Origin of the sequence: Streptomyces sp. NPDC051776 (assembly GCF_040681345.1) — a bacterium.
GTDB lineage: Bacteria > Actinomycetota > Actinomycetes > Streptomycetales > Streptomycetaceae > Streptomyces.
In genome coordinates, this window is sequence record NZ_JBFAYQ010000021.1 from 1 (window position 1) to 57,671 (window position 57,671).

Below are 57,671 nucleotides of genomic sequence, written 5' to 3' on the forward strand. Positions count from 1 at the left end.
CGGCTCGTCGCGGCTCCGTCAGCGCGGCTCGTCGCGGTTCCGGCAGCGGGGCTCGTCGCGGCCCGGTCCCCGCGGGCGGGCACCCGCCCCGCCGGTGTCCGGGTACGGGCACCCGCCCCGCCTCTGTCCAGGGGCCCGCCCCGCCGGTGTCCAGGCACCCGCCCCGCCGGTGTCCGGGTACGGGCACCCGCCCCGCCGTGTCCGGGGACCGCCATCCCCGTCGGCGTACGGATCCCTGACCAGTCGGCGTCCCGGCACGCGCCCGCCGGTGCCCGGGCACCGGCCCCCTGGGCGTACGGATCCCATGGCCCCTGCGCCCTCCCGGCACCTGGGCCCGGAGCCGCCGACGAGACGCAGGTCACGGGCGTACGGCCCCCCGGACCGGGTATCCGCCCCAAGGCTGCGTGCCCGGCCGTACGTCCGTCCCGCACCGCTCGTTCTCCGTCCCGCCACTTCCGGACAATCAGGACAATCGAGTGGACAGACCGGCCCGGCTCCGGCTCATGATGAATGGCATATGCCGTGCCGGGAGGGCACGTCCGTACCGAGAGGGAAACGCATGAGGGTCGGAATCGTCGGAGCCACCGGGCAGGTCGGGGCGGTCATGCGCACGATCCTCGCCGAGCGGAACTTCCCGGTGGAGGAGCTGCGGCTGTTCGCCTCCGCCCGCTCCGCCGGGTCAACGCTGGAGTGGCAGGGCCGGGACATCACGGTCGAGAACGCGTCCACGGCCGATTACACGGGCCTGGACATCGTGCTCTTCTCCGCGGGCGGGGCCACCTCGAAGGAGCTGGCGCCCAAGGTCGCCGCGCAGGGCGCCGTCGTGATCGACAACTCCTCCGCCTGGCGGCGCGACCCCGACGTGCCACTGGTCGTCTCCGAGGTCAACCCGGAGGACGCCCGCAACCGGCCCAAGGGCATCATCGCCAACCCGAACTGCACCACGATGGCCGCGATGCCGGTGCTCCGCCCCCTCCACGCCGAGGCGGGCCTGACCTCCCTGGTCGTCGCCACCTACCAGGCCGTCTCCGGCTCCGGCCTGGCCGGCGTCAGCGAGCTGCACGACCAGGCCTCGAAGGTGATCGCCGACGCGGACAAGCTCACGCACGACGGTGAGGCCGTGGACTTCCCCGAGCCCCGCGTCTACAAGCGCCCCATCGCGTTCAACGTCCTGCCGCTGGCGGGCAAGATCGTCGACGACGGCCTCCACGAGACGGACGAGGAGCAGAAGCTCCGCCACGAGTCCCGCAAGATCCTCGGCATCCCGGAGCTGAAGGTCTCCGGCACCTGCGTCCGCGTCCCGGTCTTCTCCGGCCACTCGCTGCAGGTCAACGCGCGCTTCGAGCGTCCGCTGAGCGTCGAGCGCGCCACCGAGCTGCTGGGCGGCGCCCCCGGGGTCGAGCTGTCCGAGATCCCCACCCCGCTCCAGGCCGCGGGCAAGGACGCCTCCTACGTGGGCCGCATCCGCGCCGACGAGACGGCCGAGAACGGCCTCGCCCTCTTCGTCTCAGGCGACAACCTCCGCAAGGGCGCCGCGCTGAACACGGTGCAGATCGCGGAGCTGGTGGCCGCCGAGCTCAAGGGCTGAGGCACCGGACACCGGACACGGGCCGTGGCCGCACCGTATGAGGTGCGGCCACGGCCTTCTCACGGTCTGCGCACCTCGAACTGGAAGCACCCGTACCCCAGCGCGCGGACATGCACCAGCGCCACGCCCGGGTCCGCGAACGCCTCGGAGAAAGCCCGGTCGTAGGCCTCCGTCGCCAGGGCCGCGTCCGGGACCTCCAGCAGCCGCCCGCCCACGATGCGGCCCTCCGCGTCGTACATCCGCACCGTGCGCAGGGCGCCCGGGTGCGCGAAGGGATAGCCCCCGGAGGGCTCCGCGCCCGCGCACTCCCCCGCGTGCACGAAGACCGGGCCCTGCTCGTCGTACGCGCCCGGGCGGGCGCCCGTCCGCGTCGCCCACCGGCGCAGCGGGGCGTACGAGACGAGGGCGATCCGCTCCCCGGGCTCGCTCGGGCGCAGACAGCAGCGCAGCGGCGCCCCGCCCTCGCCGTCCGTGAAGGGTTCCGCGGCGTGGCCGGCGTCGTCGTTCCTGCACAGCCGCCGCACCACCTCGGGTTCGATGGGCCGGGCTTCGTACGTGGTCATGGCGCCAGCCTGGCCGACGCATTGATCAGGTTCCGGCGGCAATACGACGTCGCGTTCCCCGCGGGGTTGGTGGAAGGATGGCGGAAAGTCCGAAAACAAGGAGTGACCGCGTGCCTGGCACGAATCTGACCCGCGACGAGGCGCAGGAGCGGGCGCGCCTGCTCACCGTCGATTCCTACGCGATCGAGCTCGATCTCTCCGGCGCCCAGGAGGGCGGCACGTACCGTTCGGTGACCACGGTGCAGTTCGACTCGGCCGAGGCAGGAGCGGAGACGTTCATCGATCTCGTGGCGCCGGCCGTGCACGAGGTCGTGCTCAACGGCACCGCGCTGGACCCGGCCGAGGTCTTCAACGACAGCCGGATCGCGCTGCCGTCACTGGAGGCGGGACCCAACGAGCTGAAGGTCGTCGCCGACTGCGCGTACACCAATACCGGTGAGGGGCTGCACCGGTTCGTCGACCCGGTCGACCAGCAGGCGTATCTCTACACCCAGTTCGAGGTGCCGGACGCGCGCCGGGTCTTCGCCTCCTTCGAGCAGCCGGACCTCAAGGCGACCTTCCGCTTCACCGTGAAGGCGCCCGAGGGCTGGACGGTGATCTCCAATTCGCCGACGCCCGAACCGGTGGAGAACATCTGGCGGTTCGAGCCGACGCCGAGGATCTCGACGTACATCACGGCGCTGATCGTGGGCCCGTACCACAGCGTGCACAGCAGCTGGGAGGGGAAGGGCGGGCGCGAAGCGCATTCCGTTGAGGGTGGTGGTGGGCGACGGGCGGGCGGCCGCTCGGTGCCGCTCGGCATCTACTGCCGTCCCTCGCTCGCCGGACATCTCGACTCCGACGCCATCTTCGAGGTCACGCGCCAGGGCTTCGACTGGTTCGAGGAGAAGTTCGACTACCCGTACCCCTTCGCCAAGTACGACCAGCTCTTCGTCCCGGAGTTCAACGCGGGCGCGATGGAGAACGCGGGCGCGGTGACCATCCGCGACCAGTACGTGTTCCGTTCCAAGGTGACGGACGCGGCGTACGAGACGCGCGGCGAGACCATCCTCCACGAGCTGGCCCACATGTGGTTCGGCGACCTGGTGACGATGGAGTGGTGGAACGACCTGTGGCTGAACGAGTCGTTCGCCACGTACACCTCGATCGCGTGCATGGCGCACGCCCCCGGCAGCCGGTGGCCGCACGCCTGGACCACCTTCGCCAACTCCATGAAGACCTGGGCCTACCGGCAGGACCAGCTCCCGTCCACGCACCCGATCATGGCGGAGATCCGCGACCTGGACGACGTCCTGGTCAACTTCGACGGGATCACCTACGCCAAGGGCGCCTCCGTGCTCAAGCAACTCGTCGCCTATGTGGGAATGGACGAGTTCTTCAGCGGCGTGCAGGCGTACTTCAAGCGGCACGCGTTCGGGAACACCCGTCTGTCGGATCTCCTCGGAGCGCTGGAGGAGACCAGCGGCCGCGATCTGAAGACCTGGTCGAAGAAGTGGCTGGAGACCGCGGGCATCAACATCCTGCGGCCCGAGATCTCCGTGGACGGATCCGGGGTCGTCACCTCCTTCACCGTGCGCCAGGAGGCCCCCGCGCTCCCGTCGGGCGCCAAGGGCGAGCCCACGCTGCGTCCGCACCGGATCGCCATCGGCGCGTACGACCTCGACGACCACGGCAAGCTGGTCCGCACCGAGCGGATCGAGCTGGACGTGGACGGCGAACTGACCGAGGTGCCGCAGCTCACGGGCAAGCGCCGGGCCGCCGTCTTCCTGCTCAACGACGACGACCTGTCGTACGCGAAGGTGCGCCTGGACGCCGAGTCGCTGGCGACCGTCACCCAGCACCTCGGCGACTTCACGGAGTCCCTGCCGCGGGCGCTGTGCTGGGCCTCGGCCTGGGACATGACGCGCGACGGCGAGCTGGCCACGCGCGACTACCTGGACCTCGTCCTGTCGGGGATCGCCAAGGAGTCGGACATCGGCGTCGTGCAGTCGCTGCAGCGCCAGCTCAAGCTGGCGCTGGACCTGTACGCCGACCCGGGCTGGCGTCCCCAGGGGCTGGCCCGGTGGGGCGACGCGGCGCTGGAGCAGCTCCGGGCGGCCGAGCCGGGCGGCGACCACCAGCTCGCCTGGGCCAGGGCGTTCGCGGCCACGGCCCGTACGGACGCCCAGCTCGACCTGCTCAGCGGGCTCCTGGACGGGACCGAGACGGTCGAGGGCCTGACCGTGGACACCGAGCTGCGCTGGGCGCTGCTGGAGCGGCTGGCGGCGACGGGCCGGGCGGACGAGAAGGCGATCGCGGCCGAGTTGGAGCGGGACCGGACCTCTGCGGGCGAGCGGCACGCGGCGACGGCGCGGGCGGCCCGGCCGACCGCCGAGGCGAAGGCCGAGGCGTGGGCTTCGGTCGTCGAGTCGGACAAGCTGCCGAACGCGGTGCAGGAGGCCGTCATCGGCGGCTTCGTCCAGACCGACCAGCGTGAGCTGCTGGCCCCGTACACCGCCCAGTACTTCGCCGCGGTGAAGGGCGCCTGGGATTCGCGCAGCCACGAGATGGCGCAGCAGATCGCCATCGGCCTCTACCCGGCGATCCAGGTCTCGCAGGAGACCCTGGACGCGACGGACGCATGGCTGGCGTCGGCGGAGCCCAACGCGGCGCTGCGGCGGCTGGTCACGGAGTCGCGCGCGGGGGTGGAGCGGGCGCTGAAGGCGCAGGCCGCGGACGCGGCCGCCGCCGACCAGCCGTAGGGCGGCACCGGACCGCAACCGCTGAGCGGCGGTCCATCGACGCGGCCCCGCCTTGGCATGAATGCCGGGGCGGGGCCGGATTGTGTGCGGGCCTCGTCGGTTACACGGGACCTGGTCGCGTGCGCCGGGCCAGGTCCCGTGCCCGGGGCCAGGTCCCGTGCGCGGGGCCAGGTCCCGTGCGCTCTCGTGCGCGGGGCCAGGTCCCATGCACTCCCGTGCGCGGGGCGGGGTCTGCGCGAGGCCGGGTCTGCGCGAGGCCGGGTCTGCGCGAGGCCGGGTCTGCGCGAGGCCAGGTCTGCGCGAGGCCAGGTCTGCGCGAGGCCAGGTCTGCGCGAGGCCAGGTCTGCGCGAGGCCAGGTCCCGTGCGCCGGGCCGGACCGGCCCCGGCTCGGATCGCGCCCCGGCGCTACTTCGTCAGGTTCGCCGAGCCGCCGGACTGTTGCGACGGTATCGGCGAGGCGTTCAGCGACTGCGGCGAGGTGGGGTTGGCCAGCGCCGACGGGGCGGCCATGCCCGCGGTGGGGTCCCCACCGGCCTCCAGCGCCGCTTCCTGCGGCAGCCCGCCGACGATGCGGATGCCCGCCTCGTCGAAGGCCCGCTTGATACGCCAGCGCAGCTCCCGCTCCACCCCGAGCGCCTTGCCGGGCATGGTCTTGGCGTTCGTGCTGATCACCATCGAATCGAGCGTCACCGAGTCCAGGCCGAGTACCTCCACCGGGCCCCAGAGCCGCTCGTTCCACGGGTCCTCCTTGGACAGCTGTTCGCCGGCCCGCTGGATGGTGCTACGCGCTTTGTCCAGGTCCTCGTCGTAGCGGATCTGCACGTCCACGGCGGCGGTCGCCCAGCCCTGGCTCTTGTTGCCGATCCGCTTCACCTCGCCGTTGCGGACGTACCAGATCTCGCCCTCGTCACCGCGCAGCTTCGTCACGCGGAGCCCGACCTCGATCACCTCGCCCGAGGCCACCCCGGCGTCGATGGTGTCGCCGACGCCGTACTGGTCCTCGATGATCATGAAGACACCGGAGAGGAAGTCGGTGACCAGGTTGCGGGCGCCGAAACCGAGCGCCACACCCGCCACACCCGCGCTGGCCAGCAGCGGCGCCAGGTTGATCTTCAGCACCGACAGGATCGTCAGCGCCGCCGTGCCCAGGATCAGGAACGAGGCGACGCTGCGCAGCACCGAGCCGATGGCCTCGGAGCGCTGGCGGCGCCGCTCGACATTGACCAGCAGCCCGCCGAGCGCGGTGCCGTCGACGGCCTGGGCGGTGCGGTTCATGCGGGCTATCAGCTTGGTGATCGCCCGGCGGACGACCGAGCGCAGCACCATCGCGATGACGATGATCAGCAGGATGCGCAGTCCGGCTTCGAGCCAGTCGGCCCAGTGCTGTTCCACGTATCCGGCCGCCTCGGTTGCGTTCTCGTGGGCCTCTCGGAGGGCGGGCGAATCGGGCGAGGAGTTGCCGTCGGCGAGAAACCAGGACACGGAGAGGACCTTCCTGTGGGACGAACAACCACACTAACGGGGCATCCCGTGTCATCCGACGCTCTGTTCGAGAGAGTGAGCTTTCCGACCAGGGGGAAAACAAGATGTGGTCGAAAACACTCCTGATGCGTTACCGGCACGTGGTGGCGCCGCGACCAGGCATGAGGAGAGACTGAGACCAGATCGTCCCGGCGCGAGCCACGCGCCGCCGGCGTACAAGGAGGCACCCGTGCCGCACGTCCTGGTCCTCAATGCGTCGTACGAGCCGCTCGGCGTCGTACCGCTCCGCCGCGCGCTCATCCTGGTCCTCAACGACAAGGCGATCAGCCTGGAGGACTCCGGCGCCCTCATGCACAGTGCGACCCGCGCCATCCCCGCACCCAGCGTCGTCCGTCTCAAGCGCTTCGTGCGGGTGCCCTTTCGGGGCCCTGTCCCGCTCACCCGCCGTGCCCTGTTCGCCCGTGACGGCGGCCGGTGCGCGTACTGCGGTGGCGTCGCAACCAGCGTCGATCACGTCATTCCGCGCAGCCGCGGCGGCCAGCACGCCTGGGAGAACGTGGTCGCCGCATGCCGCCGCTGCAACCATGTCAAAGCCGATCGGCACGTCGCCGAGCTGGGCTGGCGCCTCAGGCACCAGCCCGCTCCTCCGTCGGGGCTCGCGTGGCGGATCATCGGCACCGGCCATAGGGACCCGCGCTGGCTGCCATACCTGCAGCCGTACGGCGCGGACGACGCGATGGCCCGGATCGACGGCATATCTGCCTGAGGCCGGGCCTTCGTCGTACCCGGCCGCCCGGCGGCGGAGCGCCGCTGGGCGGTTTGTCGTACGACGACGCGGCGTGGGGCTCCCTCATCCAGCGGCTGCGGGTGCCGTTGTCGCGGGGCGGTCGGGACATCGAAGGCGGGGGCGGAAGGCCTTGAAGACGGGACCTAGGGTGGGGGCGTGTCCGAGGCGCATGAACTGACCATGCTGGAACAGGCCGCGGCCGTCCGCCGCGGCGAGATCTCCCCAGTCGAGCTCACCGAGCACTATCTGCGGCGGATCGAACGGCTCGACGGCGATGTCGGCGCGTATCTGACCGTCACCCCGGAGCGGGCGCTGGACGACGCGCGGCGCGCCGAGCGGCGGCTCGCGGGCGGCGCCGGGACGCCGCCGCTGCTGGGAGTGCCGCTGCCGGTCAAGGACCTCGACCCCGTGCCCGGTGTCCGGTACACCGCCGGGTCGGCCGTCTTCGCCGACCACGTCGCCCCTCCCGAGGCCGCCCCGCACGTCGTGGAGCTGCTGGAGCGGGCGGGCACCGTCCTGCTGGGCAAGACCAACACCCCGGAGTTCGGTCTTCCCGCCTACACCGAGGGCCGCGTCGGGCCGCCCGCTCGGACCCCGTACGACCCGGCCCTCGGGGCGGGCGGCTCGAGCGGCGGGGCGGCGGCCGCGGTGGCCGCCGGGCTTGCGCCCGCCGCCCAGGGCAGCGACGGCGGCGGGTCCATCCGCATTCCGGCGAGCTGCTGCGGCATCGTCGGCCTCAAGCCGAGCCGGGGCCGCATCAGTCCGGCCCCGATGGGCGATGTCAGCGGGCTGGCCACGCTCGGGCCGCTGGCCCGTACGGTCCGCGACACGGCTGCCCTGCTCGATGTGATGGCCGGGCCCGTGCCCGGCGACCCGGTCCCGGTGGCCGCCCCCGACACCGCCTTTCTGACCTGGTGCGACCGTTCGCCGGGCCGGTTGCGCATCGCCCGCTGGGCCCGGCCGGACGTAACGGGCGTCACCGTCGAGCCCGAGGTGCTCGCCGCATACGAGAAGACGTCCTCCCTGCTGGCCGAGCTGGGGCACGACGTGATCGACGCCGACCAGCCGCTGCGCCCGCACGACCGGGACGCCTTCACACCGGTCTGGGCGGTACTCGCCGCGATGGCGCCGGTGCCGCCGGATCGGGAGGTGGAGCTGATGCCCCTCACCCGCTGGCTGCGCGAGCAGGGCCGGGCCGCGGCCGGCCTGGACTACGCGCGGGCGCTGGCCGCGATGCAGCGGGTGGGCCGGCGTCTGGCAGCTGCCGTGGCCCCGTACGACGCCGTGCTGACCCCGACCCTCGGTCGGCTCCCGCAGCCCGTCGGGGCCCTCCGCGACGACGACGATCCGGCGGCGGACTTCGAGGCCCAGATCGCATTCACACCGTTCACCGGGCCCTGGAACATCGCGGGGCTGCCCTCGATCTCCCTGCCCCTGGGCTGGACCGCCCAGGGGCTGCCCGTCGGCATGATGCTGGGCGCTCCGCACGGCGCCGAGGGGCCGCTGCTGGCGCTCGCGGCGCAGCTCGAGGCCGCGGCGCCGTGGGCGGCCCGGAGGCCCAAGGTCTGGTGACCGGCCGGCCCGGCGAGCTACCCGCAGGCGATGGCCTGCGGGCCGTGACCTGCCCGAAGGCCGAACGTGTGATGGCCGGCCACCCCGCCGCCCTGGCCCCATATGCCCGCGCTCGCGCACGTTCCGGAAATACGCCGCCGTAGACTCACCTACAGCCGGAAGCTCTGCGCTCGGCGCGGGGTGCGGCCGTGAAATCACGCACGGGAGCGGGTGTGACCTGCCCCACGTTCCCGGGGCGTTCACGTCTGCTCCCGCGTTCGCTGGGTAGGGCTGCTCATGACCTGCATTCGACGACCCAGTACGGAGGCCTCGCGTGGCCGCGTCAGCACCGCTGCTCCTGTCCGCCGCCCATTCCAAACCCGTCGGCCCCCAGACCACCGAGCCGGTCAACCCGCTCGATCTGGAGGGCCTGTCCGACCCGGACTCCGGACTCGACGGCGCCAGCTCCCACGAATGGGCCGAGCCCCCGCTCACCAGCGAGCCGCCGCTGGCCGACGCGACGCCTCTCACCAGCGAGCCGCCGCTCGCCTCCGAACTTCCGCTGACCAGCGAGCCGACCGCCACCGGCATGGGTGCGGGCCTGGAGTCCATGGAGGTCTAGATGGGCCGAGCGCGGCTCGCCGCCCTGCACGGAGTCGCCACCTTCTACGAACCCGCACCCGGACATCGCATCGATGTCCCCGACGACACCGTCGTCGCCGTACTCGCCGCGCTGGGAGTCGACGCGTCCACACCGCGCGCGGTCCGTGCGGCCCTCGACGAGCACGCGCACTGGGAAGCGAACCGTCTGCTGCCGCAGACGGTGGTCCTGCGCAGGCCTACGGCTCCGGCCCCCACCGCCCCGCATCCCGGCGCGCCGCATCCCGGCGCGCCGACGGCCCGTATCTCGACACCGCAGCCTCCGGGGCGCGCCCGTCGCCCGCGCCACTCCCAGCGCGCCCGGCCCGTACCGGCCCTCCCCGAGGGGACCCTGCTGCACGTCGACACCGAGAGCGGCGAGAGCCTCCCCTGGGACGGCTCCGCGTTCTTCCGCGGCAACCGCGCCCTGAGGGCATGCGGAAGCGCCGCACTCGCCTCGGCCTCCGCCGCCACGGGTACCACCGCATCCGCCGGCCAACTCCCGTTAGGCACCCATACGTTGCGTGCACTGGCCCCCGACGGCCGGTCCGCCCGTGCCACCCTGATCGTCGCGCCCGAGCGGATGCCCGCTCCCCCGGGGCGCAGTTACGGCTTCCTCGTCCAGCTCTACTCCCTGCTGTCCGCCCGCTCCTGGGGCATGGGCGACCTCGGCGACCTGGCCGAGCTCGCCGCCTGGTCCGGGCGCTCGCTCGGCGCCGGGTTCCTGCAGCTCAACCCGTTGCACGTGGCCGTCCCCGGAGGCGGTGAGAACGCGACCGACCCCTCCCCGTACCGGCCGTCCTCCCGCCGCTTCCCGGACCCGGTGCACCTGCGTGTGGAAGAGGTGCCGGAGTACGGGTACCTCGACGGCGCCGCCCGCCGGCGCGCCGATGAACTCCGCGCCCGGGCCGGGGAGTTGCGGGACGGCGTCCTGCGGAAGGACGCCCTGATCGACCGGGACGCGGTGTGGCGGCTCAAGCGCGAGGCGCTGGAGCTGGTGCACGCCGTCCCGATGAGTCCCGGCCGCCGCGCGGCCTACTGCGACTTCCTCGCCGAACAGGGCCGTGCTCTGGAGGACCACGCCACCTGGTGCGCGCTCGCCGGGATCCACGGCCCCGACTGGCACGCGTGGCCGGGGGGCCTGCGCGACCCGCGCTCGGCCCGTACGGCGCGGGCCCGCGGCGAACTGCTGGACAGCGTCGACTTCCACTGCTGGCTCGCGTGGCTGACCGACGGGCAGCTCGCGGCTGCGCAGCGGGCGGCGCGCGACGCGGGCATGGCCATCGGGCTCGTCCACGACCTGGCCGTCGGGGTGCATCCGGGCGGCTCGGACGCCTGGGCGCAGCAGGGCTCGTTCGCCGCGGGCATGTCCGTGGGCGCTCCCCCGGATGCCTTCAACTCCCGGGGACAGGACTGGGGTTTGCCGCCATGGCGGCCCGACGCGTTGGCCGCCGCCGGCTACGCACCGCCCCGCGAACTGCTGCGCGGGGTCCTGCGCCATGCGGGCGCACTGCGCATCGACCATGTGATGGGGCTGTTCCGGCTGTGGTGGGTGCCGGAGGGGCGGGAGCCGACCGAGGGGACGTACGTCCGTTACGACGCGGAGGCGATGCTCGGCGTACTGGCCCTGGAGGCCAACCGGGCGGGTGCGGTGGTCATAGGAGAGGACCTGGGCACGGTCGAGCGGGGGGTGCGGGAGACACTGGCGGGCCGCGGTGTGCTGGGCACGTCGGTGCTGTGGTTCGAGCGCGACTACGACGCGCAGGAAGCGGACGCACGAGAAGCGGACGCGCAGGAAGCGGACGCACGAGAAGCGGACACGCAGGAAGCGGAAGGCCTGGACGCGGAGGGCGCTTCGGGGGAGGCACCGGAGGCCGCCGTCGCATCGAGGACTGCCGCCCCCGGCGAGCACAGAGAGTCCGTCGGCGGCGCGGCGGCCACCGGTGCTCCCGCCGCCGGGTCTGCAGGGGCCGCCGAGGCCGCCGAGGCCGCCGAGGGTCCCCCCGGGGGCGCGGACCGCGGTGAGGCCGAACGGGCCCGGCGCGCACGGCCGTTGGAGCCCGCCGCCTGGCGGTCCGGCTGCCTGGCCACCGCCACCACGCACGATCTGCCGAGCACCGCGGCCCGGCTCACCGGTGAGCACGTCGAGCTGCGGGAACGGCTCGGGCTGCTCACCCGGCCGCTGGCGCAGGAGCAGTCCGAGGACTCCGTAGAAGTCGCCGAATGGCTGGGGCTGCTCGGACGGCTGGGGCTCCTGCCGGAGGGGGCCGAGGACGAGGAGGGCGCGATCAAGGCGGTCTACCGGTTCCTGGCCGCCACCCCGGCGCAGATGGTCGGCGTCTGGCTGCCGGACGCGGTCGGGGACCGCAGACCGCAGAACCTCCCGGGGACCTGGGACCAGTACCCCAACTGGAAGCTGCCCATCGCCGATGCGGACGGGCGGCCGGTCACCCTGGAGCAGCTCGCGGCCTCTCCGCGCCTGCGCGAACTGATGGCGGAGCTGGCCGAACGCGTACCGCGCGCAGGCGGAGACGATCCCACTGCCCGCGGGGGCCGCCGCTGACGCCGTCGGCCGCGGCCCGGCCACCCCGCACGGCGGCGAGGCGGGCGGTTCGCGGCGGGTCGGTACGGCGTTGGGCACCCCGGGCGCGCGGGGTACGGAGCCGCCCGCTACGGTGAGCCTGTGGACAAGAAGAACGCCCTGCGTGCCGGAGTCGTCACCACCGGTTCCGCGCTGATGATGCTGCTCATGTCGTCCCCCGCGCTCGCGACGACCCGCGACGACGGCGACGACCCGGGTCCCGGCCTGAGTGTCGTCCAGACGCTGGGCCTCTTCGTCGGCCTGCCGCTGCTGCTCTTCGCCGTGATCGCGGGCCTGGTGCTCGTGGGCGACAAGTCCCACAAGCACCACGGCTGACGCGGCGCCGCAGCCCGCCGCACCACCGCGGGCGCTCCATACGCCTCGCATCGAGGGCGTCTCCGAAGCTCGTACGCAGGACGAGCTTCGGTTTGACGCCCTCGACGCTTTGTCCGGCCCGGCCCGTCCGGACCATCTCTCGGGCCCACCGCTCCCCCGCCCGAGTGCCGGGTCATTGACGCCCCGCCCGGCCACGGCCTAGCGTGCTTTCCCAACAGGAAACCTTCCTAACAGTGTGCGGGGGCGGGCATGACACCGGGAACCGTGCCGGGAACGCCACGGGTGCTGCGGGCGATGAACGACCGCGCCGCCCTCGACCTGCTGCTGGAACACGGGCCGCTCTCCCGGACCCGTATCGGCACGCTCACCGGGCTCTCCAAACCCACCGCCTCACAGCTGCTCGCCCGTCTCGAAGCGGCCGGACTGGTGATCGCCACCGGCACAAGCGAGGGGCGTCCCGGCCCGAACGCGCAGCTCTACGCGGTCAACCCGGCCACCGCGCACGTCGCTGCGCTCGATGTGGCCCCCGACCGGATCCTCGCCGAGGTCGCCGACATCACCGGCCGCACCGCGGGCGCGTACGAACTCGGGACGGCCGGCCGTCGCGCCGACGGCGCCGTACGCCATGTGGTCGACGCGCTCGACGGCGCGGTCAAGGCCGCCGGGCTGACCCGCGCCGATCTGCACCGGGTCGTCATCGGCACCCCGGGCGCGTTCGACCCCGGCACGGGACGGCTGCGCTACGCGAGCCACCTCCCCGGCTGGCACTCCCCCACGCTCCTCGACGACCTCGCCGCGGCCCTGCCGATGCCGCTGGAGTACGACAATGACGTGAACCTGGCCGCGGTGGCCGAGCACCGGCTCGGGGCGGCGCGCGGCCACGACGACTTCGTGCTGCTGTGGAACGAGGCGGGCATAGGCGCCGCGATCGTCATCGGAGGTCGTCTGCACCGCGGTTGGACCGGCGGTGCGGGCGAGGTCGGCTTCCTTCCGGTGCCGGGGACACCGCTCGTACGGCAGGTGGGCAAGGCCGACAGCGGCGGCTTCCAGGAGCTGGCCGGCGCCCGTGCCGTACGGGTCATCGCCCGCGATCTGGGTCTCCCCGTACCCGAGGGGCCGGACCGCGAGGTCGCGGCGCACCTGCTCGCCCGGGCCGCGAACGACGTGGCCCGGTCCGGGGAGCACCCCGAGCCCGCCGCGGGCAGCACGGCCGTGGCGGACGGCACGGCCAGGGCGGACTGGGCGCACGTCGCGGCCGGCGGGAACGGCGCGGCAGGGACGCACGGCGCGGCAGGCCCGTACGGAGCGGACGATCAGGCACGGCTCTCCGCCGGCGCCCAGCGAGACCTGCTCCGGCATGTCGCCACCGGCCTCGCCACCGGCCTCGCCTCGATGGTGGCCGTCCTCGATCCCGGACTCCTCGTCCTCTCCGGCGGGGTGATCGCCGCCGGCGGGGAACCCCTGCGCGCGCTGGTCCAGGCGGAACTGGCGGAGCTGGCCGTGCCCCGCCCCGGACTCGTTCTCGGCACCGTCCGCGAACGCCCCGTCCTCCAAGGGGCGTTGGAGAGCGCCCTGGCCACCACGCGCGACGAGGTGTTCGACACCTCACGCTGACCGCCCCCGGGTCCCGGCGATGCCCCCGGCCCCCTCGCCTCACCGTCGTCGCGCCTTCGCCGCCCCGGCCGGCGGGAGACGTACCGCACCCGAAGGGTTGGAGCTTTTCGTGAAAATCGCTGTCGTGGGTGGCGGATCCACCTACACGCCGGAGCTGGCCGACGGGTTCGCGCGGCTGCGCGACACCCTCCCGGTCACCGACCTGGTCCTGGCCGACCCGGCGCAGGACCGCCTCGAACGCGTCGGCGGACTGGCCCGGCGCATCTTCGCCCGCCAGGGCCATCCGGGCCGCATCGTCACCACCTCCGACCTCGACGCCGCGGCGGACGGCGCCGACGCCGTACTCCTGCAACTGCGCGTCGGAGGGCAGGCGGCACGCGAGCAGGACGAGACCTGGCCGATGGAGTGCGGCTGCGTCGGGCAGGAGACGACGGGCGCGGGCGGGCTCGCGAAGGCTCTGCGCACCGTGCCTGTCGTCCTCGACATCGCCGAACGGGTGCGCCGCAGATCCCCCGGCGCCTGGATCATCGACTTCACCAATCCCGTGGGGATCGTGACGCGCGCGCTGCTGCGGGCCGGTCACCGGGCGGTCGGGCTGTGCAATGTGGCCATCGGGTTCCAGCGGAAATTCGCGCACCTGCTCGGCGTACGGCCGGAGGACGTCCACCTCGACCATGTGGGGCTCAACCACCTGACCTGGGAGCGCGGCGTACGCCTCAGCGGTCCGGGCGGCGAGGACGTCCTGCCCGACCTGCTGGATCGCCACGGCGGCGCCCTCGCCGACGACCTGCGCCTGCCCCGCGCCCTCCTCGACCGGCTCGGGGTCGTCCCCTCCGTACTACCTCCGCTACTTCTACGCGCACGACGAAGTCGTGCGATCCATGCGGACCAGGCCGGCCAGGGCCGCGGAGGTCGCCCGGATGGAGCGGGAACTCCTGGAGATGTACGCCGATCCCACGCTGGACGAGAAGCCGGAGCTGCTGGCGAAACGGGGCGGCGCGTTCTATTCCGAGGCGGCGGTGGACCTCGCGGCCTCGCTGCTGGGGACCGGCGAGGGCCGCGTCCAGGTGGTCAACACCCGCAACGACGGCACGTGGGCGTTCCTCCCCGACGACGCCGTGATCGAGGTCCCGGCGCACGTCACCTCCTACGGGGCCGAGCCGCTGCCGGCCGCCGACCTCGGCCCGCTCTGCTCCGGGCTCATCGGACATGTGGCGGCGTACGAGGACCTGGCGCTCGACGCGGCCCTGCGCGGCGGACGTGACAGGGTGTTCACCGCGCTCCTCGCCCATCCGCTGGTCGGCCAGTACGCGCTCGCTGACACCCTCACCGACCTCCTCCTGGCCCACAACCGGGAGCACCTCTCATGGGCCTGAACGGTCCGGCGGCGGCCGTGCTCGCGATCGACGCGGGGAACACCAAGATCGACGTGGCGCTCGTCGGCGCCGACGGACGCGTCCTGGGGGCGGCGCGCGGGGGCGGCTTCAGTCCTCCGTCGGCGGGCATCGGTCCGGCCGTCGACGCGCTGGCGGCGACCGTCCGGGAGGCCGTAGCCGCGGCCGGGACCGTTCGGGAACGATCCGGGCCGAGGGAAACGGGGCCGGTCGCCGGGCACGTCTCGGCCTGCCTGGCCAACGCCGATCTCCCGGACGAGGAGCGGCAGTTGCGGCAAGCCCTGCAGACGCGCGGTTGGGCCCGCACCACCGACGTGCGCAACGACACCTTCGCGATCCTCCGGGCGGGCGCCGAAGAACCGCGCGGCGTCGCCGTCGTCTGCGGCGCGGGCATCAACTGCGTCGGCATGCTGCCCGACGGCCGTACGGCCCGTTTCCCCGCTGTCGGCCGCATCTCGGGCGACTGGGGCGGCGGTGCCCATCTCGCGGAGGAGGCCCTGTGGTTCGCGGCCCGGGCGGAGGACGGCCGGGGCGAACCCACCGCGCTCTCCGCCACGCTGCCCGCCCACTTCGGACTGCCCACGATGTACGGGCTGATCGAGGCGCTGCACCTGAGGAAGCTGCCGGGGCGGCGCAAGCACGAGCTGGCACCGGTGCTCTTCGCCACGGCGGCGGACGGCGACCCGGTCGCCCGGCGCATCGTGCACCGGCAGGCAGAGGAGGTCGTGGCCCTGGCCACGGTGGCCCTCGACCGTCTCGGGCTGCTGACGGAAGCGGCACCGGTCCTGCTCGGGGGCAGCATCCTGGCCGCGCGCCACACGCTGTTGCACGACCGGATCGCCGGGCTCCTCGCAACCCGCGCACCGAGGGCCGTGCTCCGTGTCGTCACCGCCCCACCCGTCCTGGGCGCGGCTCTCCTGGGCCTGGATGCCACCGGCGCACCGCCCGGGGCGCATGCGCGGCTGCGCGCCTCGTACGACCCGGCCCGCGGCGCTCGCACGGGGAATGCCCGGAACGGCGGTCCCCCGTGACGGCGGCCTCCCGCGGCCCCTACGGCGACGCCTGCGGCACGGCGCAGTTCCGCGGCGGCTCCTTCCCGTCCGGCCAGGCCACCCCCTCGAACCTCAGCTCGTCAGACGCCGGGTCCAGCCGGACGACGGAGGAGGCTTTGTCGTACGGGTTGCCCGCGTTGGTGAGGCAGATCCAGCCACTCGCGCCCTGCACCCGGGAGGCCAGGTTGAGATGGGCGAAGTCCTGCTTGATCCGCTCGGTCGAGGGCACTTCGGTCTTGCTGATCGATGCCGACTTCGCCAGCGCCCTGGTGGCGGTGAGGACGACGTCATGGGTGGCGATCGTCCTGCCGTCGTCGAGTCGTACGGGCCCGATGTCGCCGACGGCGTTGATGTCCGCCATGAGTTCGTTCATGGCGTCCTGGGGCTCGGCGAGATGGCGTGGCCGGTCCTCCCTGCCGTGCTTCCTCCCCGCTTCGGCGGCTTTCCTCTCCCACTTCCGCACCTCGGCGTTCCAGGCGTCGGGGTGTGCGGGGGCCGAATACCGTACGGACACCGAGGGTTTGCCGGTGCCCGGGTCGCCGCGCAGGAGCTCGCGCTCCTCCGCGTCGAGGCGCTGGTTCAGGCTCGTCGCGTCCGATCCTGTGATCACGGTGTAGGACTTCTTGCCGGCGCAGTAGGTGCCCGCGAGCTTCTTGACGAACAGCTCCAGGTGGAAGGCGCGTCCGGCGAAGTAGACGACGTGGGCGCGGGATTGGCAGATGTTGCGTGCGAAGTCCTCGAACTCGTTCGGGGTGACGCCCTCCTCCTCGATGCCCTCGGACCTGAAGGTCATGTCCTGCACCCCGTGCGCGCCCGTGGCCCGGTCGCCCCGGGCGCGTGTGAAAGCGGCCCACAGCGACTTGTTGTAGTTGTCCCTCGGCCGGGTGTCGGCGACGAGCGCCGTCTGCTCGCCCGCCAGACCCGGATCGAAGTTGAGCAGGGCGCGCGCCTGGTCCTCGCTGGTCGGGACGACCCGCGCCAGGCCCGGATACGGGTCCTTGTCCCGGTCGCGGCCCTCGGGATTGGCGAAGTCGCCCGAGGTGACGAGGCTGGCGACGACGGGGATCCCGAGCCCCTTCGTCACATGCGTCATGGCCTCGCGCGTGTTCTCCAGGCTGAGATTGAAGCCGGCGATCACCCGCAGCCCAGGCTCACGCCGTACGAGCTCGTCCACCGTGTGGTCCCACGCCCTGTAGCTGCGGCCGGGGTTGGCGAGGACCAGGCGGATCGGGGGCTTGGCGGCATCCGCCTTGTTGGCCTGGTACTGGGCCAGATACGCGCCCTGCACCTCGCTGAGGATCTGCTCCTGCACGGCGGAGTTGTCCGACTCCATGGGGATCATCAGGGCGACCGTTGCGTGCTTCCGGCCCGCGATCCGCTCGTTCTCGGCCTCGATCCGGCCGAAGACCTCGCGCATGCCCTCCACCCGGGGCATGAACACCCCGGTCCCGTCCGAGACCCCGACGCAGTCCCGTCCGTGGACCTCCAGCCCTTCGCCGCAGCTCGCGGGACCATCGGGCCCGAAGAAGCCGTACGCGCCGTAGACCACGGCAACGGCGACGACGAGCGAGACGGCGCCGAAGGTCACCGGGCCCACGCGGGTGTAGCGCGGCTTGCGCTCCGGTGGCTCGCCTACGCCCGGCGGGGCGGGCGGTGCCGCGGCCCGCTCGTCCAGCGTCACTTGCAGCAGGCGGCCGGGCAGCGGCACCTCCTTGCCCTGCTTGCGCAACTCGGCGGCCCTCGCCCGCCTGCTGAACAACCGGGGAATCCGCCGCTCCAGGTCGGCCACGGACACGGGCTCGTTGGCGCCGTGCTCGGGCGTGGCCCCGTCCGGCCGGGCGGTGGTGACGACGACGGGGTAGGTGCGCAGATTGCGGGACTCGTCGTCGTAGGCCGTGAGCAGGGCATCCCTGATCGCCCTCCGGGCGGGGACGGCGTCCACGACGGGCAGCAGGATCACCGGCCTGCGGGCGCGGTTGAGGCGGCGGAAGGCACCGAAGTGCGCGTCGACGTCCGCGAGCAGCGCCTCGACGAGCAGTAGCGTCTTCTCCTCCTCGGTTTTCTCGCGCCACTTGAGCAGCTCCCGGAAGACCTCGCGGGAGGGGTGGCCGTCCAGCTTCGGGAAGCGCTTCTTGCGGTACCAGCGCACCGTTCTGTAGTGCGGGAACCGGAGGGCGTCGACCGCCCAGCCGCACAGCGCGAGCAGCCAGTTGACATTCTGCGGCGCGTGGTCGGGACCCAGTCCCTTGAAGCGCCTGCGCAGCTCCAGCAGGATGTGGCGGCGCTCCCGGGCGATGGCCTGCTTGACCATGAGGGCCAGCCCGTCGACCTGCTCGGCCGGCATGACCCCGTCCTCCGGCTCCCAGGCGTAGAACGCCGCAAAGGCCGCAGCGAAGCGGGTGAAGACGATGGGCAGCCGGTAGGCGGGGCGGCCGTCGTAGCCGCAGCCCTGCGCGATGGCCAGGAGTTCGGTGGCGACCTGCCGCTCCCTCGACTCCATCGCGGGCAGCGCGCCCGGGCTGTTGACCGGCAGCACGCCCCGGTACGTGTCGTGGTAGCGCTCGGTCCACGCCAGAGCCGCGCGGTCCGATGTCTCGATCTGGAGAATCAGCCCTCCACCGGACCGGCGGCCCAGCCGGACCCGCCTCCGGCGCAGTCTGTCCCGTATCGCCAACTGTGCGAGTACGGCGTCCAGTTGCTCTTCCACCCGTGTGACCCCCGTCCCCGTACGGTCGCGCCGTACGGTCCCCATGACCTCGATCCGGGGAGCACTATAGAGACGTAGGTCACACGAAACACGGCAAGTCGCACGAACCGCCCGGAGGCCTGACAGCGACATGGCCGACTTCCGCCCCGCTCGGGCCGGATCACGCGGCGGAACCGATCGGACACCGAACGCGTCTTCGCCATCGAGGGGCGCGGGGATCCGCTGCCCGGAGCCGCGTTTCGCCGGCGCATCCGGTGGTGCTCCGCATCCCGATCCGTACAAGATCGAGTCAATCCCGGTGTGGATGTCCGCCTTCCCGGGCCATACTTCTGGCCGTAAACCGTTCCCCGCTCCACCGCCGGGCGACGGGCCATCGCAGCGACCGAGGGGGAGGTCCCGTGACACAGTCGTCGGCCGGCACCGCCCCGCCGCGGCCGCCGGCTCCCGTGCGCAGGACGGCATGGGCCGAGGGCACCGACCGGCTGCGGGCCGCGGCGACGACCGAGCCCGGCAGGCTGAGGATCATCGGCGCGATCCTGGCCGCACTGGTCGTGGTGTTCGGTGCGACGACGGCGTGGCAGGTCTCCGAGCGGGCGGAGGCGGCGGAGGACGTGGCGCGGCGGAGCCAGCCGCTCAGCGCCGACGCCGCCAGCATCTACCGCTCGCTCGCCGACGCCGACACCACGGCCGCCGAGGGCTTCCTGACCGGCGGCCAGTGGCCGCGCGAGGTGCGCGAACGGTACGAGCGGGACATCGGGACCGCGTCCGCACTGCTGGTGAAGGCCGCCGCGGCGAGCGACAGCTCGGATCCCGCCGGCCGCCATGTCCGCACGCTGAACGAGCAACTTCCCGTCTACACCGGCCTGATAGAGCAGGCGCGGGCCAACGGCCTGCAGGGACTGCCGCTCGGAGGCGCGTATCTGCGCCACGCCAACGACCGTATGCGCAGCGAGCTGCTGCCCGCCGCCCGCGCGCTGTACGACGCCGAGACGGACCGGCTCGGATCCGACTACGACGACGCCGGAGCGTGGCCGTGGCTCGCGCTGGGCAGCGGCGCGGCCGCGCTGGCGGCGCTGGTGTGGGCCCAGCGCCGCGACTTCCGGCGGACGAACCGGGTGTTCAACCCCGGCCTGGTCGCCGCCACCGCCGCCGCCGCGATCGTGCTGCTCTGGCTCGCGACCGCCCACACCCTGGCGTGGTCGGGGCTGACCAGCTCCTACGAGGAGGGAGCGCGATCACTGCGCGTCCTCAACGAGGCCCGGATCGCCTCCCTCCAGGCGCGCGGCGACGAGAGCCTCACGCTGATGGCCCGCGGCGCAGTCCTCAACGCCGACGGCGAGGACTTCTACGAGGCCGGATACCGCTCGGCCATGAACCGGCTCGCCGGCAGCGCCGGGGGCGGGGACGAAGGCAAGGGCGACGCCGAGCGTGGCGGCGACGGCAAGGGCGGCGGGCAGGACGGGAAGGCCCTGCTCGGCACCGCGGCGTCCCTCTCCGACGACCGCGAAGGGTCGGCTCCCGTCGCAGCATCCGCCGATGCCGTCCGGGACTGGCGCTCCCTCCACCGCAAGGCCCGGGCAACGGACGACAACGGCGAGTACGAGAAGGCGCTGAGGAAGGTCATCGGGAGCGGCGACACGACCGGGCGGCAGTTCGACCGGATCGACGCGAGTCTGCGGAAGGCTCTGGCGCACGAGCAGCGGGAGTTCGCGGACGCGGCGGGTGCCGGCCGGAGCGCCCTCACGGGTCTGGCGCCGGGTGCGGTGGTCATCACCCTCCTCGGTGCGGTGGGCGCACTGCTCGGCATCGGGCGCAGACTGTCGGAGTACCGGTGAGGGGAGGCATGGTGCGGGAGGAACCGGCGGAAGGGCGCGGCACGGTCCGGCCGCGGCTGCGCGGCTGGGGCGGCGTGGCCGCGATGGCGGTGGCGTGCGCACTGGCCGCGACCCTGCTGCCACTCGCCGAACACGAGGCGGACTCCCGCCGGGACGTGCCGGGCCCGGCGCGCCAGAACCCGTCCGGAGTCTCCCGCGCACGATCCTCCGCCGAGGAGACCTGCAAGGATCCCGAGGCCGGGCTGCGCCCCTCGGGCGCGAGCGGCCCGGCTGTCGACGCCATCAAGAAGCGCGGCTATCTCATCGCCGGGGTCGACCAGAACAGCTACCGCTGGGGCTACCGCAACCCCGCGACCGGGAGGCTCGAAGGCTTCGACATCGACCTCGTCACCGCCATCGCCGAGGACATACTGGGCGAGGACGCCAAGGTCGTCTACCGCGCGATCCCCACCAACCAGCGCATCCCCGCACTGGAACGGCGAACCGTGGACATCATCGCGCGGACGATGACCATCAACTGCGACCGCATCCGCCATGTCGCCTTCTCCACCGCCTACTTCCAGGCAGGACAGCAGGTCCTCGTCCCCAAGGGCTCGTCCGTCACCGCGTTCGACGACACACTGCGCGGCAAGCGGGTCTGCACGGCGGCCGGTTCGACCGGCGAGGCCGAGCTGAGGAAGGAGTCCCACGGCGCACACGTCACGCCCGTGCCCAACCAACTCGACTGCCTCGTACGGCTGCAGCTCGGCGAGGCCGACGCGGTCGTCACGGACAACGCGCTGGCTGCGGGTCAGGCTGCGCAGGACCCGTCGGTGACACTGGTGGGTGAGCCGTTCACGGAAGAGCCCTACGGCGTGGCCATGAACCTGGAGGATGAGGATCTGGTACGCCGGGTGAACAAGGTCCTGGAGGACTATCGCGAGAGCGGGGCATGGATGAAGGCGTACGAGCGCTGGCTCGCGTCGGACCTCAAGGGCATCACGGGGCCGCCGGAGCCGAAGTACCGGAAGGGGTGAGTCGGGGGGGAAGAGGCCAGGAGCTGCAGGACCGTGGGCGGACCGTCAACGACCCAGGACAGCCTGTGGCCACGACCCGCAACTACCGCAGCAGCAGCGGACACCACGACGCACGAGCGGCGCGGTCGCAGACCAACGGATGAGGAACCGGCCAGAACAGGAGAGGTGATCGATGGGGGTCCCGGGACCCTTTCCCAGCTCCGCGGACAAGCCCCACGGTCCTGTCATGGATCGCGAGGAGGTGGACCGCGCGCTGTCCAGGCTCGGCGCCGAACACGAGGCGATCGAGACGTCCCTGCTCGCGCTCCAGGACCACGCGGGGCGCAGACTCCTCGAAGGAGCGGAACTCACCGGCGCCACCAAGCGTCGGTGGGCCTCCACCGAGCAGCTCATCTCCCTTCTGTGGGCTCACTTCGACGTCTACACCGAAGCCCTGGGAGAAGCGCGGAGCGTGCGCGCCCGGCGGCGCTGGCCGTCCCGCGACGATCTGGTCGAGCTGACCGATCTGCTGCGCGGCCCCCGCGTCACGATCCCCGGCAGTACCGTCGCGGCCGCCGGCCCGGACCCGTCCGAACCCTCCCCCGGCCTCACCGGACCGGCCCGGCTCAGCGAGCAGTTGAGCATGGAGCAGCTCGTCGACCGGATGAACACCTGGTACGCGCAAGCGCTGGACGTGGTCGTGGCCGCGGACGCCGTCTGGTCCGCGCTGCCCGCCCGGATAGACCTGCTCTCCGCCGAGTTGCAGCGCACGCGCTCGCTCGCCCACTCCGTCGGCGTACGCCCGGGCGAACACCCGGCGGGCGACGATCTGGAGCGCATCACGGCCGAACTCACCGCGCTTCGCGCCGAAGTGGTCTCCGACCCGCTCGCCTTCTGGAACCCGGCGGCGTCGGCCAGTTCCGCGCCGGGCGGCGGCCGCCCCGACACATCCCGCTACGACCGCGAGGCCCGCGCCCTGGAGGACGTGCGGCGCGAGATCGAGGCGGTCCTCGCCGTCCGGCAGGACGCGGAGCGGCGCCTGCTCGCCGTGCGGGACCTGCTCTCACGGGCCGACCGCACGCTCACCGAAGCGCGGCAGGCGCGCGGCGAGGTGCTCGCGAAGATCGCCGCGTCCGAGGTTCCCGCGGTCAGCGGCCCGCCGACCGTCCTGCACGAACAGCTCGCCGCGGCCGCCGACTACCGCAGGCGGTCCCAGTGGCACCGGCTCTCGCCGCTGCTGGACCGATTGGAGGAGCGGTCCGAGGAAGAGCTGATACGCGCCCGTGAATCGCTGACCGCGGTGACGGCGCCCTTGGCCGTACGTGCCGAACTCCGCGGCAGGCTCGACGCGTACAAGGCGAAGATCGCCCGCCACGGCATGGCCGAGGACCCCCTGCTGACGGAGCGGTACGACGTGGCGCGCCGGATGCTGTGGAGCGCGCCGTGCGACCTGCGCGCGGCCGAGGCGGCGGTGCTGCGCTACCAGGCGGCGGCCGCCGAGGTCCTGGTGCCGCGGCGGGCGGAGCCCGCGGACCGGGCGGCGGCCGCCGGGGACTCACCGGGCGCTGTCGGGGACGCGGCGAGCCCGGTGGACTCACCGGGCTCGGGCGGTGAGGGGGGCACATGAGCACCAGCACGGACGGGTGCCAGCGGCGGGAGTGCCCGGGAGCGTACGAGGACGTCGACGGCGGGCAGTTGTACTGCGACACGTGCGGACTTGCGCCCGTCGTCTCCCCCCACGGCATGGTCGGGTCCGAGCCCACGGGGGTCGCGGGCGGGGGCGGTGCGCCGACCCCACGTACGCCGTCCTCGGGCCCGTCGTCGTCCGGGCGGCCGGAGTCCGGTGCGTCCCCGTCCGGCGGTGTACCCACCGTGGGCCTCTCTTCCGGCCGTTCGTCGCCGTCCGCCCGTGCTTCGTCCGGGTCGTCCTCGTCCCGCCGTTCGGTGTCGGGGCGGCTCTCGGGGGGCGGCGCCCCTTCGGTGTCGGTGCGCAGCTCGGGCTCCTCCGGATCGTCCTCGGGCCGCAACAGGCTGGGCGCCGGCCTGGTGACCGTGCCCGAGGTGCCGCGCCCCGACCCGCGCACCGCCGTTCTGGAGAAGGCCGAGGTGCCGGAGCGGAAGCGGTTCTGCAGCCGCAGTGACTGCGGGGCTCCCGTGGGGCGCGCCCGCGCCGAGCGGCCCGGCCGCACCGAGGGCTTCTGCACCAAGTGCGGCCACCCGTACTCCTTCGTGGCCAAGCTGCGGCCCGGCGACGTCGTGCACGGGCAGTACGAGGTGGCGGGCTGCCTCGCGCACGGTGGCCTCGGCTGGATCTATCTCGCCGTGGACCACGCGGTCTCCGACCGCTGGGTGGTCCTCAAGGGGCTGCTCGACACCGGTGACGAGGACGCGCTCGCCGCCGCCGTCTCCGAGCGGCGCTTCCTGGCCGAGATCGAGCACTCCAACATCGTGCGGATCTACAACTTCGTCGAGCATCTCGACCAGCGCACCGGCAGCCTCGACGGCTACATCGTGATGGAGTACGTCGGCGGCAAGTCGCTCAAGGACATCGCCAACGAGCGGCGGACACCGGAGGGCCGGCGCGACCCGCTGCCGGTGGAACAGGCGTGTGCGTACGGCCTGGAGGCACTGGAGGCCCTCGGTCATCTGCACAGCAGGAAGCTGCTGTACTGCGACTTCAAGGTCGACAACGCCATCCAGCAGCAGGACCAGCTCAAGCTCATCGACATGGGCGCGGTCCGCCGGATGGACGACCGGGAGAGCGCGATCTACGGCACGGTCGGCTACCAGGCGCCGGAGGTCGCGGACGTGGGGCCGTCCGTCGCATCCGACCTATACACCGTGGCGCGGACCCTGGCCGTCCTCACCTTCGACTTCCAGGGCTACACCAACGTCTACGCCGACAGCCTCCCCGATCCGGACCACATCGACGTCTTCCGCCGCTACGAGTCCTTCTACCGGCTGCTGGTGCGCGCGACCGACCCCGACCCGGGGCGTCGGTTCGCGTCGGCGGAGGAGATGGCGGAGCAGCTCACGGGTGTCCTGCGGGAGGTCGTCGCCCTCCGGACGGGGCAGCCGCGGCCCGCGCTGTCCACGCTCTTCGGGCCGGAACTCCGGGTCGCGGACACGCAGTTGTTCGCCGAGGCGGACACCGCAGCGCCGCCCGCCTCGCCACCGCCCGCGCTCGCACGGCCACCCGCCGCGGCTTCGTCGCCCGCGATCGTACGACCGCCCGACGTCGCGCCCGGTGCCTCCGCGGGCCCCAGGACGCCCGACCTGCGCGCAGCCGCCCTCGCCCTGCCCGTGCCGCTCGTCGACTCCCGTGACCCGAACGCCGGGTTCCTGGCCGGGCTCATGGCCTCCGCCCCCGCGGAGCTGCCGGCCGCACTGGCCAACGCCCCCGCCGATTCGGTGGAGTTGCGCCTGCGGGAACTGCGAGCGCGGCTGGAGACCGGGGAAACGGAGGCGGCCGCCGAGACACTGGCGCGGCTGGAGGCCGACCACCACGACGACTGGCGCGTGGTCTGGTCCCGCGGCGTCACCTCGCTGGTGACGGGGGACCACGAGCGGGCAGCCCTCTCCTTCGACGCCGTCTACGACGCTTTTCCCGGGGAGCCCGCCCCGAAGCTCGCGCTCGCCCTCTGCGCCGAAGTGCTGGGGCAGTCGGACAACGCCGCCGAGTACTACCACCTCGTCCGGTCGGCCGACCCCGGCTTCGTCAGCGCCGCCTTCGGCCTCGCCCGGGTGCGGCTCGCAGCAGGCGACCGCACGGGAGCGGTCGAGGCCATGGAGTCCGTACCGGAGGCGTCGATCCATTACACGGCGGCGCGCATCGCGGCGGTACGCGCCCGGCTGCGGCAGCGCGCGGCGCAGGAGGCGCTGCTTGACGACCTCACGGCCGCAGCGGAACAGATCGAACAACTCGTGGAGTTCGGTCTGGACGCGGAGCGCCGCGAGCGGCTGTCGGCCGAGGTGCTGAGCTGTGCGCTCGGCTGGGTGATCGCCGGAGGCGTGGGCGCTCCCGCGAGGGATCCGGGCGCCACGAGGACTGCCGCCGGGACCGGGGCGGCCGGCGGGACCGGGGCGGCCGCCGGAGCCGTACCCGGTCACGCCGGGACCTGGGCGCCCGCCGGGACCGGTTCCGGGGGACGCCCCGCGCTGCTGGGCAGCCGACTGGACGAGCGGGGCCTGCGGTTCGGCCTGGAACGCTCGTACCGCGTGCTCGCGCGGCTCGCCCAGCGCGGCGAGGAGAGGATCGAACTGGTGGAGCGGGCCAACCGCTGCCGCCCCAGGACGTGGGTGTGAGTGTGATGTCGCAGATGCCCAAGGTGCCCCAACTGTCGGTCTGCCCCAGCTGCCGTGAGCCGCTGGAGGCCGGTGACAACTTCTGCGGCGCGTGCGGAGCCGATCTGTCGGCCGCACAGCTCCCGCGGGGCGACCGGCCCGCGGACGACCACGGCGCAACCGGCCGCGTGACACCGCCCCCGCCCCGGCCGGACACCCGCATCCCCGACGCTGCGGCGGCACAGGCAGCCGCCCGCTCCCGGCCCATGGATTCCGCCGCACATCTCTGCCCTGCGGCGCCAGGAAACGCCGGCCCCGCCGGGTGGCCCGCCCCCGAGCCGGCCCCCCGCTCCGCCCACGAGGCCCACCGCCCCGAGGACTTGGCGGGCATCGACTCCGGGGACGAGGGCCGTCCCGCAGACACGGACGCCGCCGAGCCGGACCACTACCCGCTCGCGCCTCCCGTCACGACGAGCGACGTCCCAGCCCCGTCAGGCACCGATGTGCCGCCCGCGGGCGCCGTGCCGCCACCCCCCGACCCGCGGATCACGGGCACCCACGAGCCGGACCCGCCCCGGCGGACGGTGGACGAGACCCCGGGCGGAGCGTCCGATGCCACTGGCGGCGGCGCGGCCGGAGCCCCCGGCGAGATCTGTATCGCCTGCCGGGCCGGTGCCGTCGACACGGACGGCTACTGCCGTCACTGCGGCCATGCCCAGCCCCGTCTGCGGGACCACATGGAGGAAGGGCTCGACAGCGTCGCGGCGGTCAGCGACCGGGGGCTGCGCCACCACCGCAACGAGGACGCGTTCGCCGTTTCCTCGGCCGCGATGCCCGACGGCTCAACAGCCGTGGTCGCCGTGGTGTGCGACGGGGTGTCCTCGGCGACCAGGTCCGACGAGGCGTCGCAGGCGGCCGCGGACGCCGCCGGCGCCTCGCTCCTCGCCGCCCTTCCCGCAGGCGCCCACCCGCAGCAGGCCATGCACGACGCGATCGTGGCCGCCGCGGAAGCCGTCAACTCCCTGGCGGAACCCCCGCATCAGCCGGAGGAGCACGACCCGCACCGCCACCACCAGAACTCCCCTGCCTGCACCATCGTCTCCGCCGTCGTCACCACCGGCATCCTCACGGTCGGCTGGATCGGCGACAGCCGGGCCTACTGGGTGCCCGACGACCGTGCGGCTCCGGCCGCGCGGCTGACCGAGGACGACTCGTGGGCGGCCCAGATGGTGGCGACGGGCCTCATGTCGGAGCAGGAGGCGTACGCGGACGAGCGCGCACACGCGATCACCGGCTGGCTCGGGGCCGACGCGTACGAACTGGAGCCGCACACCGCGTCGTTCAAACCGGACCGGCCCGGTGTGGTCGTGGTCTGCACGGACGGTCTGTGGAACTACGCGGAGGCCGCGGGCGACATGGCCGGGGCCGTGCCGGCCGACGCCCGCGCCCGCCCGCTGCACAGCGCGCGTGCGCTCGTCGGATACGCACTGGACGGCGGGGGTCATGACAACGTAACAGTGGCCGTCGTACCGTTCCCTTCCCGCGCCCAGGGGGCAGGATCGGTCTGAGCACAGCCGGTACGACCGCAGAGCCGGTACGACCGCACAGCCGGGCCGGTACGGCCGGACATCACGCGCGGGGGGAGCGCATGCGGATGGGCAGTTACCCGGAGTCGACGGTCCCGCGGTTCTCGGTCGAGGTGTATCAGAACGAGTACCTGCCGGCGGGCGGGCGCGAGGTGAACGCCATCGTCACGGTCACGTGTCGCGGTGGCACCGGCGCGCCGCGGGCGTCCGCACGGACACGGGAACCCGGCGGCGGACCGGACGCGGCGGTGGTCATCATGGTCGACTGCTCCGGCTCCATGCAGTACCCGCCGGAGAAGATGCGCAACGCGCGGGACGCCACGGCCGCCGCGATCGGCGCCCTGCGTGACGGCGTCGCGTTCGCCGTCGTCAGCGGCACCCACCAGGCGAGCGAGGTCTACCCGGGCGGCGGCCGCCTCGCGGTCGCCGACGCGGGCACGCGCGCCCAGGCGGTCCATGCGCTGCGGGCGCTGAGCGCGGGCGGCGGCACCGCGATCGGCACCTGGCTGCGCCTGGCCGACCGGCTGCTCTCCTCCGCCGAAGCCCCCATCCGGCACGGCATTCTCCTGACCGACGGGCGCAACGAGCACGAGTCGCCGGAGAGCCTGCACGCCACGCTGGAGGCGTGTGCGGGCCGGTTCACGTGTGACGCGCGCGGAGTGGGCACGGACTGGGAGGTCAAGGAGGTCACGGGTATCGCCTCCGCGCTGCTCGGCAGCGCCGACATCGTCGCCGATCCGGCCGGACTCGCCGCCGACTTCACGCGGATGATGGAGACCGCGATGGGCAAAGAGGTCGGGGACGTGAACCTGCGGCTGTGGACGCCCGTCGGCGCGGAGGTCGTCTTCGTGAAGCAGGTGGCCCCCACTGTCGAGGACCTCACGGACCGGCGCACCGAGGCGGGAGCACGCGCCGGGGACTACCCGACGGGCTCGTGGGGCGTCGAATCGCGCGACTACCACCTGTGCGTACGGGTGCCACCGGCGGAGGTCGGGCGGGAGATGCTGGCCGCCCGGGTGTCTCTGACCGCCCCGCCGGCGGGCGACGGCACATCCGAGACGCCGGCCCGAGGGCTCATACGGGCGGTGTGGACCGACGACATGGCCGCATCCACGTCCATCAACCCCCAGGTCGCGCACTACACAGGGCAGGCCGAACTGGCGCAAGTCATCCAGCAAGGGCTTGATGCCCGCAAGTCGGGTGATTGGGGCAGGGCAACGGCGAAGCTGGGACGGGCCGTACATCTGGCGCACGCGGCGGGCAACGAGGAGACTGCGAAACTGCTTGCGAAGGTGGTGGACGTCGTCGATGTGGCGACCGGTACTGTGCGACTGAAGAGAGATGTCGCGGAAGCCGACAAAATGACTCTCGAGACGCGCTCGACCAAGACGGTCCGCGTCAAGAAGTAGTCCCGGAAGCAGCACGAAGCAGTCGCAAAGGCAAGAAACAAACGGCCCAGGGGGCCGAGGTGAGAGGGGGAAGCACCGACATGCCGACCTGCCCGAACGGACACCAGTCGGGTTCCGACGACTGGTGCGAGATCTGCGGACACCGCATGGCCGGTGCCGGAGTTCAGGGCGGAGCGGTCGCGCCGCCGCCCCCGCCCCCACCGGTCCCGGGTGGACCGACAGCTCCCGGCGGGGCCGGAGCCCCGCAGGGCGGATACGGATACCCCACCCCGAACCAGCCCCAGCCGGGCGGATACGGATACCCCAGCCCGGAACAGTCTCAGCAGGGCGGTTACGGATATCCCCCGCCGAACCAGCCCCAGCCGGGCGGTTACGGATACCCCAACCCCAACCAACCGCCGGTGCCTGCCCCGTACGGCCAGGGTCCCGGACCGGCACCCGGTCCCGCGCCCGGCCACGGTCCCGGCTTCGATCCGGGTCCCGGCCACGGTCCCGGCTTCGATCCGGGTCCCGGCCACGGTCCCGGCTTCGATCCGGGTCCCGGCTTCGACCCGAACGCCACCGGGCAGGCCGAACTGTGCCCGCAGTGCCGCACGCCGCGCGAGGCGATGGCGCCGTTCTGCGAGGAGTGCCGCTACAACTTCCTCACGCATTCACCGACGTTCACGCCTCCGGCCCCACCGGCTCCGGGGACGCAGGGCCCGCCCGGGTTCCCTTCGATGCATCCGCAAGGACCCGGGGCCCCTGCCCAGGCTCCGCAGATGCCTCAAACTCCGCAGGTGCCTCAAGCTCCGCAAGTACCCCAGGCTCCGTCGGTCCCGCAGTCCCCGCAGCAGCACAACGGCTTCGACTACCAGAGTTCGCGTCCGTCCCAGGTGAACCGCCCCGCCGAGCCGCTCGCTCCGCCCCACCCCGGTCCGGAGCAGCAGCCGCTGCACGGCGGCGCGCCCCAGGGCCCGTACCCGCCGCAGGCGGGCTTCCCGCAGGCGCCTCCGATGCCCGGCCCCCTGGCCACGAACGGCCACGGCGGCGACTGGAACCTGCAGCCGCCCGGCCAGGCACCCGGGCCCGGTACGGGCCAGTTCCCCGGCGAGCCGCAGGCCGCCCAGCCGGCCGCCTGGACCGCAGTGATCGGCCCGGACCGCGAGTACTTCCTGGCCATGATGAACCGCAGCGGACCGGAGGCAGCCGGCCTCAACCTCCCCGCGTACTCACCGGAGCAGCAGCTTTCGCTCACCGGGAGCCAGGTGACCATCGGCCGCCGCCGCAACAGCACCGGCGAGTCCCCCGATATCGACCTGTCCCGTCCTCCCGAGGACCCGGGCGTCTCCCACAAGCACGCGGTACTCGTCTCGCAGCCCGACGGATCCTGGTCGGTCGTCGACCAGGACTCCACCAACGGCACGACGGTCAACGGCGGCGAGGAGCCGATCGAGCCGTTCGTCCCCGTCCCGCTGCAGGACGGCGACCGCGTGCACGTCGGGGCCTGGACGACGATCACCCTCCACCGGGGCTGAGTCCGCGCATCGGTCCGGGTACACCTCGGGGGCCGGCCCTCCGGCGGCACACCCGGACCGCCTCACACGGGCCCGGGCCGCCAGGTCGCGCCCTGCACCGCCGGGCCGAGCGGCCAGGCGCCCGGGCCGTCCGGATCGTCCAGCCAGGCCCACTGCTCCGCGCCGCGGATGGTCACGCCGAAGCGGCTGCGCTCGGGATGGTGCGCCCGCTGCCACAGCTCGTACGCCTCACGGGGGCTCAGCCTGCCCTCGGTCAGGGCCAGCAAGAAGGTGAACGGCTCGTGGCGCAGAAGGTGTTGAGGTACTCCCTCGGCGTCCTCCGGCTGTGGTGACGCACCGGGGAGCGCCTTCCCGGGCGATACGGGCCCCGGCGCTCCCCGCACCTCCGCCGCCTTCGGCACATTCGGCGGCTCCCCCGTCTTCGGCGCCTCCCGCGGCGCCGACGCTTTCGAGGACGCAGGCCCACCTGCACGCAGGGGTACGAAGTATGCGGAGGTGTTCAGGAACCGGCCCTCCGCCTGCGCGGCACCACGGACGCGCAACGCGAGAAGACCGGTGGCGAGCGGGGTGACGACGAGCCCGCCCGGCCGGCACTGTTCGAGCCAGGCGCCCGGCACGGATCTCAGCGCGCAGGTCGCCAGGATGCGGTCGTACGGGGCACGCGATGGACAGCCGCGCGCCCCGTCGCGCCGCACGACGACCGGGTGGTACCCGGCCCTGGCGAGATGGTCCCGGGCCGACTCGGTGATCTCCCGGTCGAGGTCCACGGTGGTCACCCGCTCCTCGCCGAGCCGGTGGGAGATCAGCGCAGCGTTGAACCCCGTCCCCGTTCCGATCTCCAGGACCCGGTCACCGTCGCGGACCTCCAGTACCTCCAGCATCTGCGCCATCAGTGAGGGCTGGCTGCTGGAGGAGAGCAGCGCGCCGTCGCGGACCCGGGTGGCCAGGGGCGTGTCGGCGTAGGCACCGGCGAGCCAGCGGGCCCGTACGCCCGGATCGGGGTCGCCGTACGACAGCCGCTCGAAGCCGCCCCGGACCGGCAGCCAGTACGACGGCACGAAGAGATGGCGCGGCACATCCTCGAACGCCGCCCGCCATGCGGGATCGGCCAGCAGCCCCTCGGCCATGATCGTGCGCACGAGTGCGGCCCGCGCCACTGCCGCCGCCTCCGGCTGTATCCCGGCCTCCGTCATGCCTCCACTGTCCTGCGGGCGCACCGGCGGCGCGACACCGCGGGCATGGCCGACGTGCGGACCGTGGTGACCGGGCCGGGGAATGGGCCCGGCCCCGAGGCCCCTGGACCTCGGCCGGGCGTCTGAGACCATGGTGGGGTGACTGAGATTCCACGTGGCACGGTGCAGGATCAGACCTTCTACGAACAGGTCGGCGGGGAACCGACCTTCCGCAAACTGGTGCACCGCTTCTACGAGGGCGTGTCCGAAGACCCGGTGCTGCGGCCGATGTACCCCGAGGAGGACCTGGGCCCCGCGGAGGAGCGCCTGGTGCTGTTCCTCATGCAGTACTGGGGCGGGCCGCGCACGTACAGCGACAACCGAGGACACCCGCGGCTGCGGATGCGGCACGCCCCATTCACGGTGAACCGGGCCGCGCACGACGCATGGCTGCGCCACATGCGCACCGCCGTGGACGAACTCGAGCTGTCGCCGGAACACGAGGCGCAGCTGTGGAGTTACCTCGAGTACGCAGCCGCGTCCATGATCAACACGGCTGACTGACGCCCCCGTCACGCTGCCCTACGAGGGGCCCTGCCAGGATGGGGCCCGTGCCCGACCGAGCTGACGTCGCCCTTCGCCCCGTACCCGCCCCGCCGGACCATGACTGGACAGCGCCCGCAAGCGCCGTGCCGGGAGTACCGGCGGGCGTACTGGACCCGGCGGACGACGCCTTCGCCCGCGACCCGTACCCGTACTACGCCTCCCTGCGCTCACAGGGGCCCGTGACGCGCGTGGCGCTGGCCAACGGTACGTACGCCTGGCTGGTCACCGGCTACGAGCAGACCCGTGCCGTGCTGGCCGACCCCCGCTTCTCCAATGTGCCGCCGCAGGGGGCGGGCCGGCACAAGACCGACTCCCCCGCCCAGCGCGCCCGAGCCTGCCTCGCCCGTCACATGCTCAACTCCGATGCCCCGGACCACACCCGGCTGCGCCGGCTGACGGCCGCGGCCTTCGCACCGCGCCGGGTCGACGCGCTGCGCCCGCGTATCGAGCACCTCACGGACGGGCTCGTCGCGGACGTGGCGGCACGGCTGGAGGGCGAGGGCACGACGGACCTCGTCGACGCCTTCGCGTTCCCGCTGCCGGTCCTGGTGATCGGCGAAGTGCTGGGCGTCCCGGAAGCGGACCGCGGCGATCTGCGCGAGTGGACGTACCGGGTGGGGTCGCCGGCGGACGCGCTGGAGCGCGGGGCCGTCGACGAGGCGTGGACCGCCCTGTACGGCTACTTCACCGGGCTGATCGCGGAGAAGCGGCGACGGCCCGGCGAGGATCTGTTCAGCACGCTCGTCCATGATTCCTCAGAGGGCGGTCTCGACGACGGCGAACTGCTCGCCATGGCCTTTCTTCTGCTCTTCGCGGGCTACGAGACCACGATGAACCTGCTGGCCTCGGCAGCCCTGCTGCTGCTCACGCACCCGCGGGAGCTGGAGGCGGCGCACCGGGAGGGACCCGCCCGCTGGGCGGCGGTCGTCGAGGAGACGCTGCGCCACGCGAGCCCCCTGGAGGGCACGACGTGGCGCCGGGCGACGGAGGCGGTGGATCTCGGCGGAGGGGCGGTCGTCCCGGCAGGTGCCTCGGTCCTCGCGGTCCTGGCGGCGGCCAACCGCGACCCGTCCCGCTACCCGGACCCGGACGCCTTCCGGCCGGAACGGTACGTGGCGGGCGGGGGTGGCGCTGGGGCACATGGCGTCGACGTGGACGGCCTCGGCGTCGAACGCTTCGAGTTCGAGGGGGCCGGCGTGGGCATGGACCGCTCCGGCGGGAACGGCGCCGCCGGGAACAGCTCCAGTGGGGACCCCACCGGTTTGAACGCCACGGGAGTGGTGAGCGGGCAGCGGCGGGCAGCACCGCATGTCGCGTTCGGGCACGGCCCGCACTTCTGCGTCGGATCGCGCCTGGCACGCCTGGAGGCTGCAATCGCCCTGCCGCGCCTCTTCGGCGCCTTTCCCGGACTGCGCCTTGCGGCCGACCCCGCCGAACTCCCTTACCGCCCCGGCCTGTTGGTTCGCGGACCGCGCCGCGTGCCGGTGACGACGGTCCGCTGACAACGCTCCGGTGACGGGGCCCCTTCTGTCCTCCTGGGGGGTGTGGCCGCAACGGGCGCGCCGAAGCCGTACGCAGGTCGCTGGCCTCACGGCGACCCGGGCTTGTGCGGCTCCGAACGACCGGGCCGCTCCAGCCGGGACTGCGGACCCGCTCCAGCCGGGACTGCGGGCCCGCCCCAGCCGGGACTACGGACCCGCCCTAGCCGGAAGTGACGATCAGGCCCGGAATTCCCGTACGGCGTACGACGATCGAGCCGTACGCCGTCCGCAGGCGCAGCCAGCTTCCCGCCGCGAAAAGCGCCGGCGCCTCGGGCGGCTTCTGCGCGAGTGCCGTACAAGCAACGGTCGAACGGGGCTGGGGGACGGCGCCGTTGCCGCCACACGCCGCCGGGGCCGCGGACGCCCCGGCCGGGAGCCGCCTGAGGAAGCCGAGCGACTGGGCGGCGTGGACGGCACGCAGCGGAAGCTCGGTGGTTCCCAGCGTCCGGGACCATATCTCCCGCCCGATACGGTCGAGTTCGGCGCGAGTGCGCCGTTCGTCGGGCAACTCCTCGGTCCGCTCCCGGAATTCAGCGACCGCCGCGGCGACGGCCGCACGGATGTCGTCCGTGTCCGGCAGACCTTCGACGCGCTGCCAGCCCCCGCGCGGCGGCAGCACACCCGCCCACGGCGGCCCGGTGACGCTCTCGGGGACGGTGACGGTCAGGCCACCGGCCGGATCCGCCCTGGCTGCCGCGTCGATGGCATCGGCGAGTCGCCCCGCCGAGACGGTGACGTCCAGCTCGTACCGGCCGTCCAGCCGGGCGGTACGGATCGCCAGCACCTCGAACGAGGCAGGGCGTCCGAAGACGGCGAGCACCCGCCCGCCGCCCCTGCCGGGGCGGACACCGGCCGCCACCTGACGCGCACCGGCCGGCGCCTTGGGCCCACCGCCCGCACCCGCCTGGAGGCGGACGGCCGCGCGGCGGTCGTAGTGCAGCAGCCGGGCGAGGAAGGCGGCGAGATCGGCCGCCTCCCCGGCGTCGGCGAAACGCAGCGCCCTCATTCGGCGACGGCCCCCTCCGGAGCCTTGCCGGACGCCCTGGACGCCTCCCCGGAAGCGCCATCGGCCGCCCTCTCGGAAGCGCTGTCGGACGCCTCCCCGGAAGCGCCGCCGGACACCTGGCCGGAGGTGCTGTCGGCCGCGCCCGTCCCCGTACCGGGCGGCTCCTTCCGCTCCATGCTGTCGTCCGTGAACTCCTCGAGGACGGCGCGCTCCTCGGCGGTGATCCGCCGAGGGCGCCCCTGCTCGAGGTCGTAGGGCACGACGATCGTCGTTGCCCGGACGTACACCTGCTCCTGGTCCTTGATCTCGTACGACAGGTACAGTGCCGCCGCGCCGATCTTCGTCACCCACGTCTCGACGGTCACCGGCTCGTGCCGGTGGACCAGCGGCCGCAGGTAGTCGATCTCGTGGCGCGCCACCACCGACCCGCCATTGAACGACGGGCCGCCGTCCGGCCGCGCCATCCGGAACATGAAGTCGATGCGCGCCTCCTCCAAGTAGCGGAGGAAGACCGCGTTGTTGACGTGACCGAACGCATCCATGTCCGACCAGCGCAGGGGGCAGGAGTAGACGTGCCGGGCCACGCCGCTCAGCCCCGCGTCAGCTTCTTGTACGTGGCGCGGTGCGGGCGGGCCGCGTCCGGGCCGAGACGCTCGACCTTGTTCTTCTCGTACGACTCGAAGTTGCCCTCGAACCAGAACCACTTCGACTCACCCTCGTAGGCGAGGATGTGGGTCGCGATGCGGTCGAGGAACCAGCGGTCGTGGGAGACGACCACGGCGCAGCCGGGGAATTCCAGCAGCGCGTTCTCGAGCGAGGAGAGGGTCTCGACGTCGAGGTCGTTGGTCGGCTCGTCGAGGAGCAGCAGGTTGCCACCCTGCTTGAGGGTGAGCGCCAGGTTCAGGCGGTTGCGCTCACCACCGGACAGGACGCCGGCGGGCTTCTGCTGGTCCGGGCCCTTGAAGCCGAACGCCGAGACATACGCGCGGGACGGCATCTCGACCTGGCCGACATTGATGTAGTCCAGCTCGTCGGAGACGACGGCCCACAGCGTCTTCTTCGGGTCGATGTTGGCGCGGGTCTGGTCGACGTAGGAGATCTTGACGGTGTCGCCGACCTTGATGGAGCCGGAGTCCGGGATCTCCAGGCCCTGGATCATCTTGAACAGCGTGGTCTTGCCCGCGCCGTTGGGGCCGATGACGCCGACGATGCCGTTACGGGGCAGCGTGAAGGAGAGGTCGTCGATGAGGACCTTCTCGCCGAACGCCTTGGAGAGGTTCTCCACCTCGACCACGACGTTGCCCAGACGCGGGCCCGGCGGGATCTGGATCTCCTCGAAGTCCAGCTTCCGGGTCTTCTCGGCCTCCGCGGCCATTTCCTCGTAACGGGTCAGACGCGCCTTGGACTTGGCCTGGCGGCCCTTGGCATTGGAGCGGACCCACTCCAGCTCGTCCTTCAGGCGCTTGGCGCGCTTGGCGTCCTTCTGGCCCTCGACCTTGAGGCGGGCCGCCTTCTTGTCGAGGTACGTGGAGTAGTTGCCCTCGTACGGGTGCGCGCGGCCGCGGTCGAGCTCAAGGATCCACTCGGCCACGTTGTCGAGGAAGTAGCGGTCGTGGGTGACGGCGACGACGGTGCCGGGGTACTTCGCGAGGTGCTGCTCCAGCCACTGGACGGACTCGGCGTCCAAGTGGTTGGTGGGCTCGTCGAGAAGCAGCAGGTCGGGGGCTTCGAGCAGCAGCTTGCAGAGCGCGACGCGCCGCTTCTCACCACCGGAGAGGTTGGTGACCGGCCAGTCGCCGGGCGGGCAGCCGAGTGCGTCCATGGCCTGCTCGAGCTGAGTGTCGAGGTCCCAGGCGTTGCGGTGGTCGAGCTCCTCCTGGAGCTTGCCCATCTCCTCGAGCAGCTCGTCGGAGTAGTCGGTCGCCATCTGCTCGGCGATCTCGTTGAACCGCTGAACCTTGGTGATGGTGTCGGCGACACCGTCCTGGACGTTCTCCAGCACGGTCTTCGACTCGTCCAGCGGGGGCTCCTGAAGGAGCATGCCGACGCTGTAACCGGGGGTGAGGAAGGCGTCTCCGTTCGACGGCTGCTCGAGGCCCGCCATGATCTTGAGGACCGTGGACTTCCCGGCGCCGTTCGGTCCGACCACGCCGATCTTGGCGCCGGGCAGGAAGCTCAGCGTGACGTCGTCGAGGATCACCTTGTCGCCGTGCGCCTTGCGCGCCTTGCGCATGGTGTAGATGAACTCAGCCAAGAGAAACCGTCCGGCAATCGATGGGTGGGCAGATACAGCCATCTTGCCGTAACGCTCGCGCTGCACGAAAACGAGATGGCATCGGACCGGCCGCACGGCACGGCGCGCGCCGCGGACGCCGTATCCGGGCGGGCCGGAGCGAGGGCCGCCATGACCTTGCCGTGGGGGCGAGCGGGGCGGCTGACGACGGTACGCGATGGGCCGCTCACCGGTCTCTTGCGGCCCGACCGCACCGACGGCGACCGCGCTCGGGACAGCGGTGCCGCAGGAGCCCGGAGAGGCGGGAGGGAACTACGGGGAGCGTGACACATCCGTGGCGCACCTCCGCTCCCTGGCGCACCACCGATCCGCGGCATACCACCGATCCGCGGCACACCGCCCGCACGCGGAGGCCCCGTTCATGCGGCCCCGGCCGGGACCGGTTCATGCGGCCCGGCTGCTGTGCATGACCCTGTCGGTGTATCCGGGCGGCGCCTCGGAGCCGAAGTCGCCGAAGTGCTGATGGCCAGGTCACCGCCGAAGACGTCCTGTAGAACCCCATGACTGGGGTTGTGTCCGGTCCCGCGCTGGGACGGGGCTGGGCCCGGCTGGGGCTGTGCCCGGGCCCGCGCGGAGCTGGGGCTGTGCCCGGGCCCGCGCGGAGCTGGGGCTGTGCCCGGGCCCGCGCGGAGCTGGGGCTGTGCCCGGGCCCGCGCTGGAGCTGGGGCCGGGAGACGGAGCGGGCCGGGAGACGGAGCGGGTGCCCGGCCCGGGGCTGGGCCCGGCTGGGCTGGGAGACGGAGCGGGCATGCGCATCGAGCACGCGTGAGGGCCGGGCCCGGGGCCCGGGCCTCACCGTGCGAACTGGGCGCTGTGCGCCACAGGGTTACTCGTCCGCCGACGTGGTCTTCCGCTTGCGGAGGAAGAAGACCGTCCCGCCACCGAGCACGAGGAGCGCGATGGCGATGCCCGCGATCACTGGCGTGGCGTTGCTGCTACCGGTCTGGGCGAGGTCGCCGCCCCCGGTGGAACCTTCGGACGAGCCACCGGCCGTGGCCGGGCTCGCCTCCGACGAGGGTGTGCCGGGCGTCTCGGCCGTCCTGCAGTCGAGGACGCCGGAGAAATGCTTCTCGAACCCGTTGGGACCGGTGATCGTGAAGTCGTAGGACTGGTCCTCCTTCACCGGCACGGTGACGGTTTCGGACTTGCCCGCCTCGATGGTGTGCTCGCTGCCCGCCAGCTCGAAGGTGAACGGCTCGTCGCCCTCATTGGATGCGGTCACGTCCACGCCGCCCTCGGCGCAGTTCTTCTCCGCGGACAGCGCGGGGATCGGTCCCTTCTTCGCCCAGTTCGCCGTCGCGGTCGCGCTGACCGTGCTCTCGCTGGAGCCGGCGAGGATCTGCGTCTGGCTCCTGGTCCGGCTGGCGAAGGCGCGGCCGACCGGAACGGTGGTGGTCGCCTGGGCCGTCAGCGAGGTGGAACCGTCGGCGGCACCCTTCGGTACGTCGAAGAACAACTCACCGCCGTTGGTGACGCTGGCGACGGGCTTGCCGGTCTTGTCGACGACCTTGACGCCCGAGGCCTCGGAGGCCGGATCCGGGCTGACCGTGACGTTCGCGGCGTCCGTGTGGACGGTGATGGGGCCCAGCCGGTCACCGGACTTGCCCGAGACGGCAGGCGGGTCGAGGGTCAGCGACGCCTTCGGCTCATCGAGGTCCTGAGCCTTCTGCTGGAGGTAGTCGGCGAGCTTCTCCGCGGCCGGGTCGACGGCCTCGACCCTCGCCTGGTCCGAGAACCGCCAGATCGCGACCTGGGTGCCGGCGGCCGCGGTCTTCTCGGTCAGCGTGCCGGAGTCGGCGGCCGCGGCGAGCTTGCTGAGGTCGTTGACCTGCGGATAGGAGTTCTGCAGGATCCAGCGAATCTTGCCCGCGTCTGCGTTGTTGTGCAGCGACGTAGCGGACCAGGGCTTCTCCTGGTACTGCGCCTTGCTCTGCGTCGGGTTGTGAATGTCGATGCAGTACGTCTGCAGCGTGCCCCCGCCGTCGACGGTCATCTCGAAGAGCCCTGCGCCGACCTTCTGCTCGCCGCCCTCGTTGGTGATGACGGCCTCGTCGAAGGTCTTGAGGCCTTCGAGGGTTGCGGTCGCGCCGCCGGGGCTCGGCGTGGCGTCGTCAGCCACGGCCGGGCCGGCGGCGGCTATCACACCCGCCGCGACCAGGCCGGAGGCCACAACCGCGGCGGCGAGGCGGGCGGAGCCACGCCTGCGTACAGAAAACATGGATTCCCCTCCGGCGAGGCGACGTTGGGGGGAGATGGCGCCCCGCAAACGAACTCACGTGCCCCGTGAGCACGGTCGGATCCTAAGGAGAAAGCGCAACATCGTCCCCACCAATCCCATGCGACAACCGATCCGAATCGGAATCGTTATCGCTCCCCCCGTGTCTGACCTGGGAACATCGACAAAGCGGCAGCCCAAACCCGGGTGATTCGGCGTCAGTTCAGCAACGCGCCCATTGCGGTCGCAGCACACCCACAGACGACGAAGCGGACGGTCAGTACATGCTGCTGCCACCTATCGGCGCCGTCAGCGCAGGGTTGGCGTCCGAGACCGGGCGGAACACTGCGGTGCCGTGCGTCAGATCGTGTCCCACGGACGTCGCTTCGATCTCCGCGGAGACACGCGGCCGACCGTCGCGATCCTCCTCACGTATCCTCAACGTGCCGTGCACGAGGAGAGGCTCACCGCTCGTCACGGACGAGGCGACATTGGCCGCAAGCGACTGCGCGGCCCACACCGTATAGAAGCTCGTGTGCCCGGCGGCCCGGCCCTCGCCCTTGCGCCCACGGTCCCCGCGGCGGCCGGTCGTCGCCGCCAACCGAAACCGCGCCACGGCGACGCCCTCGCTCGTCTCGGACAGTTCAACCGGCGTTGCGGCGCTGCCCACCACCGTCACCGTCGTTGCGGATCCAACTGCCGCGCCTGTGACCGCCGTTGATCCGAGCGCTCCCGCTCCGGCCCTCTTCCCCGCGTCCGTCCCCAGACTCGTACGCATGGCCAACCCCCCGACTCTCGTTCCGTTCCTCGTGCAGACCATGCTGCATGCCATCGAGCGCGGCCGCGACGGCTGTGGACGAACCTCGGGCTGTGGACAACTTCGCCACCGAAACGGGTGACGAGCCCGGACACGGCCGGGGCGCGGAGGCTCCACCTGCGCCTATCGGTCGGGAGCCGGGATCCGAGTCTTCCGTCCCTTAACCGGACCGCCCCGTCCGGGCCCGCCGGTACCGGGCCCGCCGGTTCAGCCCACCGTCCGGTCTCGTACGCAGCGCCCCTCGGACCGCAAGCGACTGCATGGCCGGACAGCGAGCGAACGGACGAGGCGGCGTCCGCCCACAAATCCCGACAGCAGGCACCTGTCCGGCCGCAGACACAGAGGGAGCACGCGAACGGCGGACGGCCGCGGAATCCCGCGGCCGTCCGCCTCCATCCCTACAGCCGTCCCACCGCCCCCTACAGCAGAGTCGTGTGCGAGGGTCCGCCCGCCGCGACCAGGTATTGGTCCCGCAGTTCCCGGTACCGCAGCAGTTCCGCCGCCACCGGCTCCAGCACCCGTGCCCGGCCGCACGACGCCGCCGCGCCCCGCAACCGCCGTTCGGCATCCTGCCCGTAGCGCCGGGCGGGCCCGCGGGCCGCAGCCCGGCAGCACCACGCGAGCACCGGCCCTCCGACCCCACCGGCGCCCATCAGCACCGCGGGCAGGATCCAGCTGTTGCCCGGCCCGCCTACCACTGACGCCACCAGCCAAAGGCCGCAGAGGACTTGGACCGCGAGCAGCAGACCCTGCAGTGTCGAGGCGATACGCCACCAGCCCGGCCCCGCTGGCCGCGCCGTACCGGCCGCCTGCTCCGCTGCCGACTGGTCCAGGGCCTCCGGCAGTCGCGTACCGCCGCGGGCCGCGGCCTCCCGCACCGACTGGGCCCAGGCGTCGGGCAGTCCCGCTGACGCCTCATCGGCCAGCGTGCGTACGGCCTGCTCCACGATCGCGCGGGCCGTACTCGGCACCGGCGGCGCGGCCTCGTCCCCGAATGCGCCGCCCGCTCCCGCCCCCGGCGCCGGCACCGGTGCCGGCGCCCGGGACTGCAGCACCTCGCCGCCCGCCACGGTGACGTCGGCAGAGGTGGAGTCCTTGACGCGACCACCGAAGCGGAAGCGGGACTTCCCCGCACCCCCCTGCGGTGAACGTTTCGCCTCGAACCGGCGCCACATACGGACCGAGGGCGCGCCACAGGCCAGTTCCGCATAGCGCAGCCATTCGCGTTCGGCCGCCTGTCCCGCGGCCACCGCACCCACCGCATCGGCCAGCCGGTCCTCGAAGTCCGCGCGCGCCCGCTCGGTGAGACCTGGACGGCCCTTGGCCATGTAGACCGAACGGAGGCGGTCGGCCGCGCCGTCGACGTCCGCGACCAGCCGCCGCTCGGCCGCGCCGCCCTCGGAGACGAACTGGCCCAGCCTGCGCCGGAGTTCACCGACCCCTTCCCCCGTCAGCGCCGAGACGGGCAGGACTGCCGCCCCGGGCTCGCCGTGCTCACCCAGCGCCAGGCCGTCCTCGTCGAGAAGTCTGCGCAGATCGTCGAGCACCTGGTCGGTGGCGTCACCGGGCAGCCGGTCCACCTGGTTCAGGACCACGAACGTCACCTCGGAGTACCCGGCGAGCGGCCGCAGATAGCGCTCGTGCAGCACCGCGTCCGCGTACTTCTCGGGGTCGACGACCCACACCACCGCGTCGACGAGCCCGAGCAGCCGGTCGACCTGCTCGCGCCGCCCGGAGACGGCCGAGTCGTGGTCGGGCAGATCGATGAGGACGAGGCCGCGCAGACCCGAGTCGTGGATGCGCTGCGGGCGCCGGCGCAGCCGGGGCGGGATACCGAGCCGGTCGAGCAGGCCCTCAGCCCCCTCCGACCACGTACAGGCCATGGGAGAAGACGTGGTCGGCCGCCGGACCCCAGCCTCCGAAAGAATCGTTCCGGCCAGGGCGTTGAACAGCGTCGACTTGCCGCTCCCGGAGGACCCGGCGATGGCGACGACGGTGTGGGCGAGGGAGAGGCGGTGACGGGCGGCGGCCTCCTCCAGGACACGGGAGGGCTCGGCGAGCGTCCCCGGTTCGAGCCGGGCGCGCGAGAGCCCGACGAGCTCGCGCATCGCCTCGAGCCGCCGGCGCAGCCCCCGGCCGAATCCGCTGCGGGACGGCGCCGTGGGCGTACCCGGAGAGAAGGCCGTGGTCACGCGCGGGGCGGTCTCCTGCCGGGGGCCGAGGCGGGGCACCTTTTCCGTCTCCCACAGGGGAGGCCCGGCTTCCGGCCTCCGGGCCGCGCGGTAGTACGCGGTGTCCGCCTCGTCACGGGCCCTGCGGGCGATCAGACCGTCGTCCCACTCCCCCACCGCTTCGGCATCGGGATCGTCATGGGATGCAGGTTCCTCTCCGTGCCCCTGCTCGCGCTCGGGGGCACGTCGCGGTTCCTCATCGGCCGAAGGCGGGTCGTCAGGCGCATACGTCTCGCCGGGGCCACCGGGCGCATACGTCTCGCCGGGGCCACCGGGAACGTACGTCTCGCCGGGGCCACCGGGCGCGTACGTCCCGCCGTGGCCACCGGGCGCGTACGTCCCGCCGGGGCCGTAGGGGGCGGGCGTGCCCGGACCGTATCCGGGAGCGCCGCTCGGACGGTGTTCGCCGACTCCTCCGGAGCCGTACAAGTCAGCGCCGCTCGGACCGTATGCACCGGGACCGTACGCCGGTGCGCTGCCGTCCCGGTGTGCGGGCACCTGGCCGGACTCGGCACGCGGAGTCGGGTCCATAAGGTGATGGTGCGGCTGCCACCTGTCCGAGGTGTCCGCCCTTCCGCCACGGTCCTCGATCGACCCCCTCCCATAGGTCCCGGCGCCTCCATAGGAGCCTGCACCGGCCCCATAGGAGCCGCGCGCACCATAGGGACTGCCGTTCCCATAGGAACTGCCGTTGTCGGAGCAGCCCGCCCGTCCGTACGGCGTCGCCTCCGGCTCGTGCGTCGCTCCGGCACCGGGGCCGTACGCCTCCGGGGCTTCATGGGGACGCTCCGCGTCCTCCCGAGGCGGCAGTCCTGCCCACTGCGCGGTGGGGTGGTCGGGGGCGGGGCCGTGGTCGGTTCCGGACGGGTGCCGGGGCTCGCCGGGGCGGTCGGTTGCGGCGGAGGTCACCGCCTCACCTCTTCCTTCTGCAGTACGGACAGCGCGGCGATGAGTGCGGCCTGCTGTTCGGGGGTGACGTCGAGGGCGTCCAAGGGGGCGAGCCGTCGATCGCGCTCGCCTTTGAGGACCTCGTCCAGGCACTCGGCCAGGAGCTCCCCGCCGCGGTCCCGCAGGCGGACGGCACCGTGCGCGCCGAGGGCGGCGGCCAGGTTCTCGCCGGCCGAGCGGCACCGGTCCGCGCCGAGCAGGGCGGCGGCCAGGAGGACGGCGGTCCGGTCGGCGTCGACATTCGCGGGGCGTTCGAGAGTGCGGATCTCCTCGTCGACCAGCTCTTCGAGGCAGCGTCGCCAGCGCCGTACGGCGACCCCGATACGCGCGGCGGCTCCCTCGGTGCGCGTGCTGCCGGGCTGGTACGCGTTCGCGCCCATCCGGTCGGAGTGCCAGGCCTGTTCGGTCCGCTCGTCGGCGCCCGCGACGGCACAGCACAGGAGGGCGGCCAGGCTGTCCGCGAGGGCGTCGAGGAACTCCGCCGCGCCGCTGTCCTGCGGGTAACCGCGCCAGCGTGTGAGGGCATTGCCCGCGAGAACGCTGCCGTCGGCCACGTCCCGGCGGACCCGGTCTCCCGCCTCCGCGTATGCCTCCTCCACGCAGTGCGCGAGCCGCAGCGCCGCCGCGTGCTGGGCGGCGGCGGCACCGGCGAGGGCGGGCAGCCGTACGTTCAGGGAGGCGAGCACGCCCCGCGCGGTGCGGGCCACGGCGGCCGAGCGGGCGCCCGAGTCCTGGGCATGGCGGACGAGCCACTCGCGGAGCGGGGCGACAGCGCTTCCGGGGAGCAGTCCGCTGCCTGCGCCGGTGGACTCGGGCAGTTCGGGGATGGTGAAACGGGGCACGTCCTCGAGTCCGGCCTTGTCCAGAAGCGCGCCGTACTGCCGGGAGACATCGGCGACAACTTGATGGGGCACACGGTCGAGGACGGTGACCAGCGTGACGTCGTACTCCTTGGCGGTGCGCAGGAGGTGCCAGGGCACGGCATCGGCGTAGCGGGTCGCGGTGGTGACCATGACCCAGATGTCGGCGGCGCAGATCAGCTCGGCGGCGAGCTCGCGGTTGCGGGAGACGAGGGAGTCGATGTCCGGCGCGTCGAGGAGGGCGAGGCCGGGCGGAAGGCTGTTCACGGTCTCGATGCGCAGGGAGGGTGGCCCGTTCGGGGGCCCGGAGGGGACCGGCTCGTCGTCGTACGGGGCGTAGGTGTCGTACGGGTCGTGGCCGCGTCCTCCGTGGCCCTTGCCCTCCCTGGCACCCATGGTGGCGTGCACCGGGGTCCACACGCGCGTGAAGCCGGGCAGTACCCGCTGCCCGGCGAACCAGTGGTGGTCATCCGGATGGCAGACGAGCACGGGCGTGCGTGTGGTGGGGCGCAGCACCCCGGCGGCGCTGACCTGGCGTCCGGCGAGGGAGTTGACGAGCGTGGACTTTCCGGCGCCGGTGGATCCTCCGATGACGGTGACGAGCGGCGCGTCGGGGGCGTGCAGCCGGGGGATCAGGTAGTCCTCGAGCTGCGCGAGGAGTTCGGCCCGGTCGCGCCGCGCCCGCGCGGCGCCCGGCAGGGCGAGCGGAAAGCGCGCGGCGGCGACACGGTCGCGCAGTGCGGACAGTGCTTCGAGCATCTGGGGCCGTACGTCCAAGGTCGCCACATGCGAAGAATGCCCAATTTTGGAGCCTTTTTGAAGCGTATGCTTATGTCTGCGCGCCACCGCGTCCCGAGCGGAGCAACGCGGTACGCATGTGACTCCCGGGACTCAGGCATAACGAGTGCACAACAGCGCGCGTCCGGAGCGCGAAAAGCGGTGCAGGATTCGTATCTGCCTGCGATTATCGGACTGCTTCACCGAACCTCCACATCGTGTCACGGAGGTGAAGCAACCGGGACGAGGCGTGGGGAGCCCTATCCTTGTCCAGGCCAATCCGGCCACCACACCAGGCCCCCGTAGCTCAGTGGATAGAGCAGGCGCCTTCTAAGCGCTTGGCCGCAGGTTCGAGTCCTGCCGGGGGCGCACAGATCGCACGACCGACAGACCCTCCGCCCCGGAGGGTCTTTTTGCTGGTCAGAGGCACTGTAGCGAGATGGCCGTAGCGGACGCGTAAGCGCCGGACCGCCCTCGGCTGATCATGAGGGTGGTCCGGCGCCGTCCGGCTGACACGGGTTTATGCGGGTGGCTCTGTCGAATACGTGTCGACGTTTCGCCGGAGGCGGCCCGCCTCCGCTGCCAGAGCGGGCAGCTCTCCCCCGGCCTCGATGCGCCTCTGGTGGTCCTTCAGCTGACCGGAGATGCAGCGGGCGTACGTGGCGAGCAGGACCGGCACGCCGTTGCCAGCAGCTCGCCCCACTGGTCCTCGTGACCCTCTGCTGATAGCCGCACATCCGACACCGCCCTGGGCGCGCCCAGAGGCAAAGAGGCTGGGCCGTCAGAGTGAGCAACCACAAGGGACCATGCCCGAGGAACCGGAAGGACGTTCAACAAGAAACAGGGGGTAACGGCCTATTCGACTAATGACATGAGGAGAACGGGGATGCGGCTACACAAAATCGCGACCGCCACCATGCTGGTCCTGGCAGTCAGCGGAGGGACAGCAGCAGGAACCGGAACGGCCCTCGCCGACACCGGCCCCGCCCACGGAAAGGCGAAGGCCAGGGCGGAAGGAGGGTCCACCACCGGCGAGGACGCCTTCCAGCAGAACATTGCGCAGTCCTCCCGGCAGAACAACAACTGCAACAACCCCAACATGCAGGATGAGACGCTCTCGCTCACGGGCAGCCGGGCAACAGGCCGGTGCGTGACCAGCGACGGCTCCCTGACCGCATTCTCCCGCATCCACAACGGCTCCGCCGACGCCCAAGGCGGCTCGGCGGCCGCTGACGTGGTTCAGCAGAACACCGCCCAGCGCGGCAGGCAGAACAACAACTGCAACAACCCCAACGGTGCGGAAATCACTCTGGACAGCAGTCGGGTGGAAGGCCGTTGTGCGGACCAGGACTTCTCGTTCAGCAAGCACACCCTGATCAAGGGCGGCGGTGTCCGAGCCGAAGGCGGCTCCAGTACAGCGGCCGAGGTGTTCCAGCAGAACGTGGCGCAGGAAGGCCGACAGAACAACAACTGCAACAACCCCAACGATGCGGAAATCGGGCTGACCGGGGGCGGCCGGATCAAAGCGGATTGCGGGAACAAGGACTTCTCGTTCAGCAAGCACACCTTGGTCAAGGGCGGCGGTGTCCGAGCCGAAGGCGGCTCCAGCACAGCGGCCGAGGTGTTCCAGCAGAACGTGGCGCAGGAAGGCCGGCAGAACAACAACTGCAACAACCCCAACCTCGACTCGGACAACTTCCTGGTGGAAGAGGGCAGCCGCTTGGACGTGCGTTGCGGGAACAAGGACAACTCGTTCAGCAAGCACACCCTGGTCAAGGGCGGCGGTGTCCGAGCCGAAGGCGGCTCCAGCACGACCGGCACCGTGATCCAGCAGAACGTGGCGCAGGAAGGCCGACAGAACAACAACTGCAACAACCCCAACGACACCTTCGACGACACCGAGGTGCGAGGGGGGAGCCGCGTGGGAATGCGTTGCGGAAACAAGGACCACTCCTTCAGCAAGCACACCCACATCAAAGGCGGCGGCGCACGAGCCCACGGAGGCACCGGTCAAGGCATCGACGCGGACTCGACCAACACCGCCCAGGAAGGCCGGCAGAACAACAACTGCAACAACGCCAACCTGACGGACCTCGACGTGTTCGGGGGCGGCCGCGTGGGGGTGGGTTGCGGGAACAAGGACAACTCGTTCAGCAAACACACCCACATCAAGGGCGGCGGTGCCCGAGCCGAAGGCGGCAGCAGCACAGGCGACGTGTTCCAGCAGAACATCGCCCAGGAAGGCCGACAGAACAACAACTGCAACAACCTGAACAACGACGAATCGGACCTCGACGTGGAAGAGGGCGGCCGCTTGGCGGTGCATTGCGGGAACAAGGACAACTCGTTCAGCCACAAGTCCCTGGTCAAGGGCGGCGGCGCCCGCGCCCAAGGCGGCTCCGGCACAGGCGCCGAAGTCAACCAGCAGAACATCGCCCAGGAAGGCCGACAGAACAACAACTGCGCCAACCTCAACGCCACGGAGGCCCCGGTGACCGGCGGCCGGTCAAAGGTGGCCTGTCAGACGGTGGACCACTCCGCAAACCTGCGCACCGCGGACATCGGCGGAGGAGCCCAAGCCGCAGGCGGAACCGCCACAGCCGAACTCTTCCAACAGAACACGGCCCAAGAAGGCCGACAGAGCAACAGCTGCAGCAACACCAATAACCTCACCCTCACCGCCACAGGCAGCCGCACACAAACCCACTGCACCGCCGTGGACCGTTCCACCAACATCGGTACGGAATACCGGTGAACAAGGCCCGCACGCGGTGCAGTTCTCCGCCCGGCCCAGCCCAGCCACCACGGCGCGGCCAGGGCCGCACCCGCTCGAGGGCCCCTGTCGGCAGCCTTCGCCTTCCCCGCCCCATGGTCGGGACCGGCCGAGTATGTCCCACGTAGCAAGTAGTTGAAGTGGTGATGCCGGGGTCGTGTCACAAGCTACTGCGGCGCCATCAGGAGGGCCCCCGCACCGGACGCCAAGGCCGTCAGGTGCGGGGGCGCTCGGCTTCGACCGAGTGGCCTCACCCCGGAGCACGGGAGCCGTCGGCCATCCTGAGGGTGGATGCTCGGCCGGACGACGTGCGCGGCGGCTCGGGGCGTAGTCCGTACACGGTGTGATGGGCGGTCACCAGCGGGCCGCTGTGGTTGAGTTCGCCGTAACGGGCCCATGCATCGGGCTGGAGCTCTGATGCCGAATGGAAGCGGGGGGATGGCGGAGCATGTCAGGGGAATGGCGTTTCTCGCGGCGGTGGGGTTACGTCGCGTGCGCGTGGGGAGTCGCGTTTGCCGGCCTTCACCTCTACTGGGCCGTGGGCGGCGACGTCGGGCTGAGCGTTTCTGCGGGGCCCGAACTGGCCACCCGGCGGCCCGCATGGTTCGTGATGGCCGGACTCTGGGGCGGGGGGGCACTGTGCGTCCTCGGTGCGGCGCTCGGCTGGGTCCTGGCGCGGGAACAGCCGCGAAATGCCCTGGTGCGGCGAGCCGTTGGCGGTCTCGGGTGGGCCGTGGCAGCCGTCCTGCTCCTCAGGGCCGTCACCATCGAGGTGCTGCTGCTGACCGATGTCACGCATCTCAGCAATGCCATCGAGCCGGATCAGCGTTTCTGGACCCTCGCGCTCTGGAACCCCTGGTTCGTGACCGGTGGCCTCTCCTTCGCGCTCGCCGCACTGAGCTTGCGTCGCGCATCCGCCGGAACGGGCACGGGTGCTGCCGAGGTGCCGCACCCGCACCCCTGAGCCCCGTACTCGTCCTCGGCCCGGCTCACAACTCCAGATCCGCGAACAGCGCGCCGTGGTCGGAGGCCTGGGTGGCCTTCGACGTCACCGTCTCGAACGACTTGAACGTGTGGGGTGCCCAGATTCCGCGGCGCTCCACGTCCACCGCCTGCACACGGTCGAACAGGTCCGGGGAGAAAAACAGGTAGTCGATCTTCTGCTTGAGCGACTGCCCCGTCCCGAACGTGCCCGGCGCACCCGTGTAGCTGCTGTGGCTCATCGCGTCCTGCAGACCCGCGGACAGGAGGAGTTCGACCGGTTCGCTGTCCGGGGTGTCGTTGAGGTCCCCGGCGACCACCACGCGCGCGGAGCGCTTCAGCGCGGCTTCGTAGATCGTCCTGACCCGTTCGGCCTGCCTCTTGCGCTTGTCCGCGCTCTCCGCCGCGTTGCCGAAGCCCTTGCTCTTGAAGTGGTTGCCCAGGAGCCACAGCGCCTTCCCGTCCGGGAGTTCGATTTCGTACTCGGGGCAGTCGCGGCTGAAGATCGTACGGCCCGATGCGGTGTCGAAGATGTGCGAGTGTATGCAGTTGATGGGTCTGCGGCTGAACAGGCCGACGTCTATGCCGCGGCTGTCGTTGCCGTCGATGAGCATGTTGAACGGATAGTGCCTTGCGCCCATCTGGTCCTTGAGGACCTGTTCGTTGAAACGGTCCAGGGCGAGCCGGTCCTCGACCTCGACCGTGAGCAGGATGTCGGCATCGACCTCGGCGATCAGGCGGCCGGTGTTCTGCACGGCTTCCCAGTTGAGGTCGTCACGGACCATCTCGGCCCAACCGACCCAGTCCGGCCGTCCCTCGGCGACGATCTCGATCGCGCCGCCCCGCTTCACCTTGAAGAGCTTGGCACCTCCACGCGTCTCGTTCACCACGAAGGGACGCGTTCGGGACTGGGAGTTGTGGACGTCGTGCTTTTCGAGAATCCCGGTGATGGTCTCCTTGTCCCCGGCCGTATAGGTCTCGTGGTCGAGGACGGAGACGAGGGTGGCGAAATCCTCCAGGATTTCCCGACGCGCCGCCTGGTCCTTTAGCGCGAAAACACGGGGCCGGCGGAAGAGGTTCTCGGCGTTGAACGTGGCGATGCGGACTGTCATGGCGCCTCCTCACGCGGCGCAGAATCCACGCAGCCGACGGGTCAGGCGCCGCCGAGTCACTGCTCGCCGACGCTTTCAATTCTCCGAGGGTGGGCGCCTGATGTCCAACGGAGAGCGGGCTCGCCGTCCCGGAGCAGTCGGACCGCTCCGGGACGGATATGGTTCAACGACAAACCACTTTCGCCGGCGCACCACGAGTCCCGCACCGTTGCGCGGCCGGACTCCGGTCTACCCCCGGCGGGCTCCCGTTCTGGCCTTCGCGCAGGCCGACACCGCTTCGCCCAACGGGGTCTCGCCCTGCGCCAGTTCCAGGGTCAGTCCCCGCGTCGACGGGGTGTCCAGAAGAGCGAGGAGGACTGATGCCGTGTCGTCGCGGGTGACGTCGCCCGGGCCGCGTTCCGCCGTGAGGCGGACCCTGCCCGTGCCGGGGGCGTTCGTCAGGGCCGCCGGGCGCAGGATCGTCCAGTCGAGGTCCTGGGACGTCACGTATGCGTCCGCCGCCGTTTTGGCCCGGATATACGCTACGCCGGTCTCGTCGAGCCCGGGCCGGGGTTCGCTGCCCGCGCCCCGGCTGGAGACCATCACGTAACGGCGGACGCCCGCCCGTACCGTGGCGTCGGCGAGCAGGACCGCGGCCGCCCGGTCCACGGTGTCCTTGCGCGCGGCGCCGCTGCCCGGTCCTGCGCCCGCCGCGAAGACGACAGCGTCCGCGCCGCGCAGATGAGCTCCGACCTCCTCGATCGTCGCAGTCTCCAAGTCGCACAGCAGTGGGCGCACGCCCGCCTCGCGCAGGTCGTCCGCCTGACCGGCCTTACGGATGAGGCCGACGGCGGTATCGCCCCGGGTGCTCAGCAGTCGGCCCAGGCGGAGGGCGATCCGGCCGTGACCTCCCGCGATCACGACGCGCACGGATTCTCCTGGTTGTCGCACACCGGTACTCCTTCAAAGGGTCGACGCCATGGGGAAGTTGCGGGGCGAACGAGGCCGTCGGACGGCGGTCGTTCGGCTCTGATGAGACATGCGGCTGTTGTCGGGCGTGGGGCTGTCATAAGGCGTACGGCTGCCGGGGTCATGGGCGGACCAGGGCCTTAAGGGCGCGGCGCTCGTCCATGGCCGCGTAGCCCACTGGCACCTCGTCCAGGCCGATCGTCAGGTCGAAGACCGGCGAGGCGTCGAGGCGTCCGGCGATGACGTCGGGGAGCAGTTCGGGGATGTACGCCCGCGCCGGCGCCACACCACCGCACAGCGCGACGTTGCGGCCGAACATCTGCCCGATGTCGACGCCCGCGCTGCCGCCGTGCGGGACGCCGACGAAACCGACCGCACCACCGTCCCGGGCTATGGATATCGCCGTGCGCATCGACTCGTCGGTGCCGACGGCCTCCAGCACGGCGTGCGCGCCGGTGCCGCCCGTCAGTTCGCGTACGGCGGCCACCGCCTCGTCGCCGCGCTCGGGCACCACGTCCGTGGCGCCGAACTCGCGTGCGACGGCGGTGCGTTGGCTGTGCCGCCCGAGGGCGATGATCCGTTCGGCGCCCAGACGGTGGGCGGCGAGCACACCGCACAGACCGACCGCCCCGTCCCCGACGACGGCGACGGTGGCGCCCGGCCGGACCCGCGCCGCGACCGCGGCGTGATGCCCGGTCGACATCACGTCCGACAGAGCCAGCACGGCGGGCAGCAGTGCCTCGTCGAGATCCTGGGGCAGCCGTACGAGCGTCCCGTCCGCGTACGGCACCCGCACGGCCTCGCCCTGGCCCCCGTCCGACCCCGGCTCGCCCCAGAATCCGCCTTCCGGGCAGGAGGTGTGGAGCCCCTCGGCGCAGAAGTCGCAGGAGCCGTCCGACCAGACGAAGGGCGCCAGGACTCGGTCACCGGCGCGCAGCCCGGTCACCCGGGCCCCCACCTCGTCCACGACTCCCAGGAATTCGTGCCCGATGCGCTGTCCCGGCTGCCGCTCCGCCACACCGCGGTAGGCCCACAGATCGCTGCCGCAGATGCAGGCGTGCGTCACGCGCACCACGGCGTCGGTCGGCCGCTCGATCCGCGGGTCGGGTACCTGCTCGACCCGCAGGTCCTTGGGGCCATGGATGACGGTGGCGCGCACGCATTCTCCCGGGGAATACCAGTTCGGGCTGTACCCGCGCAGCCTGCCTCGGGCCCGGGCCTCCCGTCCAGCTAAAGGAACTTCAATAGCGTTTAAGCTGTGCTAATGCTCGATGTCCGACGCCTGGTCCTGCTGCGCGATCTGGCGGAGTACGGCACGGTCACCGCCGTCGCCGAGCTGCACGGCGTCACCGCCTCCGCCGTTTCCCAGCAGCTCAAACAGCTCGAAGCCGAGACGGGCGTGCCCCTGGTGCTCCGCGAGGGCCGCGGGATCCGCCTCACCTCCGCGGGTCGGGGCCTGGTGGAGGACGCCGATGCCGTTCTCGCCGCACTGGAACGCGCCCACACTCGGCTGACCCGGCCGTCCACGGAGCCGGTCGGGCCCGTACGGATCTCCTGCTTCACCACGGCCATGTCGCCTCTGATCGCTCCCCTGTTGGAGACCCTCGCCCGCCGCCACTCCGGGCTGACGCCGCACATCACCGAAGCCGAGCCGGAGACCAGCCTCCCCGCGCTGCGGCAGCGGCGCGCCGACCTCGCCGTCGTCTACCGCTACACCCACCTCGGCACGCCCGCGCCCCAGGGGGTCGACACCCACCCTCTCCTCACCGATCCCCTGCTGGTGGTCCTGCCCGCCTCGCACTCCGCCGCCCGGATGCGGCACGCCGAGGAGCGGGACGGAGGGGAGGGGGACGGCGCGGAGCGGGGCGGCACGGAGGGATACGCCGAGGAGCGGGGCGGCCTGGAGCCGCTGGCCCTCGCCGCGCTGGCGGACACTCCGTGGATCACCGCCCCCCAGGGCACCGCCTGCCACGACGCCACCCTCTTCGCGTGCCGCCACTCCGGCTTCACGCCACAGATCCGGCATACGTGCTCTGGATTCGCCGCGATGCTGACGCTCGCTGCGACCGGTGCCGGGGCGGTCCTCGTCCCCGCGCTGGCCGCCATGCCCCTGCCGCCCGGCCTGGTCGCCCGCACCGTCGGCACCCCCGGGCTGACCCGCACCATCGAGGCGGCCGTGCGACGCGGTACGGGTGAGCGGCCGGCCGTCGCCGCCTGTCTCGAAGCGCTCGCCGCTTCGGCCGCAGCCCGCTGAGCCCGATCCCATGCTCCCGCCCGCGACTGGGCCGGGACCGGCGCGCGATGCCCGACCCCCGACGCCCTGCGCCCCTGCGCTCTGCGCCCGGCGCCCGGCGCCCGAACTGAGTACCCCTGCCCGTAGCAGAGCGTGTACCCGCCTTGTTGGCTGCCGCGTGTAACGCCTCAGCCGTCCGGCACCAAGAGGTGATGAAAGGTGCCGACAGACAAGGAGTCGAGATGCGACATCCGCCGGGCGACTACGACACCGCGCGGATCGGCGACGATCCGGAGGCGTTCGAAGCCTTCTACCGCGAACACGTTCAGACCGTGCTGCGTTACGCGACCCGGCGCACCCGGGACCCGCACGCCGCCGCCGACCTGGTGGCCGATGTCTTCGTCGCGGCGATAGCCGGGGCACACGGCTACCGGGCCGAGTGGGGCAGCCCCGCGGCGTGGCTGCACGGCATCGCCCGCAACGTCGTCGCGTCCGAGCACCGGCGCGCCGCGCGTGCCTGGTCCGCCGAGAGCCGCATCGCCGGCCACCGGCTGCTGGAGAGCGAGGACATCGCACGGCTGGAGGAGCGGATCGACGCCGAACGGGCCTGCCGCGGGCTCCTGGAGCAGATCGCGGCCCTGCCCTCCGGCCAGCGCGATCTCCTCGAACTGGTCGCGGTCGACGGGCTGTCCGTCGCCGAGGCCGCCCGTGTACTGGACATCAATCCGGTGACGGCACGCGTACGGCTGCACCGCGCCCGCGCGGCGGTACGTCATGCCCCCGCCCCGTCCGTCGACGGGGACTCCGCTCCATCTCTTCGGTCGCTTTTGGAGGCCTCATGAACCCCGGACGTTTCGAGGAGCGGCTGCTGCAGGAGCTCAAGGCCCGTATCGAGCAGCGACCTTCGTACACCGACGCCGCGGAGAGCATGGCCTTCGCGTCCGCGGAGTCAGGCGGCTGGGGACGCGTGTTCCGGGTCGGACTGGCCGCGGGTGTGGCGGTGGCCATGGTGGCCACGGCATTCCTCCTCGGACAGAACGGACCGGACGGCTCGCATGACACGGTCACGGGTTCCCGTACGGAGGACGGCGGTCCCCGGGAACGCATCGTCAACGCCGCCTACACGGTGGAACGCAAGGCGGCCGGCGTGGTCAAGCTCACGATCGAGGACCCCTCCGGCAAGCCGGACATCGAGGGGATGCGGAAGGACCTGGAGAGTATGGGCGTGCCCGCTCGCGTGTACGCGGGCGACCCCGACTGCCCGAATCCGCGGCCCGGCGGAACGCCGAGCGGAGATCCCGACCCGACGGGAAAACCGACCGGGGAGCCGTCAGGGGAACCGACCGGGGAGCCCTCGAGAACGGCGACCGAGGAGCCGACCGGATCTCCGACCGAAGAACCCACCGAGGAGCCAACGGGGACCTCGACGGCGGAGCCGACCGAAGAGCCGACCGGGACTCCGACAGAGACGTCGTCCGGCTCCACGGGGACCACGGACTCAACGCTCGACGAGATGCTGGAGGACGGCCGCCAGTTCCGGATCGAGGAGGAACGCGGAAAGCTCGTGGCCTACGTCAAGCCGGACCTGATCCCGAAGGGCTCGACGCTGACCTTCGGCTTCCCCCTCGCGAAGACCGATCCGGAGCACGGCCTGAGCATCTGGCAGGTCGGGCTCGAACCGGGCGACGGGCCCGGCTGCCTCCCCGCCGTGCCCGCGGACGCGGTGAAGCACAGGTCGTAGATCCCCCAGCCCCTCCCGGTGGTCCTCGTCCCCGCCCGGCGAAGGACCACCGGCGAGGCGCGATCCGCGCTCCCCGGACCGGCCAGTCCCCGGACCGGCCCGCCCCGGCCACCGCACCGGTCCCGCCTCCGCCCGCCCTTCTCTGCCGCCCTCACTCGCGCCACACCGCCATCACCCGTTGCCCTCACCCGCTTCCCTCCCCCTCCGTTACAGCACGCACACGCAGCGCGCACCCGGCGCGCACCCCGGAGCACGGAAACCCGCGGCTACTCCCCGGTGTTCCGCCGCACCCGTCCGCTCCGGTCTAGCGTGGATGGAGGGGGCATGCCGACGGCAAGCGGCCACGGCGCGAAGGGGCAGCGGAGCGATGGCGAAGGTGCGGATGCACGAAGGGGAGTTGCCGGGACGCTCGGACGAGCTGCAGTTCCTGGAGAGGGCGATATCCGCTGCCGCGTCGGGGCGCGGGCAGGCCGTGCTGGTGGAGGGGGAACCCGGCATCGGCAAGACCGCGCTGCTCGACGCGGCGGTCATGCACGCGCGGGAGACCGGCTTCCGCGTGCTGGAGGGTGCGGGTGAGGAACTGGAGCGCCGCGTACCGTTCGCCGTGATCGCCCGGTGTCTCGACACGGGGGCGGCCGGGCGGACGGATGGGCAGGCCCGTGCGGTCGCCCGGCTCGTCCGCCGCGAGGGCGAGTCCGCGGCCGGCCGGTCGCCCGGTGCGGACTTCGCGACGGCCGAGGCCGTCCTCGGCCTGCTGGACGAGTGGTGCACCGCAGGACCGGTTGCCCTGGTGGTGGACGATCTCCACTGGGCGGACAGCGGGACGCTTCTGCTGCTGCACCGGCTCGGCAAGTCATTGGGCACCGTGCCCCTGCTGGTCGTGTGCGCGAGCCGCCCCGTACCGGGAGAGGAACTGGACCGGCTGCGGCGAAGCATGACGTCAAGCGGCGCGCACGGCGTCACCGTCGGACCACTGGACGAGAAGGCGGTGGGCGAGCTGGCGGAGGACCTGCTCGGCGCTCCCGCCGGGCCGGGTCTGCGCAAACTGCTCAGCGGCGCGGCGGGCAACCCCCTCTTCGTCACAGAGATCGTCGCCGCGCTGCAGCGGGACGAGGCGATCGTAGAGTCCGGGGCCACGGTGGACGTCCGCGGGGGAGACGCACCCGCCTCGCTGCTCTCCGCCATAGCGGGCCGGCTGGACTGGGTCTCCCCCAGGGGCAGGGAGATTCTGCGCGCCGGCTCGATACTCGGATCGGCGTTCACCGTCGTCGAACTCTCGGCCGTGACCGGTATCTCGCCCGCCCGGCTCGTCGAGCCCATTCTGGACTTCGTGCGCTACGGGATTCTCACGGAACAGGGCGAACGGCTCGTCTTCCGCCACGACTTGATCCGCCACGCCCTGTACGACGGCATCCCGGCGCGTGCGGCCTCCCACGCGGCGGTCGGCCGCGCCCTGGCACGCAGCGGTACGGCCGTGGAGCGGGTGGCCGAGCATCTGCTGCTGGGGACGCGTTCGGGCGAGGACACCCTGCCGGACTGGGTCCTCGACAACGCCCCGGCTCTCACGCTCCGTGCCCCCGGCCTCGCGGTCGAACTGCTCGAGGCGACCCTGGCCGAGATGGAGCCGAACGATCCGCGCGCGGCCGGGCTCCGGGTCCTGCTGGCGTCCAGCCTGCTGTGGACGGGACGTGCTCCCGAGGCCGAGCGGCGTGCCGAGGAGGCGCTGGCCGAGACCCGGGACCCTGTGCGGAAGCGGGAGTTGCTGGGGCTGCTCGGCCAGGCGTGCATGGCTCGGGGGCGGCCCGATCTCGGTGCGGAGCGGGCGCGCGAGGCGCTCGCGACGGGCGGGCTGAGCACCGCCGAGACGCTCGGATTGGAGGCGTTTCTCGCCATCTCCCTGCTCCACGCCCGCGACATGGACCGGGCCGCGGACCTGGCGGAGCGGGTGCGGGCCGAGGCCGGGGAGCTCAAGCAGATGGCTCCGCTCGTGGACGCCCTCCACCCGCTGGCGGCCGTCGCCCAGTTGCGCGGACTGCCCCAAGTGGCCCTGGAGAACTCGGACCAGGGGCTGCGGATCGCCCGCACCGAGCCCGTGCACAGCGACCGGATCATCGCCCTCCGCACCACACGCGCGTTCAGTCTGATGAGTCTCGACCGCTCCGGGGAGGCCGAGGAGGCCATGGAGTCCGCCCGGCGGCTCGCGGAACAGAAGGGCAGTGTGCTGCTTGGGTTCTGCGATGTCGGACGGAGCCTGTTCATGTTCCACACCGGGCGGTGGGACGACGCCCTGGCGGTGCTCGAGTCGGGACGGGATCTTCCGGGATTCCTGGGCGTACCGCGGGCGGTGAACGGACTGGCCGCGCTGATCGCCGCGCTACGCGGCGATCTCGGCACGGCGCGGGAGCGCCTGGAGGCGGCGGACCGGGCGGTGAGGACGCCCACCACGCTGGTCCACGAGTATCTGCCGCGCTGGGCGGGTCAGGTCATCCGGGAGGCGGACGGCCGGCCGCGGGAGGCGTTCGCCGATCTGCTGGAGGGCTGGGAACACGGCTTCGGGGCGATGTCGGGCGCCGGGTTGTCCTTCCGGGCGGCCGACGTCGTACGGCTGGCGCTCTCGCTCGGCGAGGACGATGCGGCCCGGGACATCGTGGCCTTCGAGCAGCGGCTCGCCGAGACGGAGGGCTCGGCTCCGGGGACCCGTGCGATCGCCCTGCACTGCCAGGGGCTGGTGGAGAGCGACCCGCTGCTGATGGCC

Annotated in this window: 38 protein-coding genes, 1 tRNA gene and 2 pseudogenes (1 of these 41 running past the window's edge); 26 read left to right on the forward strand and 15 right to left on the reverse strand. The window is 72.3% G+C overall.

The features are described 5' to 3' along the window. The first annotated feature begins 559 nt into the window (after nucleotides 1–559). Nucleotides 560–1,588: an aspartate-semialdehyde dehydrogenase gene (locus AB0M26_RS17770; protein WP_365261629.1), complete on the forward strand. Its 1,029-nt coding sequence runs from the start codon at nucleotides 560–562 to the stop codon at nucleotides 1,586–1,588. Nucleotides 1,589–1,647: 59 nt separating this feature from the next. Here AB0M26_RS17770 and AB0M26_RS17775 read toward each other — a convergent pair whose 3' ends face one another. After that, the gene (locus tag AB0M26_RS17775; protein ID WP_365261632.1) at nucleotides 1,648–2,151 is read right to left on the reverse strand and encodes a DUF1203 domain-containing protein; all 504 of its coding nucleotides are present in this window, start codon (nucleotides 2,149–2,151) and stop codon (nucleotides 1,648–1,650) included. A gap of 110 nt (nucleotides 2,152–2,261) precedes the next feature. On the opposite strand from AB0M26_RS17775, the gene pepN reads away from it, so the two are divergent. After that, nucleotides 2,262–4,892, forward strand: a complete 2,631-nt coding sequence (gene pepN / locus AB0M26_RS17780) for an aminopeptidase N (RefSeq protein ID WP_365261635.1) — start codon at nucleotides 2,262–2,264, stop codon at nucleotides 4,890–4,892. Between the two features lie 406 nt (nucleotides 4,893–5,298). Here the strand turns inward: pepN and AB0M26_RS17785 are convergent, their stop codons facing one another. Then, nucleotides 5,299–6,375, reverse strand: coding sequence for a mechanosensitive ion channel family protein (locus AB0M26_RS17785; RefSeq protein ID WP_365261638.1), 1,077 nt, complete (start codon nucleotides 6,373–6,375; stop codon nucleotides 5,299–5,301). A 229-nt stretch (nucleotides 6,376–6,604) separates the two neighbouring features. Between AB0M26_RS17785 and AB0M26_RS17790 the strand changes: the two genes are divergently transcribed. From AB0M26_RS17790 to AB0M26_RS17825, 8 genes and pseudogenes are all read left to right on the forward strand, one after another. Continuing rightward, nucleotides 6,605–7,141, forward strand: a complete 537-nt coding sequence (locus tag AB0M26_RS17790) for an HNH endonuclease (protein WP_365261641.1) — start codon at nucleotides 6,605–6,607, stop codon at nucleotides 7,139–7,141. A 177-nt stretch (nucleotides 7,142–7,318) separates the two neighbouring features. Beyond that, a complete protein-coding gene (locus tag AB0M26_RS17795) occupies nucleotides 7,319–8,734 on the forward strand; it encodes an amidase (RefSeq protein WP_365261644.1) in 1,416 nt (471 codons plus the stop codon). Between the two features lie 313 nt (nucleotides 8,735–9,047). Then, entirely contained in the window at nucleotides 9,048–9,335 is a 288-nt protein-coding gene (locus tag AB0M26_RS17800) for a hypothetical protein (protein WP_365261647.1), read from the forward strand. Further along, complete coding sequence (gene malQ, locus AB0M26_RS17805) at nucleotides 9,336–11,915, forward strand: 4-alpha-glucanotransferase (RefSeq protein WP_365261650.1); 2,580 nt, start codon at nucleotides 9,336–9,338, stop codon at nucleotides 11,913–11,915. A 120-nt stretch (nucleotides 11,916–12,035) separates the two neighbouring features. Beyond that, nucleotides 12,036–12,269 (forward strand): hypothetical protein, encoded by a 234-nt coding sequence (locus tag AB0M26_RS17810; protein WP_365261653.1) that lies wholly within the window; start codon nucleotides 12,036–12,038, stop codon nucleotides 12,267–12,269. 249 nt (nucleotides 12,270–12,518) lie between these two features. Next, entirely contained in the window at nucleotides 12,519–13,883 is a 1,365-nt protein-coding gene (locus AB0M26_RS17815) for an ROK family transcriptional regulator (protein WP_365261656.1), read from the forward strand. A 109-nt stretch (nucleotides 13,884–13,992) separates the two neighbouring features. Further along, nucleotides 13,993–15,259, forward strand: a pseudogene (locus tag AB0M26_RS17820) (6-phospho-beta-glucosidase). After that, nucleotides 15,250–16,308: a BadF/BadG/BcrA/BcrD ATPase family protein gene (locus tag AB0M26_RS17825; RefSeq protein WP_365261659.1), complete on the forward strand. Its 1,059-nt coding sequence runs from the start codon at nucleotides 15,250–15,252 to the stop codon at nucleotides 16,306–16,308. Before AB0M26_RS17820 ends, AB0M26_RS17825 begins: the two are co-directional and overlap by 10 nt. Nucleotides 16,309–16,327: 19 nt before the next feature. Here AB0M26_RS17825 and AB0M26_RS17830 read toward each other — a convergent pair whose 3' ends face one another. Further along, nucleotides 16,328–19,081: a hypothetical protein gene (locus AB0M26_RS17830; protein ID WP_365261662.1), complete on the reverse strand. Its 2,754-nt coding sequence runs from the start codon at nucleotides 19,079–19,081 to the stop codon at nucleotides 16,328–16,330. A gap of 353 nt (nucleotides 19,082–19,434) precedes the next feature. Here AB0M26_RS17830 and AB0M26_RS17835 point away from each other — a divergent pair, with 353 nt between their 5' ends. The 7 genes from AB0M26_RS17835 to AB0M26_RS17865 all read left to right on the forward strand — a co-directional run bounded on the left by AB0M26_RS17835 (nucleotide 19,435) and on the right by AB0M26_RS17865 (nucleotide 30,662). After that, nucleotides 19,435–20,871: a hypothetical protein gene (locus AB0M26_RS17835; RefSeq protein ID WP_365261665.1), complete on the forward strand. Its 1,437-nt coding sequence runs from the start codon at nucleotides 19,435–19,437 to the stop codon at nucleotides 20,869–20,871. An 8-nt stretch (nucleotides 20,872–20,879) separates the two neighbouring features. Continuing rightward, nucleotides 20,880–21,887: a glutamate ABC transporter substrate-binding protein gene (locus AB0M26_RS17840; protein ID WP_365261668.1), complete on the forward strand. Its 1,008-nt coding sequence runs from the start codon at nucleotides 20,880–20,882 to the stop codon at nucleotides 21,885–21,887. A gap of 226 nt (nucleotides 21,888–22,113) precedes the next feature. Further along, nucleotides 22,114–23,493, forward strand: a complete 1,380-nt coding sequence (locus AB0M26_RS17845; protein WP_365261671.1) for a hypothetical protein — start codon at nucleotides 22,114–22,116, stop codon at nucleotides 23,491–23,493. Then, nucleotides 23,490–26,171 carry a tetratricopeptide repeat protein gene (locus AB0M26_RS17850; protein WP_365261674.1) on the forward strand — a complete coding sequence of 894 codons (2,682 nt, stop codon included), beginning with the start codon at nucleotides 23,490–23,492 and terminating at the stop codon, nucleotides 26,169–26,171. The genes AB0M26_RS17845 and AB0M26_RS17850 overlap by 4 nt, the downstream gene beginning before the upstream one ends. Nucleotides 26,172–26,176: 5 nt before the next feature. Further along, nucleotides 26,177–27,718 carry a PP2C family serine/threonine-protein phosphatase gene (locus AB0M26_RS17855; RefSeq protein ID WP_365261861.1) on the forward strand — a complete coding sequence of 514 codons (1,542 nt, stop codon included), beginning with the start codon at nucleotides 26,177–26,179 and terminating at the stop codon, nucleotides 27,716–27,718. An 86-nt stretch (nucleotides 27,719–27,804) separates the two neighbouring features. Continuing rightward, nucleotides 27,805–29,145: a VWA domain-containing protein gene (locus AB0M26_RS17860; RefSeq protein WP_365261677.1), complete on the forward strand. Its 1,341-nt coding sequence runs from the start codon at nucleotides 27,805–27,807 to the stop codon at nucleotides 29,143–29,145. 80 nt (nucleotides 29,146–29,225) lie between these two features. After that, a complete protein-coding gene (locus tag AB0M26_RS17865; protein WP_365261680.1) occupies nucleotides 29,226–30,662 on the forward strand; it encodes an FHA domain-containing protein in 1,437 nt (478 codons plus the stop codon). A gap of 62 nt (nucleotides 30,663–30,724) precedes the next feature. Here AB0M26_RS17865 and AB0M26_RS17870 read toward each other — a convergent pair whose 3' ends face one another. Beyond that, nucleotides 30,725–31,855: a methyltransferase domain-containing protein gene (locus AB0M26_RS17870; RefSeq protein ID WP_365261683.1), complete on the reverse strand. Its 1,131-nt coding sequence runs from the start codon at nucleotides 31,853–31,855 to the stop codon at nucleotides 30,725–30,727. Nucleotides 31,856–31,993: 138 nt separating this feature from the next. Here AB0M26_RS17870 and AB0M26_RS17875 point away from each other — a divergent pair, with 138 nt between their 5' ends. Together AB0M26_RS17875 and AB0M26_RS17880 are read left to right on the forward strand one after the other, a co-directional pair. After that, complete coding sequence (locus AB0M26_RS17875; protein ID WP_365261686.1) at nucleotides 31,994–32,398, forward strand: globin; 405 nt, start codon at nucleotides 31,994–31,996, stop codon at nucleotides 32,396–32,398. Between the two features lie 47 nt (nucleotides 32,399–32,445). Further along, nucleotides 32,446–33,942, forward strand: coding sequence for a cytochrome P450 (locus tag AB0M26_RS17880; protein ID WP_365261689.1), 1,497 nt, complete (start codon nucleotides 32,446–32,448; stop codon nucleotides 33,940–33,942). A 199-nt stretch (nucleotides 33,943–34,141) separates the two neighbouring features. Here AB0M26_RS17880 and AB0M26_RS17885 read toward each other — a convergent pair whose 3' ends face one another. The 7 genes and pseudogenes from AB0M26_RS17885 to AB0M26_RS17915 form a co-directional block, all read right to left on the reverse strand. Then, on the reverse strand, nucleotides 34,142–34,987 hold the full coding sequence (locus AB0M26_RS17885; protein ID WP_365261692.1) for a hypothetical protein: 846 nt from the start codon (nucleotides 34,985–34,987) through the stop codon (nucleotides 34,142–34,144). A 188-nt stretch (nucleotides 34,988–35,175) separates the two neighbouring features. Then, a pseudogene (locus AB0M26_RS17890) lies at nucleotides 35,176–35,571 on the reverse strand (thioesterase family protein); the annotation flags it as partial. Nucleotides 35,572–35,576: 5 nt separating this feature from the next. After that, the gene (ettA, locus tag AB0M26_RS17895) at nucleotides 35,577–37,241 is read right to left on the reverse strand and encodes an energy-dependent translational throttle protein EttA (RefSeq protein WP_365261695.1); all 1,665 of its coding nucleotides are present in this window, start codon (nucleotides 37,239–37,241) and stop codon (nucleotides 35,577–35,579) included. 865 nt (nucleotides 37,242–38,106) lie between these two features. Beyond that, on the reverse strand, nucleotides 38,107–39,498 hold the full coding sequence (locus AB0M26_RS17900) for a Cys-Gln thioester bond-forming surface protein (protein ID WP_365261697.1): 1,392 nt from the start codon (nucleotides 39,496–39,498) through the stop codon (nucleotides 38,107–38,109). Nucleotides 39,499–39,772: 274 nt separating this feature from the next. Continuing rightward, nucleotides 39,773–40,165 (reverse strand): single-stranded DNA-binding protein, encoded by a 393-nt coding sequence (locus AB0M26_RS17905; protein WP_365261698.1) that lies wholly within the window; start codon nucleotides 40,163–40,165, stop codon nucleotides 39,773–39,775. 566 nt (nucleotides 40,166–40,731) lie between these two features. Then, a complete protein-coding gene (locus tag AB0M26_RS17910) occupies nucleotides 40,732–43,074 on the reverse strand; it encodes a GTPase (protein ID WP_365261701.1) in 2,343 nt (780 codons plus the stop codon). Between the two features lie 374 nt (nucleotides 43,075–43,448). Next, nucleotides 43,449–45,128 (reverse strand): dynamin family protein, encoded by a 1,680-nt coding sequence (locus AB0M26_RS17915; protein WP_365261864.1) that lies wholly within the window; start codon nucleotides 45,126–45,128, stop codon nucleotides 43,449–43,451. 296 nt (nucleotides 45,129–45,424) lie between these two features. Here AB0M26_RS17915 and AB0M26_RS17920 point away from each other — a divergent pair. Continuing rightward, nucleotides 45,425–45,497: transfer RNA gene (locus AB0M26_RS17920), tRNA-Arg, on the forward strand. Between the two features lie 151 nt (nucleotides 45,498–45,648). On the opposite strand, the gene AB0M26_RS17925 is transcribed toward AB0M26_RS17920, so the two are convergent. Continuing rightward, on the reverse strand, nucleotides 45,649–45,831 hold the full coding sequence (locus AB0M26_RS17925) for an integrase (RefSeq protein ID WP_365261704.1): 183 nt from the start codon (nucleotides 45,829–45,831) through the stop codon (nucleotides 45,649–45,651). A gap of 183 nt (nucleotides 45,832–46,014) precedes the next feature. Here AB0M26_RS17925 and AB0M26_RS17930 point away from each other — a divergent pair, with 183 nt between their 5' ends. After that, nucleotides 46,015–47,883, forward strand: a complete 1,869-nt coding sequence (locus AB0M26_RS17930) for a hypothetical protein (protein WP_365261707.1) — start codon at nucleotides 46,015–46,017, stop codon at nucleotides 47,881–47,883. Nucleotides 47,884–48,349: 466 nt separating this feature from the next. Further along, nucleotides 48,350–48,865 carry a DUF3995 domain-containing protein gene (locus AB0M26_RS17935; RefSeq protein WP_365261710.1) on the forward strand — a complete coding sequence of 172 codons (516 nt, stop codon included), beginning with the start codon at nucleotides 48,350–48,352 and terminating at the stop codon, nucleotides 48,863–48,865. Between the two features lie 25 nt (nucleotides 48,866–48,890). Here the strand turns inward: AB0M26_RS17935 and AB0M26_RS17940 are convergent, their stop codons facing one another. The 3 genes from AB0M26_RS17940 to AB0M26_RS17950 all read right to left on the reverse strand — a co-directional run bounded on the left by AB0M26_RS17940 (nucleotide 48,891) and on the right by AB0M26_RS17950 (nucleotide 52,101). Beyond that, on the reverse strand, nucleotides 48,891–49,994 hold the full coding sequence (locus tag AB0M26_RS17940) for an endonuclease/exonuclease/phosphatase family protein (protein WP_365261713.1): 1,104 nt from the start codon (nucleotides 49,992–49,994) through the stop codon (nucleotides 48,891–48,893). 228 nt (nucleotides 49,995–50,222) lie between these two features. After that, nucleotides 50,223–50,903, reverse strand: coding sequence for an NAD(P)H-binding protein (locus AB0M26_RS17945; RefSeq protein ID WP_365261867.1), 681 nt, complete (start codon nucleotides 50,901–50,903; stop codon nucleotides 50,223–50,225). Nucleotides 50,904–51,063: 160 nt separating this feature from the next. Continuing rightward, a complete protein-coding gene (locus AB0M26_RS17950; RefSeq protein ID WP_365261716.1) occupies nucleotides 51,064–52,101 on the reverse strand; it encodes a zinc-dependent alcohol dehydrogenase family protein in 1,038 nt (345 codons plus the stop codon). Between the two features lie 105 nt (nucleotides 52,102–52,206). On the opposite strand from AB0M26_RS17950, the gene AB0M26_RS17955 reads away from it, so the two are divergent. The 4 genes from AB0M26_RS17955 to AB0M26_RS17970 all read left to right on the forward strand — a co-directional run. Continuing rightward, the gene (locus AB0M26_RS17955; protein ID WP_365261718.1) at nucleotides 52,207–53,196 is read left to right on the forward strand and encodes a LysR family transcriptional regulator; all 990 of its coding nucleotides are present in this window, start codon (nucleotides 52,207–52,209) and stop codon (nucleotides 53,194–53,196) included. Nucleotides 53,197–53,417: 221 nt separating this feature from the next. Further along, nucleotides 53,418–54,017: an RNA polymerase sigma factor gene (locus AB0M26_RS17960; protein ID WP_365261721.1), complete on the forward strand. Its 600-nt coding sequence runs from the start codon at nucleotides 53,418–53,420 to the stop codon at nucleotides 54,015–54,017. Continuing rightward, on the forward strand, nucleotides 54,014–54,916 hold the full coding sequence (locus tag AB0M26_RS17965; protein WP_365261724.1) for a hypothetical protein: 903 nt from the start codon (nucleotides 54,014–54,016) through the stop codon (nucleotides 54,914–54,916). The genes AB0M26_RS17960 and AB0M26_RS17965 overlap by 4 nt, the downstream gene beginning before the upstream one ends. Nucleotides 54,917–55,283: 367 nt before the next feature. Continuing rightward, nucleotides 55,284–57,671: the 5' portion of an AAA family ATPase gene (locus AB0M26_RS17970; protein ID WP_365261727.1), read on the forward strand. 432 nt of this gene lie beyond the right edge of the window; the window shows 2,388 of its 2,820 coding nt (coding positions 1–2,388); the start codon lies at nucleotides 55,284–55,286; the stop codon falls past the right edge of the window.

What these genes read in the sequence shown, in the direction of transcription:
- AB0M26_RS17770 (WP_365261629.1), top strand. Translation starts at nt 560, where the DNA reads ATGAGGGTCGGAATCGTCGGAGCCACCGGGCAGGTCGGGGCGGTCATG.
- AB0M26_RS17775 (WP_365261632.1), bottom strand. Translation starts at nt 2,151, where the DNA reads ATGACCACGTACGAAGCCCGGCCCATCGAACCCGAGGTGGTGCGGCGG.
- malQ (WP_365261650.1), top strand. Translation starts at nt 9,336, where the DNA reads ATGGGCCGAGCGCGGCTCGCCGCCCTGCACGGAGTCGCCACCTTCTAC.
- AB0M26_RS17815 (WP_365261656.1), top strand. Translation starts at nt 12,519, where the DNA reads ATGACACCGGGAACCGTGCCGGGAACGCCACGGGTGCTGCGGGCGATG.
- AB0M26_RS17825 (WP_365261659.1), top strand. Translation starts at nt 15,250, where the DNA reads ATGGGCCTGAACGGTCCGGCGGCGGCCGTGCTCGCGATCGACGCGGGG.
- AB0M26_RS17830 (WP_365261662.1), bottom strand. Translation starts at nt 19,081, where the DNA reads ATGGGGACCGTACGGCGCGACCGTACGGGGACGGGGGTCACACGGGTG.
- AB0M26_RS17840 (WP_365261668.1), top strand. Translation starts at nt 20,880, where the DNA reads ATGGTGCGGGAGGAACCGGCGGAAGGGCGCGGCACGGTCCGGCCGCGG.
- AB0M26_RS17845 (WP_365261671.1), top strand. Translation starts at nt 22,114, where the DNA reads ATGGATCGCGAGGAGGTGGACCGCGCGCTGTCCAGGCTCGGCGCCGAA.
- AB0M26_RS17850 (WP_365261674.1), top strand. Translation starts at nt 23,490, where the DNA reads ATGAGCACCAGCACGGACGGGTGCCAGCGGCGGGAGTGCCCGGGAGCG.
- AB0M26_RS17855 (WP_365261861.1), top strand. Translation starts at nt 26,177, where the DNA reads ATGTCGCAGATGCCCAAGGTGCCCCAACTGTCGGTCTGCCCCAGCTGC.
- AB0M26_RS17860 (WP_365261677.1), top strand. Translation starts at nt 27,805, where the DNA reads ATGGGCAGTTACCCGGAGTCGACGGTCCCGCGGTTCTCGGTCGAGGTG.
- AB0M26_RS17865 (WP_365261680.1), top strand. Translation starts at nt 29,226, where the DNA reads ATGCCGACCTGCCCGAACGGACACCAGTCGGGTTCCGACGACTGGTGC.
- AB0M26_RS17870 (WP_365261683.1), bottom strand. Translation starts at nt 31,855, where the DNA reads ATGACGGAGGCCGGGATACAGCCGGAGGCGGCGGCAGTGGCGCGGGCC.
- AB0M26_RS17885 (WP_365261692.1), bottom strand. Translation starts at nt 34,987, where the DNA reads ATGAGGGCGCTGCGTTTCGCCGACGCCGGGGAGGCGGCCGATCTCGCC.
- AB0M26_RS17900 (WP_365261697.1), bottom strand. Translation starts at nt 39,498, where the DNA reads ATGTTTTCTGTACGCAGGCGTGGCTCCGCCCGCCTCGCCGCCGCGGTT.
- AB0M26_RS17910 (WP_365261701.1), bottom strand. Translation starts at nt 43,074, where the DNA reads ATGGACCCGACTCCGCGTGCCGAGTCCGGCCAGGTGCCCGCACACCGG.
- AB0M26_RS17930 (WP_365261707.1), top strand. Translation starts at nt 46,015, where the DNA reads ATGCGGCTACACAAAATCGCGACCGCCACCATGCTGGTCCTGGCAGTC.
- AB0M26_RS17935 (WP_365261710.1), top strand. Translation starts at nt 48,350, where the DNA reads ATGTCAGGGGAATGGCGTTTCTCGCGGCGGTGGGGTTACGTCGCGTGC.
- AB0M26_RS17940 (WP_365261713.1), bottom strand. Translation starts at nt 49,994, where the DNA reads ATGACAGTCCGCATCGCCACGTTCAACGCCGAGAACCTCTTCCGCCGG.
- AB0M26_RS17955 (WP_365261718.1), top strand. Translation starts at nt 52,207, where the DNA reads ATGCTCGATGTCCGACGCCTGGTCCTGCTGCGCGATCTGGCGGAGTAC.
- AB0M26_RS17960 (WP_365261721.1), top strand. Translation starts at nt 53,418, where the DNA reads ATGCGACATCCGCCGGGCGACTACGACACCGCGCGGATCGGCGACGAT.
- AB0M26_RS17965 (WP_365261724.1), top strand. Translation starts at nt 54,014, where the DNA reads ATGAACCCCGGACGTTTCGAGGAGCGGCTGCTGCAGGAGCTCAAGGCC.